Consider the following 56,854-nt stretch of genomic DNA (forward strand, 5'->3'; position numbering starts at 1 on the left):
AAAAGTTGACCTAGTCTACTTATATGCATAATAGACGAAAAAAAGACGTACACTAGTATTTGCTCAATTAACAGCAGACTATTCCCTTATTTGTAAATTACTTTCCTTTTTGAATTAATTGAAAATTCTCTATTATTCATATATACTATTTTATAGATACAACGTTTCTATATTAGAAACAAATAGCCCTAATTAGGAGGAATCATTGGATGTTTCAGCAACGAAGAGAGCAACTCGTTTCCCATATGAAGCAGCAGCATATAGATGTAGCGATACTTGTACCTGGAGCTAATATGTACTATTTTACAGGTTTACAGTTAAAGCAAAGTGAACGTTTAACATTCGCTGTGATCACTGCCAACAAGCAATTATATTTTTTAGTACCACAAGTAGAGGTCAATAAAGTAGATACAAGTAATGGCAGTACACTCTTCTATTATGCAGATGAAGAAGGCCCAGCACAAGCTATCGAGCAATTAAAGCTAGCGCTAGGTTCAATACAGACTATTGGCATCGAATATGACATTATGCGTGTAAAAGAACATAAAGCTATTGAAACACTGAGCAAGCAACCGACATGTGATATTAGTGAAGCGATTCGGCTGTTACGTATGATAAAAGATCATCATGAAGTCCAGTTAATGCGGCAGGCTGTTCAAATTGTAGAGGAAAGCCTTGAGGCAACATTACCAACCATTCAAGCGGGTGTTTCGGAAATGGATATAGCAGCACAATTGGAATATGAAATGCGCCGTCGTGGTTCAGAGGGAACACCCTTTGGCACAATTGTTGCCTCTGGCTATCGAGGTGCATTGCCGCATGGTCGAGCAAGCACAAAGAAAATTGAGAAGGGCGAATTAATCGTCTTAGATTTTGGCTCTATCTATCAAGGCTATGTAGCAGATATTACAAGAACAGTAGCTTTGGGGGATATTTCGCCTACATTAAAAAATATATACCAGCTTGTTAGGCAAGCCAATGAAGCAGCAATAACGGCGATAAAGCCGGGTATGACAGCCCATCAGATTGATGCTATTGCTAGAGGTATTATTGATCATGCAGGCTATGGACAATATTTTACACATCGGCTTGGACATGGGATTGGCTTAAGCGCACATGAAGAGCCTTACTTAATGCAGCAGAATAAGCTTGTTCTAACAGCAGGGATGACATTTACGGTAGAGCCGGGTATTTATATAAAGGATATTGGTGGGGTTCGTATTGAGGATAATCTACTTGTCACAGAAAATGGCTATGAAAATTTAATGACCTATTCAAAAGAATTAATCATACTATAGGGCTGGTGATTGCAATGATGGATATAACAAGCATTCAAAAGGATATGCCACTGCTAGAGCATTACATCTATTTAAACACGGCTGCCGCTTCTGCTATGCCCCAGCCAGTAGTAGATGTCATGACTAGCTACTTGCAAAAACAGGCGAGTATTGGTCCCTACTTACCCTCCTTTCGTCAAGAAACCTATGAACAAGTAGAACGTATTCGAGAAAAGGCAGCTTTATTGATTGGTGCAAAAAAAGAGGAGATTGCCTTTGTGCCAAATGGCTCAATGGGCATTAATTATATAGCAGGTGGCTTACAATGGCAGCAGGGCGATGAGGTGATTGTGCTAGATACTGAAATGTTAAGTAATTATGTGCCATGGCTCGCCCTTGAGCGGCAAGGCGTTCAGTTAAAGGTTTTGCCAACCAATACCGAATATATGGTGGATTTACAAGAGCTTGAACAGCTAATAACACCGCGAACAAGATTGATTGCCTTTGCTCATATGTCGAATGCTGCTGGTGCACTACAGCCTGCACAAGAAATATGTCAGCTTGCACAAAAATATCATATCCAAACATTGATCAATGCCAATCAAACAGTTGGCTTAACACCGATTCATGTACAAGAGCTTGGCTGTGATTTTTTAGTTGCTTGTGGGCGTAAATGGTTGCGTGGGCCAGAAGGGTCAGGCATCTTATATGTGCGACAGGCGCTATTGTCAACCATTACTCCTATTATGATTGGCTGGAGCAGCACCACGTGGGATTACCAGCAGAATGACTATTCATTTTTGGCAACAGCAAAGCGCTTTGAGCCGGGCTGCCCTGTAATTCCAAGTATTTTAGGACTAGGAGCTGCGATTGATTATGCCAATCAGATTGGTATCGACCCTATTTATCAGCGTGTCCAGCAATTAACAAAGTATTTAATAAAGCAGCTTACAGCCATTCCAGGACTGGTCTTATATGGACCACAAAATATTGAGCATCGTTTATCAATTACACCATTTAATATTGAGGGTGTTTCTCCTGCTGAGCTCACGACTTATTTAGCAGCTCGTGGTGTGATCATTGAAGCAGGTACATTTATGGCAAATACGATAATGGAGCGCAATACTATTCAGCAAATGGCGCGTTTTTCACCCCATTATTTTAATACATGTGAAGAGATTGATAAAGCTGTATCCTATATTAAGGAATATATAAAAGGCGCGAGATAGCACGCGCCTTTTTTATTATTCATGATATAATTTAAAGCTATATTGATCAAAGTAGCGTTGAATATTCATAGCACCGTATTGCAGAACATTAATCATTTCAGGTAGCTTGTCCTCTGTTGGCTTACGATAAATAGGTCCTGCAATCGTTAACGAAGCAATTACTTCTTTTTTACTATTAAAGAGAGGGACGCCAAGCCCAAATACCGAATGGGCATACTCGCCTGTTGTAAAGCACCAGCCCTGCTGTTGAATCTTCTCTAAATCAGCCAGCATCGCAGCAGGGTCTGTAATTGTATCAGGCGTTAATTTTTTCATCCCGTGATCCATAATCTCCTGCTGCTTCTCCTCAGGAAGAAATGCCATAATCGTTTTACAGGATGCTCCTATGTATAATGGTGTACGTGTACCAATTGACACCGAAAATTTAATGGTTTGAGAGCTTTCTGCAATTTCTACCGTCACACCATCTGCACCATCCAGCCACGTTAAAAATACAGATTCCTTGACAGTGTCTGCTACATTTCTCATAATCGGCAGCACAAAATCAGAAAGGTTTAATTTATCTTTGACCATTTGCCCGTATTCTAAAAAGCGCAGCCCTAATTCATATTTTTTGGTTTCAGGATTTTGAATAAGAAAGCCATGTTGTTCGAATGTTGCCAAAATTCGATAAACAATAGAATGACTAATATTCATCTCTTTCGCTAATTCTCGTACACCCCACGTAGGATTTTCTTTATTAAAATATTTTAAAACCTCTAATGAGTTATCCAATGTTTTTAATGTCATATTCCACCTCACATGTTTCTATAATAGAACCACAATCTATTATAAAGTGAATCTGGACAATTTTCAATAAATTCAACTATTTTACAAATAAAAAAAGCCGTTCCATGTATGAAACGACTTTTATCGACTAGTTATTTTTTTGCTGTATGCCTTGCACTAATTTTTCTTGAATTTGTAAATACTGCGTAATTTCTTGCTCATCTAATACCTCGAAAAGCTGGACAAAAACCTCTTTTCCAATGGCTTGTGCTTTTGTCAGTGCCTCTTTGCCCTCAGTTGTTATTTGTAAGCGAATAGTACGGCGATCAGAAGGATCATACAATCGTTCTGCTAGTTCAAGCTTCACAAGCTTTTCTGCAATACTTGTCATTGCCCCTTTTGTATAGCCAAGCGTTTCCGCTAATTCGGCTTGCTTTTGCGGGCCCTTTATATGCAGCTCACCTAATACTAAAATGGGCGAAATCCCTAGTGGATAAGGGAATGCCTTTGTAAAACGTATAATATTTGCATTATTTACCTGCTCAATCATATGAATCAATTTAAAAATATTTGTTTGTTTCAAAAAAATCCTCCTTCAATACCAAGCCTTAATCGTTTGTTCTGTACTCTATTAAGCAAAAAAGTCCAATCGCTAGCGACGCTTGTACACCCAATAGACACCAAATCTTTGTAGTTAGCAATACCTCTTTACAGCTGTTATATTTTATGCCCTCTGCATACCTGCTCCAACAGCTTGTTTGGAGGCATAAGCGCTATTTACTAGTACATCTAGTTTACCGTATTTAGCTACAATTGTAGCAAGCATTTTTGGCAATTGCCCACGCACCATTAAATTCGCTATCATTGCTTCGCTGGCTTCTGTCTTGGCATTAACAATCGCCTGCCCTTATTATGCAACCACCAGTAATCACCACTACTCGATGTAGTCATTTGAAAGTAAAAAAGTTAACAAACGACAATTTTACCTAAGCATCTTTTTTATTTGACAAGAATATACTGTAGCAGCTAGCTAAAACACTTGCAAGAAAGGAGTTGTTGACGATGGGTGCGAAATGGATTAAGATTTCAATTGTTTATTTGATGCTTGTTTTTGCTTTTGGACTGTTTATGCATTATACGATTCAACTTCAATGGAAGGCAACACATGCGCATATTGGTGTGGTCGGTTGGCTTACTACTGGATTTATTGGGTTAATTTATTCGATTTATCGACAGGCTGCGGAAACAGGGCTCGCAAAGGCACAATTCTGGCTGTACAATATTGGCTTACCATTTTTACTGCTTGGCATGATGATGGTCTATTTAGATGTACCACGCTGGCTATTTGAGCTGTTTGTATCAGGTGGTGGTATCGCAGTAGCCCTCTCCGTGCTATTATTCTTTGTCAATATCTTTAAATATGTAAGATAAATATAAAAGCCCCACTTTCGCTCTAAAGTGGGGCTTTGCCTTATTGCAAGGAATTGGCTTGCATTTGATACATTTTTTTATAAATACCGCCAAGTGCTAGTAGCTCATCGTGTGTGCCATTTTCTACAATTTCGCCTCGATCAAGCACAAGGATGCGATCGGCATTTTTAATCGTAGAAAGTCGGTGCGCAATAATAAAGGTTGTGCGTCCTTTTTTCAGCACATCCATGGCATGCTGAATAATTTCCTCTGTTTCCGTATCGATATTTGATGTGGCTTCATCTAATATTAAAATTGCTGGATCAAAGGCAAGAGCCCGTGCAAAGGAAATAAGCTGGCGTTGCCCTGAGGATAAAGTGCTGCCCTTCTCAATCACTGGCTCATCATAGCCATTTGGCAGGCTTGCTAACACTTGCTCACCGCCAACAGCCTTTAAGGAAGCTTCTACCTTTTCTCGTGAGATGGCAGGATTGTTTAAGCTAACATTGGAGGCAATTGTTCCTGTAAATAAATAAGGGTCTTGCAGCACAATGCCCATATGCTCACGCATTGTTTGACGAGGCACAGCCGTAATATCAATGCCATCAATTGTAATCTTCCCTTTTGATGGGTCATAGAAGCGGAATAATAAATTCATAATGGAGCTTTTTCCAGAGCCTGTATGCCCAACTAAAGCAATTGTTTCTCCTTGGTGTGCTTCAAATGACAGGTTTTTTAATACATAGTCATTCCCCTTATAGGCAAAGGAAACATCGTTAAACACTACATTCCCTTGATAGCGCGGTAAGCTCTGTTCAGATACAGGCTCACCTTTTATATCCAACACTTCAAAAACACGTTTACCCGCGACAAGTGAGCGTTCAAGCTGTGAAAATTGATTGACAATATTCGTAATCGGGTTAAAGAGCTTTGTTAAATAATCAACAAAGGCATATAATGTCCCTGCTGAAATTACCTCAGTCACTGTCAATGACTGTGTGCCAAAATAGAAAATAAAAATGGTAAACATCATAAGCCTTAATGTATTCACAAGGTTAAAGGAAGTGGCTGAATCAAGCACTAATAGCTTACGCTCATAAGCATAGTGCTCATTATTCATAGCATCAAATTCCTTTGTCATTTGCTGCTCGCGGCGAAATGCCTGAATAATCGTCATCCCTTGAATGGATTCATTAATCATAGCATTAATATCAGCGATTTTTGTACGAATGACATCATTGTATTTGGAGGCAAATTTGCGATATAAAATCATCCATAAATAAACAACAGGTATCATTGTTAATGCAAGCATCGCCATTTTCCAGTTTAAAATAAAAAGTGCAATATACACACCAATAATAGAAATAAAGCTTGTAACAAAATTCGAAAGCACCTGCACATATAAATTACGCACAGCCTCCGTATCATTTGTTACACGTGCCACAATTTTCCCTGCTGGCAAGTTATCAAAATATTGGATTGGCAATGTTTGAATATGCTCAAACACATCCTTGCGTAGTTTTTGAATCACGCGGTTTGCACCTATTTGCAAATAAATATACATAAAATAGCGGAATATCGCAGTGGCAATAGCTAATAGTAAATAAACTAATAGCAACCATGTAATCGGCTTTATATCAATATGACCGATTGTCATATGATGATCAATAATATGTTTCGCAATAAAAGGCCCAACAAGCTCTGTAAAAACAGCGATTGTCAGGAAAATTAAGCCCCATACTATCGGCTTTTTAAAATACATCGCATAGCGTATTAAACGTTGACTCGTACTCATGAAGCACCTCCCTCTAGCTGCTGACGGTCAAATTGCTCTTTATACCATCCCTGTTGTGCAAGAAGCTCCTCATGTGTACCCTGCTCTACAATGTGTCCATTATCCAAAACAATAATTTGATCTGCATGCTGAATACCTGATAAACGATGCGTTGTAATAATGGTTGTTTTACCATGACGCTCTCGCTGAATATTTTCAATAATCTTTGCCTCTGTTTTTGCATCTACAGCAGATAATGAATCATCCAGCATTAAAATTTCAGGGTCTTTAATTAATGCACGCGCAATGGATACACGCTGTTTTTGACCACCTGAAAGTGATACACCCTTTTCACCAACCAGTGTTTCAAGCCCCATTGGTAAATTTTCCAAATCCTTTTCAAAATAGGCTGCACGAATCGCCTGCTGCAATTCAGCCTGAGTAGCATCCTCTTTCCCAAATAAAATATTTTCACGAATCGTACGCGAGAAAAGTATATGGTCTTGCGGCACATAGCCAATCCAATCCAGCACTTGCTCCTTCGTTTGGGTAGCAATATCGATGCCATCCATGAATAGCTGACCTTGACCAATTGGGTACTCTCGCAATAGTTGTCGCAGGAAGGTTGTTTTTCCTGCTCCTGTTTTACCAACAATGCCAAGTGTTTGCCCTTTTTTCAATGACAGCGAAATTTGCTGTAGGTTTTTAACCTGACTCATTGGATATTGGAATGTTAAATCCTCAAATCCAATCGCTTTAGGTGTCGCAATCATTTGTGGATTCGCAATATTTTGAACATCTGCTTGATAGTTCAATGTTTCCTGTACACGATCCAAGGAGGCATTCCCCTGTTGCATTACATTAATAAGCTCGCCAATTGCAAATATTGGCCAAACAGCTAACCCTAAATAAACATTAAATGTGACAAGCTGCCCAACCGTCATCGCCTCCGTCGCTACTAAATGAGCGCCATAGCCAAGTGCTACAACATAGCTAATTCCTGTACCTACTTTCGTAATGGGACCAAATAAGGCATTAATTTTAGCTGTATGCATATTTTTGGCATACACCTCTTCACTCATCTGTGCAAAGCTAGCCTCATCCTTTTTCTCCTGGACATAGGCACGCACAACACGAACACCTGCTATAGATTCAAGCACACTATCATTGAGCTCACCAAAGGCATCCTGTGCCTTCATATAGCGTTCATGTACGATTTTCCCTAAATATTGAATGAGAATAGCCATAATGGGCACAGGTAACATCGCAAAAAATGTAAGCTTCCATGAAATCATATAGCCCATCGCAAAAATAATACAGCCCATATAAATCGTTGAATCAATCAACGTCATAATACCGAAGCCAGCCGTTAAGGATACAGCGTTTAAATCGTTCGTTGCACGTGCCATTAAATCCCCTGTACGATTTTTCTCATAAAATGTTGGGGTCATACGTAAAAAATGCTGCATTAAATTTCGACGTAAAATTTTCTCAAGGTTAATTGCCCCTTCAAATAATCGAAATTGCCAGACAAAATTTAAAATATAGCCACCAATAATAATGCCAATAAAAATCAAGATATACTTCGTTAAAATAGCTGTTGTCATATCACCAGCCGTCAATATATCAATAATCGAGCCAAGCAAATATGGGGGAACAACCTCTAAGCCACTGGCAATAATCAGCAGAATAATCGCGATGGTATACTGCTTCCAATATTGTTTAAAAAACCAACCTAATTTACTTAAGACGTCAAACATAGATGATAACCTTCTTTCTTTCGTGCTGTTGTAGATATACTACCCACCTTCAAGCAATTCCTTTTTGAAAATCATTCGTTGTCCAATGTTTCTTCTCATCGACATACACTCCTTTATTTAGTATCACTACAACCTTTTTAACACACAAAAAGACACATACCCCCCAAAAGAGCATGTGTCTTTTATAAAAGGCAGGACAGCGCCCATACCTTTGCAATTGTATTAAATGAAAAATCAGGCATGGACAATGTATGAAATTTTGTTAGAGTATACCGCTGCTAAAATGAACATTGCCATGCCCTCCTTTCATTTTTTCGTTATAGTGTTCTTGAAGATTATCATACTATAGAAATATTTGTCAACCATCATTTTGCTATTTTAAGTAAATAATTAGCGCTTTAAAGCATGAAATCATTACTCTGTTACTTCAAAGGCTAAGCGAATCGCAGGCATTGCCGAGCCAGGGTGGTCCGTAGAATACGTTAATTGTGGAATTAACGTCATATCTGTATCCTTTTCCTGCTGCTTATAAATACCAGGGTATAAGTCGATTAAATGATAGCCAACATCACCTGTTGCAATAACATCAAACGTTAAGTCCCCTTGGCTATTAAATGCACATAAATAGCCTGTATAAGCATTATCGTATGTTAAATAATAGGCATTATCAAATTCTGTCCAGCCGCCGCCCTTAATCGTAATGGAGATTTTTGTGCCAACTGGACCTGATTTTGGCGTAAAATCAACAATGGATGGTAAAATACGCAAATAGGTTTGACCATAAACTTTACCATCTGTCACTAAATCTAATCGATGTGGAATACCACCTAAATCATCAGGTACATTAAAGTCATGCTGCAAGTGACCTTTATCATCCGTTTTTACTGTGTCGAGCACTAATGTTTCTTCTCCAAAGCCGTTTCCGCTAACACGGCTCCCCTTCATCGTATTCCAAACAAGCTCAATGTCCGTATCCTTTGGTAAGCCTGAAGCGGTTAATGTGACAGGCTCATCCACAATGCCTTCGTCCTTACTTAGCTCCACCTTGACACCTTCTGCTTGCTGAAGCTCTGGCATCTCAAGACCACCTGATGCTGCAACAGGCGCTTCTTCTACATGATTATCAATTGTTGAAGCAACACCCTCTGTTACTGTAAACATAAAGTCAGGGGCAGGCTTATCTGGATATGGCGATTGCAAATAGTTAATATATTGCATCCCTAAGTAACCTGTACGTAGACGAATTGCATGGTCACCAACAGCGCCAGCAGCACGAATTTTTGCCTCTGCTGTACCATTCGTTGAAATAGCTGTCACAAGCCCTGTATATTTATTGTCATACGTTAATTGCCAATTGCGCATATAGGTGCTCCAGCCAAGACCTTCCATTTTAATAGTAATTTCTGTACCAACAGGGCCTGAAGTAGGCTCCATCACAAAGGATGGATCAACGGTATAGCCAACTTGCCCAATCTTTTTACCATCCTGTTTAACCCATACTGTAAAATCTCCGCCAAAGCCTTCAGGTACATTGAACGTGCCTGACCATTTTCCCTCTGCATTTGCTGTGCCTTGCTGTAGCACAACTTCTTCCTCTGTGAATTTTGGCCCAATCACGGCATATAAATCTTCAATCACATATTCTCCGTTAACGGCATTCCATACGAGTTCGACTGGCTCATTTGCCTGTAAGTCCGTTACTTCAAATGCTACTTCATCTCGAACAAACCCGCGTGCTTTTGATAATGTAATATTGTTCAATAGCTTTTCTTCTGTTGCTTCCTGCTGTTCCGCATTGTTGCTAGCAGGTTTTTTATCTGTCGTTGCCTTATCCTCATCTGAGCAAGCCATTAACATGATGCTCATAAGAAACAATACAAGCATAAGCAGGGGCGTTTTACCAATATGCTTCATCTAAACCCCTCCTTTTATTCGACAACAACTAGTTTTGCTGTCATATCACCATGTCCTGTACCGCAAAATACACTACATGACATGTTATACTCACCAGCTTTTTCAGGCGTAAATTTTGTAGACCCATCCTTATCTAATTTAACATCTAAGCCATCTACAGAAACACCATGCACACCTTCTTCAGATTTTAACGAAAGCGTTACTTCCTCACCTGCTTTTACATAAAAAGTTTGCTCACCGTTTGGACCATGGAACTCAAAATTTTTCCCAATGATCTCTACGTTTTGGTTTGTTTCCACAGTAGCTAAATCTACTTCCTCTTCCTCTGTAGTTGGCTCCTCCTGTGGTGCTGCTGATACATCTTCAGACACAATCGTTAATAGCGACGGTGCAACATTAAATGGCTTAAATTCACCCTTCTGGTCTTTATACTCCGCTGTTACTGTGTAATTAATCGTACCTGTTGGTGTATCAGCTGTGACAGGATATGCGACTACCCAGAAGTTATCATCACCATGCTCACCGTATGTCATATCAAGTGTTTCACCTGTAGAAAGATGCACCTGTACCTTGGCATCCTTGACTTGTTCATTTGTGATGCCATCCACAACATTGTTACGGAAAATAATTTTATCTCCTGGTGAGAATCGACTCGCTAATACGCACCCACCTTGTTCGGATACAATATCTCCAGAAATGACAAGTGACCCTGTATCATTCTTTTCCGCTGTTTCTTTTTCCTTATCATCTCCGTTATTACTACAAGCAGCTAGCACTACAAGCAGCATCAACATAGATGCAAATACTATTAATGTTTTTTTCATAAACAAACACCCCCTACGTCATTTTGTGACACTATCATATAAGCATATATACCTACTATTATGTTGTAGAAAAAATTATTGAATGCGCTTACAAAAATGTATAGCAATATCAAAAAAATGCCTCTAAGATAGCCTCATCTTTATTGTAATCCTTCATAATTCTACTAATCAATAAAAATTGTAAAAAAATTTAGAAATTTCATTCTTTAGTCTGATATAGTATTCAATTAAATTATTTTCACTATAATTACGCTGTTATAGTGAATAAGTAATAGAGCAACAATATATTCATTCCTAACTTCCCATGATACAATCTTTATACCTGTTATGCTTTAAAGGAGCGATGAACATTTGAAATTATTTTTCACTGTTGGTCTTGGCGGATTTTTCGGCGCTATTTGCCGATATAGCCTTAGTCTTGCCATTCCAAATTTAGGCGGGTTTCCATTTGTAACACTTTGTATAAATTTACTAGGCTGTTTATGTCTAGCATGGCTTTTTACAGCATTTACAAAACGAACACCTATTGTCATAGGAATCGGCACAGGCTTTTTAGGGGCTTTTACAACGTTTTCAACATTTTCATTAGAAACGCTGTTACTGCTACAGCATCATGAGTGGCTACAAGCAATTCTATATATTACGAGCAGTGTTGTTGGTGGTCTAATTTGTGCATGGTTAGGCATGCACTTAGCAAGGAGGCTTACAGCATGATGCTTATTGGCCTTGGCGGATTTTTCGGCGCTATTACAAGATTTTATCTCGGCAAATACCTTGCACACCCATACCCTTGGGCAACTTTTTTCATTAATAGCACAGGGTCTTTTGCGCTTGGCTTGCTGTTTGCTCTTCAGCCTAGTGATATGATTTGGCAGTTGATTGGCATTGGCTTTTTAGGGGCATATACAACCTTTTCAACATTTAGCTTTGAATGCTTACAGTTGATGGAGCAAAAAAAGGAGAAGCAAGCTATGATGTATATTTGTACAACCGTTATCGTTGGTATCATTTGTGCCACACTTGGATTTCTAGTTGGATAAGAAGGAGGGGATATTTGAACAATGCCAACACCAGAGCAGCTACAAATACTCGAAGCAGAGATTACACACACATTATCTATATTAATTGATCTAGCATTCGACGAAAATTATTCAGAGATGCATCAGCATTTTGCCCCATTACTGGCAAAGATGCAGACAGCACAGCTCATTGATTACAAACTCGATGTACTAGTAGACCCTCAAGTATTCGCCACTGAAACACGTATACTGCTGTTAAGCTTAAGAGAGGCGAAAACAAGAACGCAAAAAAGGCACAAATTGCTGACACATCGTATCCTTTTAAAAATATGGCTACGGAAAAATGAACGCTATCTTCAAGAGGTTTTACCACAAATGTTTTAAGCGCCTTTTCATTTTTTAAAGGCGCTCTTGTAATTGTTGCAATATTCCCTTTATTTTTCCTGCGATGATTAAATCAAACTTAGTGGTATGCTGAGCAACGTCTAAATTAATATAGGCTGTTTTTCCTCTTGTCATCATTGGTAGCTGATTGACAGGATACACTTCAAGACTTGTGCCAATTACCAGTACAAGTTCAGCAGCTTTGATTGCCTCGATCGCTTGATGCCAGCTTGCTTGCGGTAAGCTTTCACCAAATAGCACAACATTTGGACGTAGCTGACCGCCACAATATGTACAGCCTGCCTTATTGCAAAACTGCTCGATTGAAGCGGCTTGCTGACAATGATGACAACGAATTGTACGTATTGAGCCATGCAGCTCCTCCACTCGCTGACTGCCTGCTAATTGATGAAAACCATCTACATTTTGCGTAGCAATGAAGGAAATCATGCCTCTTTTTTCCCAATCTGCTAAAATATAATGCCCTTCATGTGGTATCGCCTTGGCTAAATTCTCAATACGCATTTTATAAAATTCATGAAATAATGAATAGTGCTCTGTCAATGCTTCTGTTGTCGCAACTGTGCGAGGATCAATATTGTTCCACCAGCCCGATGCAGAGCGAAAATCAGGAATACCGCTTTCCGTTGACATGCCAGCACCTGTTAAAATGACCGTATTTGTTGAAGCCTGCAACCATTCACATAATCGTTCGATTGCCATTGTCATTCCTCCATTTCATCATAACTATTTCGACAAGAAAGTTTGTTTTCCTGTCAATTTATTTAGATTGCTTTATAGGAAATGTAAACCTCCATTGACGATTGACAGCTATCATTCGAATCAAGACAATCAACACAACAATAATGGATAATTCAAGCGGACTACTCCACCCTGCCCAAATACAAAAAGCACATAAAAAGGTCAGCACTGCATGGATTTCCTCCCTTAATGCAAGTGGTGTACGACCCGCTAATAAATCACGAATCATCCCACCACCAACTCCTGTAAACATAGAGGCAATTATAATAATGCCTAGGTCATGATTCAAGCTTTTTGCTAGCAAGCCTCCTTGTATAGCAAATGAAGCAAGACCGATCGAATCAAAAAAATAGCCCCAGCGATTCCAATGATGTATCCAATTTCGTCTTATCAATAAAAGAATAGTTAGTGTTATTAATACAACTAATAAAGATTGACGCTCCCATATAGCTGAAATCGGTATGTCAAGTACAACATTACGAATAATAGACCCACCATAGGATGTTGTAAGACCAAGCACAAATAGCCCAATAAAAGAATAATTAGCCTGCAATGCAACAAATGCTCCACTAATTGCGTACGCAATAATCCCAATACTATGTAATACAGTCCACGTCATCTCATTCACCTCCTTTTTATAGCCACAGCAAAAAGCCCACCATAAAATAGTTGCGCATTTTTTACGCAAGCTATTTTATGGTGGGCTAATACATAAGCAATTGTCCCTACTTATTTATCCATCTCACCATTGATTCATTGAAAATTTCATTGAAGTTAAGCAATCCGAATATTACCTAACGACCATAAAATTCCTAGTCAAATTGTAATTGATTTTGTTTTTAAACTCAATATAAATTTTATTATAGCGTTTCATAAATAACCTGTCCCATTTGAGTGATATCATAATCGCCCAATGCAGCCACCTCTGCTTGGAAATCTGCTGCTGTTAAAATTTCCTTGATCATGCGAATCAATAATTCATTTTCAGCCGTTTTAAAAAGCACAATATCATAGCGCTCCTGGATAATAGGAATAAAATCAACATTCATTAGCTTGGCTATTTTTTCAATGCCTATGCCAATATCCGCATGACCATTTGCTACAGTAGAGGCTACATCTATATGGCTCATGCCTTCATTGTCATAGCCTTTAATGGTCGATGGTGCTATCTGCTGGATGCGCAGTTGTTCGTCTAATAATGTCCGTGTACCTGAGCCTTTTTCACGATTTATTAGCCGAAATGACTTCGTTTTAAAATCTTCAAAGGAATGGATATGCAATGGGTTGCCTTTTTGCACATAAAAACCTGCTTTACGTGTGATCACATTTATCACGATAAAGGCATGGCTAACAAAAATTTTTTTTAGATAAGGTATATTGTAATCATTTGAGTCACCATCATACATATGTAAGCTCGCAATATCACAGTCACCATTGTACATCGCCATCACACCATTTAAGCTACCTTCATGTGAACGCAGCACCTTCATCGATTGCCGCTTTTCAATATATTTGGCTAATAAATCTAACACGAAGTCCTGTCCACTAATAATAATTTTTTGCTTATTTTGAGAAGGGCTGGCTACTGCTGGCGGTGTAGTGCCTGTTTTGCGCTTTTGGATATAGCTTTGCAAATCTGCACGATCTACTCGCATTTGGCGACCAACACGAAAAACAGGCAAATCCCCCTTTTTCACCAAATCATAAATCGTTAATTTTGACACCTTTAATAATTGTGCAACCTCTTCAATTGTATAGGATTGTTCTTGTGTCATTCAAAAATTCTCCTTCTATAGACTTCTACTATCTATCGTAACGTATTTATCATGCTATGAACATCTGGAAATTTTATATTTCATTTTTATTTATAACTGATTATAATTAGTTATGTCTTGTTATAGCGAGTTATAAAAGGAGCTTTATTGACATGAAAAATTTTTATCATTTCTTTACAACATTATTACTGCTTACGTGTATTGTAGCCGGTTGTAGTCATCAAGAGCAAGATACGCAAGCAGAGAACTCTATTGAATTAACAGTTTCTGCAGCCGCTAGCTTACAGGATGCTTTAGAAGAGCTACAAACAACATATGAAAAAGAGCATAATGCCATTAAAATTCTCTATAATTTTGGCGGTTCAGGTGCATTGCAGCAGCAGATTTTACAGGGAGCTCCTGCTGATTTATTTTTTTCAGCAGCAGAGGATAAATTTGATGCACTTGTCGACAAGGACATAGCTGCTGGTACAGACCTTTTAGCAAATGAACTAGTTTTAGTTGTTCCCAAAAATAGCGACAAGCAAATTCAGTCGTTTGACGATATAACAAAGGCAGGTAAAATTGCACTCGGCACACCTGAAACCGTTCCTGCCGGGCAATATGGGATGGAAACATTAAAAAATATGAACCTTTGGGAAGAAGTGGAGCCTAAAGTTGTTTATACAAAGGATGTACGCCAAGTGCTAACGTACACAGAAACAGAAAATGTGGATGCTGGCATTGTGTACAAAACAGATGCCCTTGTATCTGATAAAGTAGAAATTGTAGCAACTGCCAGTGCTACGATGCATACACCGATTGTTTATCCTGTAGGGATTATCAAGGGGAGCCCACATGCACAGCAGGCGGAGGAATTTTATCAATTTTTACAAAGTAACGAAGCGATGGCTGTCTTTCAAAAGTATGGCTTTAAAGGAGCGTCTGAATAAATGCAGACTGATTTCTGGGCTCCCGTGAAGCTATCGATTGAGATTGCCTTTGTCGCAGGTATGATTGCGATCATCGCAGGGATTTTGCTTGGCAAATGGATGGCTACTCGCCATTTTAAAGGAAGGCTACTACTTGAAACGATATTGCTACTGCCATTAGTATTGCCCCCTACAGTTGTAGGCTTTTTGCTGATTATGATATTTGGCAAAAATAGTATCTTCGGTCATCTGATTATCTGGCTTTTTCAGCAGCCTGTGATGTTTACATGGTGGGCTGCTGTTATTGCCTCCACCATTGTCGCCTTTCCATTAATGTATCAATCGGCTAAAACCGGCTTTGCCTCTGTCGATCAAGATATTGAAAATGCAGCACGTATAGATGGTGCTAATGAATGGCAGGTTTTTCTCTATATATCCGTGCCGCTTGCATTGAAGGCACTTATTTCAGGAGGCATCTTAAGCTTTACACGAGCTTTAGGCGAGTTTGGAGCAACATTAATGTTTGCTGGCAATATTCCCGGCAAAACACAAACAACGCCCCTTGCGATTTATATGGCGATTGATGCAGGCAATATGTCGCTTGCTTGGGCGTGGGTGCTATGCATGATCGGTATTTCATTTTTAATGCTCCTTAGCATTCATCTTCTAAAAATTTAAAAAGGTAGTTGGCATGTGGGCAGCCAGCTACCTTTTCTCTGCTCCGCGAGTATTGACGCCAAATTCGCGGGTATTCTCTTCATCTTATTATATTATCCTCCGCTAATGGGTGGGATAAAGGCTACTGTATCGCCTGCTTGAATACGTGTTGTATCTGTTGCAAATTCTTCATTAATGGCTGTCATCATCTGCTGTAGTGAAAGCTCAGAATAGTGCTTTTCCATCCATTCTTTTAACTGTGCAACCGTTATATCTGACAGCGCTACTGTTAATTTCGACTCGCCAACCGCTTCCTGTAAATGTGCAAATAATAGTATATGAATCATGCTAATCCTCCTTGTCAATAGATGGCTGCCCCTGAGGATAGGGGATATTTTCTAATTGATCGCCAATCCATTCACTACCATCCTCCCAAAATTCCTTTTTCCAAATCGGTACAATTTGCTTAATACGATCAATGACATATTCATTTGCCTGATAAGCCATTTTACGATGGGGAGATGACACAGCAATAACGACCGCAATATCAGAAATTGCTAAATGTCCAACGCGGTGCGTAATCGCCACCTTTGCTTCTGGCCAGCGCTCATGCACTTCTTTTGCAATCTGTTCAAACATTTTCACTGCCATGGCTGGATAGGCTTGATACTCTAAATGCAATGTTTTTTTGCCATTTGTCAGCTCTCTTACTGTGCCAATAAATAGCGTAATCGCCCCTGCATTGCGGCTAACCACCTTTTGGCGTACTGCCTCCACATCAATTGGTTTTTCTGTTATATCAAACAATCATTTTCCCCTCATTTCTGTCCATAAAAATTCCATATACTGTGCTTGGTCATCTATCGCAAAAGCTGGAATCGCTAGTGACGTATCCAATGTACACCCCTGCCAATAGAGCACACAGAGAATATTTGACACTTGTTGCAATAAGGCTTGATCCTCTGTTGTACGTAAGAGTACAACCTTTGGATACTGTTCATTTTTATAGCCCTCAACCAATATCAAATCCATTGGCAAGTCGGCATAAATCGCTACTATATCCGCAAGCTGCCAGCTATTTTGATGAATGCTTAATCGCAATGTTCCGCCGCCCTCTACTGCTGTGACGCTTGCCCCTGCCTGCTCATGGCGAAGGCTATCTTTCGTTGCTTCAATCGTGGGAATACCACCATGTCCATGATGCTTAATCGTTCCTACACGTAGCCCCTTCACTGTCACATGTGCAATTAATTGCTCCATCAATGTCGTTTTCCCGCTATTTTGATAGCCTACGATTTGGAGGATTTTTTGAGATTGTCCCATGGCCATTCACTTCCCTGTAAATCTTCTAGCAATAAAACAGCCACCTGCATGCCCTTTTCATAGCCACGTGAGCCGCCCGGTAACATAATAAAGGCATTGGCTGCTGCTAGAGAAGACACAGCGCTTGATTTATCAAAGCCAGATGGCACGGCAATAAGCTGCCCCTTCTCGTAGAAGGCACTTGCTCGCACAAAGCGTGTAAATGGATTAGGCTTAGTAAAATCTGCCCCTAGTATTGCTTGTTCTCTACGTAAATGTGGCTGTGGATTACCAAAGGCACTACGAATAATCGGACGTACAAAAAGCTCAAAGCCAACATAACACGCTGATGGATTGCCAGAAAGCCCAAATAATAATTGTCCATTGCGAGCAGCTACCGTTGTGACACTGCCTGGACGCATGGCTACTTTATTAAACAAGACATCCGCTTGAATGGCTTGATAGATGGCAGGCAAATAATCATAATCACCTACCGATACCCCACCTGTTGTTAGTAAAATATCCACTTCCTGCAATGCTTTGCTAACGATTTCAATGCATAAATCAAGGTCATCACTAAGCTTGCCAAAGTATTGCACATCCGCTCCTGCCCGCTCAATTTGGGCCATCACCATATAGGCATTACTATTACGAATTTTACCTGGTTGCAACGCTTCCTCTGGCTCTAGTAACTCACTGCCTGTGGCAATAACACCGACTATTACTTTACGGAACACAGGCACTTGCTGGTAGCCAAATGTGGCAAGTAACGCCATGACACCTGGATTGATGTATTGCCCTGCTGTTATAAGCGTTGTGCCTTGCCTTACATCTTCGCCCTTATAGGAAATATTCGTTCCTGCTGCAAAGGAACGTTTAATGGACATATAGGTTTGATGATTTTCCTCAAATGTTTGGGTTAATTCCAGCATGACAACGGCATCACAGCCCTTTGGAATAGGCGCACCTGTCATAATCCGTACCGCTTGTCGGTAGCCAACAACCTCCTCATGCACAAAGCCAGCCCCAATTTCCCCTACAACCTGAAAACGAATAGGATGCTCGGATGAAGCCTCTTGACTATCCATGGAGCGGATTGCATAGCCATCATAGGGTGAACGGTCAAAGGCTGGTACATCATGATCTGCTACCATATCCTCTGCAATAAAACGTCCATATGCCTGTGTTAGTGGCACAAGCTCTTTTTTGGCTGGAAAGGCATAATCCATCACACGTTGCACAGCCTCATCTACAGCAATCGGTTTTCTTTTTTCTACCATTTCATCCACTCCCTTAGCCTAATAAACGATAGTAAATGCTTTTCGCTTGTTGAATATCTTGAATACCATGAATCACAACTCGTCCATCCTGGAAAATCACGATGCGATAATCCGCTGTCTGACAAGCGAGTAAATATGGATTAAGCTGAATCTCCCCATATGGACGAAGCTGGGTCGCAAGCTGCTCTAGCTGATAATACATCGGTGTCGCTGGTCGAATTTGCACTGCATCACGACCGCATAATACCTCTAGCTTTGTTTGATGTTCATACGATAAATAGGGGTATGTAGGATGCTGACCACAGGATGGGCAATCATCCTGCTGTATGGTATCTACATTGATTTCATAATGCTGATTTTGCCATACATCAAATGTTAAATAGCTTTTGCGTAAGGCTTTTTGATTCCCTACTAAGAGCTTGAACACTTCTGCCACTTGATAGGCAGCTACAATTTGCACGGCTGGGCTAATAATGCCTACCGTATCACAGGTCATGCCAGTACGAGGCATCACCTTTAGCAGGCAATGTAAGCATGGTGTTTGCCCAGGCACAATTGTGTACGTTGCGCCATAGCTGCTAACACAGGAGCCATACACCCATGGAATGGTATGCTTTTGGGCAAGGTCATTCATGAGAAAGCGCACATCAAAATTATCAGTGGCGTCGACCATGACATCGACATCTGTCAACAGTGACTCTAATGACACTACACTGGCATCTATAATAGCGACATGAATATCAACCTCTGTGTTAATTTCTTGGAGTCTTTTTTTAGCTGCGATCACCTTTGGCAGCTTGTCTTGTGCATCTTGCTCTGTATATAATTGCTGCCGTTGTAAATTGCTCCATTCTACATAGTCACGATCAATAATGGTGAGCTTGCCAATGCCTGCTCGTACTAGCGCCTCTGCACTGGCACTGCCTAATGCACCAACACCAATTATTAGCACATGTTTTTGCCGAAGTATTTGTTGCCCATTCTCACCAATTGGGCGAAATAATTGTTGTCTTGAATATCTATCATCCATAAGCATTTGCCTTTCTTTACTAAATTTTCGTTTGACCTTTTGATTTATAGCATTATAATTAAAAGCAATGTTTTTGCAGCATGACACGATTTAAAGGAGGTCTTTACGATGCACCCTACACATCAGCTACCCATTCAAGCTGCCATTTTAACTGTAAGTGATACCCGTACAATGGCAGAGGATCGTAGTGGACAGCGTATTCACGCGTTACTGCAAGAGGCTTCATTTGACATTATAGACTATCAACTAACAAAGGATGAACCTGAGAGCATCCTGCACTATATCCATCAGTGGTGTGACCAGCCTAGCATTAATACCATTATCGTGACAGGCGGCACAGGGTTTACACCAAGAGATCAAACCTATGACACCATTGCCCCACTATTTCATAAAGAGATGACAGGGTTTGGCGAATTATTTCGCTTACTAAGCTATGAGGAGATTGGGCCGAAAGCGATGTTTAGCCGTGCCACAGCAGGAAGCTGTCAGCAAACTGCTATTTATCTTTTACCGGGCTCCACCAATGCCGTCACACTTGCGATGACTAAGCTAATTATTCCTACTGTGCAACATTTTGTTAGTGAGTTGCATCGCCGATGAATATTGCAGGTGTTTTATTAGCAGGCGGTCAATCCTCTCGCTATGGGCAGCCTAAAATGTTTGCAGCATTTGCTGGGCGGCCGTTATATAAATATAGTCTTACAGCATTACAGCAACAGCCATTAGACCCCATTATTATTGCGACGAATGCCCATCTTCAGCCATATTTTGCAGAGGAAAACGTCCACTGGCTCATGGATAAGCAGCCACACCAAGGGCCTCTTTTTGCCTTGCATACCATTCTAACAGCCTATCCTGAAGTGGAGTGGTTTTTTGTTGTTGCCTGTGATATGCCTTGCATGAATGCACGATTTGTTCAACAAATGCTTGGTTATATTGATGAGCAGTATGATGCGATTGTGCCTCAGCAAGGGGAACGCTACCAGCCACTAGCAGCACTATATCGTCGCACTGCACTAGCCAAAATAATGCCATTAATCCAGCAAAAGAAACGCAATATGAGGGCATTATTAGAGCAGCTTCGCGTATGCTATGTGCCGTTTGCAGAGCATGAGTCAACATTTATTAATATCAATGCGCAGCAAGATTGGGCGCAAATTATCAATAAGGAGAGCAACCATGACTAAGTTTTCACACTGGAACGAAGAAGGTCGCCCTAAAATGGTCGATATTTCAGCAAAAGAAATTACAACACGTACAGCTATTGCACGCAGTACCATTACACTATCAGATGAGGTCTATCAAGCCATCCAACAAGGTGGCATCAAAAAAGGTGACCCTACACATGTAGCACAGATTGCTGGGATTATGGGCGCTAAAAAAACAGCCGATATTATTCCAATGTGCCATCCTATTATGCTACAAGGCACAGACCTGCAATTTACCTATACAAAGGTGGAAAATGGCTATGAGCTGCATATTGAAGCAACCGTGAAATGTAGCGGAAAAACAGGTGTTGAAATGGAGGCACTAACGGCTGTATCCATTGCCGCACTAACCTTTTACGATATGTGCAAGGCCGTTGATAAAACAATGGTGATTAAAGATACCTATCTAGTGGAAAAAACAGGTGGCAAAAGCGGCACATTTCTGCATAAATAATGTGAACCTTCAAGCAGTGAGGATTTTGTATATCTCCACTGCTTGTTCATATGTGCTGATTTTTTCTCTGCTTGCACGCCTTACCCTCCAATATGCGACATTTCAATTTTTGCCTTTTGCCTGTTGGCTCTTGTTTGCTCATTGCGTTCATCTGAATAGCGGTCTGTGCGATTGCTCCATGTATCTGTAATGCATTGGCGAATCATTGCATCATCGTGTCCCGCTCTTAACAGTGCTCGTAAATCCGTGCCTGCTGTTGCAAATAGGCATGTATACAATGCTCCCTCTGCTGACAACCGTGCACGGGAGCATGTGGAGCAAAAAGAATCTGTAACAGAGGAAATCACACCAATTTCACCTTGTCCGTCTTGATATTGATAACGTGTTGCCACTTCTCCTTTGTAATTTGGAGCAATGGCTTGTAATGGTAAAAATTGCTGCACTTGCTCAAGAATTTCCTTTTTAGAAACAACATCATCAAGTCGCCAGCCATTTGAATTCCCAACATCCATATATTCAATAAAGCGTAAAATATGCTGCTTTTCTTTAAAAAATTGTGCCATTGCTACAATATCCTGATCATTTTGCTCTTTTTGAACAACCATATTAATCTTTACTTGTAAGCCCGCTTGTGCTGCCTTTTCAATGCCCTCTAATACGGTGTTAACTTTACCACGTTGACCATTCATCTCGAAAAAGCGCTCGTTATCAAGCGAATCTAAGCTAACAGAAACGCGGGATAAGCCTGCCTTTGCCAATGGCTCTGCATATTTTTTTAATAAAGTGCCATTTGTTGTAAGCGCAATATCCTCCACGCCCTCAATCTGATGAATACGTTCAATTAATGTAGGCAAATCACGGCGTAATAACGGCTCACCACCTGTAATACGTACCTTTTTCACACCTAATGATACAAAAATAGTGACTAAGCGTTCAATCTCATCAAAGCTTAATATTTTATCAGACGGTAAAAATGCGTAATCTGGACCAAATACTTCTGCAGGCATGCAATAACGACAGCGAAAATTGCAACGATCTGTCACAGATATTCTTAAATCTCTTAACGGTCGTTGGTATCGGTCTTGTAAGTCCGTCATGTAATCTCCTTCTTTCAATGGCTCATTTATTGGGTAATAAAATGCGTTGTTCATGTGTATAAATATTCAATGTGTTGTGACGAATAAAGCCTACCGTTGTAATCCCTAGCTGTTCTGCCAATTGTAAGGCTAATGCTGTTGGTGCTGATTTTGATAGCACAATTTCACAGCCAATTTTGGATACTTTCAGTAAAATCTCCGACGATATTCGCCCACTAAAAACAATAATTTTATCTTGGATGCTAATATTATGACGCAGACAATAACCATATATTTTATCTAAAGCATTATGACGGCCAATATCCATACGGCTTAACACAATGCCATTAACATCACATAATGCTGCATTATGCACACCACCCGTTTGTTTGAAAATATTGGCACCATCCTGCATCGCCTTCATTAAGCGAAAGCAATCATCAGGCGTAATTTGCACATGAATATCGTCCATTTTTTTCGCGACTAATGCATCATTTGTAAATACAAAGCCCTGTCGACTCATGCCACAGCAAGATGTAATATAGCGTTTATTTTGTGTTTGCTGATAGTAAGGATTGACATGCTTTGTGCGAATATGCACAAAGCCCTCTTGTTCTTGATGCCAAATTTCCTCAATATCCTCATAGCTACGAATCACACGCTCAGAGGCTAGATAGCCGATGACCATATCCTCCACATATTCAGGCGTGCAAACCATTGTGACAAATTCCTGCTGGTTAATTTTCACCGTTACAGCGTATTCTGACACAATAAGATCATCGATTATGTTTACTTGCTGATTGTCCACACGTAAAATTTTTCTTGTGATGGCTCGCTCCATATGGCATCCTCCTTACTCACTAATGTTCTTGTCAAAAACAAAGACAGAGATAGCAAAATCCTCTTCAATTTTAATATCTGAAAAGAGGTGGAGTAATTTACTACCCATTAATTCCTCCATCCCTTCAGGCGGTGATTGTGTATATAAATCCTGAATCATACTTGTACGAGCAGTACGCACCATTTGTAGCCCTTCAGGTGTACTTGCAATAAATTTTTCTGTTGGTGTGAGATTCCCATATAAAGTGGACACAGCCATATTGTCCACAAAAACGGTATGAATGCGCTCTGGCCCCTTACCAAATATTTCTTTACGTAACTTTCGAATGATATCGTTAAATTCATGTACCTTTTTAGACATGGCAATGCTTCCTCCATCGTTCTAAGACTTTTGGATGCCGTTTCTATCAGGGTCACCCTTACAGTTTGTTAATGATATAGTAACTTGCCAAAAAATAAAAGGGAAAATATTTTTAGGTCATCCATATTGTTCATTTAACGAAAAAGGACTATAATGGTGAGGAACAGTCATGGAATTGAGCTATTTGAATGGTTGAATTCTATTGTTACACAACGTAAAAAAGTAGATTGAATTTTTAGCAAGACCTGTTAAGAATTTTATCCACCATGAAGCATAAACATGTCCAAGACGTGTTTTTTCATGGTGGATTTTTTTATGCAGACATTGAACAACTTGCTACAATCTAGCAATTTAGGTGTAGCTTCAAGATTATTGGGGAATTACAATAATAACAAGACAACCATTTTATACAATTATTCACTCGATATGTTATTCCCTTTTTCTTTGAAGCTATAACATATTGTTCTAGTCGTCTTACTATGCAAAGGAGGAAGTACCTTGACTCAAATTACTATTAATGGCGTACCGTATGATGCAAAAGAAGGCGCTACAATCCTTGATACCATTAATCAGCATGACATTGCCCATCCTCAAATTTGTCATGTTCCAGCGGTTGATCCTATCGAAACGTGTGATACATGTATTGTGGAGGTAGAGGGCAAGCTAGTGCGCTCCTGCTCAACGAAAATCGTTGACGGCATGGACGTATTACTCAATTCAGAAAAGGCAAAGGCTGCACAAACAGAAGCGATGGATCGCTTACTTGAAAATCACCTGCTCTACTGCACGGTTTGTGATAATAATAATGGCAATTGTACATTACACAACACAGCCGAATTAATGGAAATCGAGCATCAAAAATATCCATACAAGCCAAAAGTTGAGCCGAATGAGGTGGATATGTCACATCCATTTTATCGCTATGACCCTAATCAATGTATTGCCTGTGGGCAATGTGTAGAGGTTTGCCAAAATTTACAGGTAAATGAAACACTGTCTTTAGATTGGGAGGCAGAAAGACCTCGCGTTATTTGGGACACTGGCGTTGCCATTAATGATTCGTCCTGTGTAAGCTGTGGGCAATGCGTAACGGTTTGTCCATGCAATGCCTTAATGGAAAAATCCATGCTTGGAGAGGCTGGCTTTATGACTGGGCTTAAGCAGGATATGCTAGACCCAATGATTCATTTGATTAAAGAAGTTGAGCCAGGCTATAGCGGTATTTTTGCAGTATCTGAAATCGAAGCGGCAATGCGCAGCAAACGTACACGCAAAACGAAAACAGTCTGTACGTTTTGTGGTGTCGGCTGTTCATTTGAAGTATGGACAAAGGATCGCAAAATTTTAAAAGTACAGCCTTCTGAGGGGCCGGTAAACGCGATTTCTACTTGTGTCAAAGGAAAATTTGGCTGGGACTTTGTCAACTCAGAGGAGCGTATTACAAAACCATTAATTCGTAAAAATAATGAGTTTGTAGAGGCTTCATGGGAGGAGGCACTCGATTTAATTGCGACAAAGCTTGGTGGTATTCAGCAGCAATACGGTCCTGGCTCTGTCGGCTTTATCTCTTCCTCCAAAATTACGAATGAGGAAAATTACTTAATTCAAAAAATGGCACGTCAATTATTTGGCACAAATGATGTCGATAATTGCTCTCGTTATTGCCAGTCACCAGCTACAGACGGGCTACTGCGTACAGTTGGTATGGGTGGTGACGCTGGAACCATTAAAGATATTGCTAAGGCTGGGCTTGTGATTATTGTTGGGGCAAATCCTGCGGAAGGTCATCCTGTTTTAGCAACGCGTGTCAAACGTGCCCATAAGCTTCATGGTCAAAAATTAATTGTTGCGGATATTCGTAAGCATGAAATGGCGGAGCGTTCAGATATTTTCATGCGTCCAAAGCAAGGAACTGACCAAGTTTGGCTAATGGCTGTTACTAAATATATAATTGACCAAGGCTGGCATGACGAAGCCTTTATTCAGGAAAATGTAAATTTCTATGATGAATTTAAACAGGTGCTTGAAAAATATACATTAGCATATGCTGAGCAGCAAACAGGCATTGCCCAAGAAACATTGATTCAAGTAGCGGAAATGATTCGTGATGCAGATGGTACATGTGTGCTATGGGGCATGGGTGTCACTCAAAATACAGGTGGCTCATATACATCTGCTGCCATTTCAAACCTGCTGCTCACAACAGGCAACTATCGTCGTCCTGGTGCAGGGGCCTATCCGCTACGCGGTCATAATAATGTCCAAGGTGCATGTGATATGGGTACATTACCAAATCTATTGCCAGGCTATCAACAAGTGACAGATGATGCAGCACGTGCTAAATTTGAAAAAGCCTATGGTGCTAAAATCCCAGCACAGCCAGGTCGTAAAAACGGGCAAATGCTTGATGCAATTATGGAAGGTAAAATGAAGGCAATGTATTTAGTGGGTGAAGATATGGCGCTTGTTGACTGTAATGCCAATCATATAGATGAAGTGCTATCACAGCTAGACTTTTTTGTTGTACAAGATTGCTTCCTATCACGTACAGCACAATATGCAGATGTTATTTTACCTGCTGCGCCATCGCTTGAAAAAGAAGGAACATTTACCAATACAGAACGCCGTGTGCAACGCCTTTATCAAGTTTTACCGACACTTGGTGAATCAAAGGCTGACTGGGAAATCCTTCAGGCAGTGGCACGCCGCTTAGGGGCAGATTGGAATTATAGCCATCCAAGTGAGATTTTTGATGAAATGGCTAGCCTTTCCCCGCTGTTCTCACAAGCAAGCTATGATGTTTTAGAGGGCTGGGGCAGCTTCTGTTGGGGCAGTCATGATGGCACAGATACACCTTTATTATATAAAGACGGCTTTAACTTCCCTGATAAAAAAGCACGCTTTGCTTTAAATGATTGGGTGCAACCTGTTGATTATGAAGCACAGTATGATTGCCACATTAATAATGGTCGTATGCTTGAGCATTTCCATGAAGGCAATCTAACGAATAAATCAACAGGAATTCAAGCAAAAGTACCTGAAATTTTCGTTGAAGTATCACCTGAATTGGCAAAAGAGCGCGGCATCGAGGACGGAGCCCTATTACGCCTAGTATCTCCATATGGCGCATTAAAACTGAATGCTCTTGTGACTGACCGTGTACAAGGAAATGAGCTATTCTTACCTATGAACTCTGTAAACAAGGAGTCAGCGATTAACTTTTTAACAGGTCCAGCAGCAGATATTAATACAGATACACCTGCCTATAAGCAAACAAAAGTACGTGTAGAGGTGTTAAAGCCAAAAGGAAAAACACCACTGCCTCGCACAAATCCGCGCTATAAAAAGCGTCATCCACAAAATGGTGTGGAGGTACAACGAAAATGGAATCGTCCTGGCTACGTTCACTTAACAACCATTCATGAAAGAGAGTGAGAGCATGGCTACACCCATTACAAAAATAAAAAAACAGCAATTAACAGAAGAGCAACTAAAAGAACAAAAATTAGCCAATCTACAGCAACTACTGGCAGAAAATGAAGATGCCGTTAATCAGGTTTTTAGTATTATGACAGAGTTAAATGATATTGGTGCATTAGAGGCAGCGATGAAGCTACTAGAAGCAAAAGAGGAAGTTGCCCATATTGCCCTTGAGCAACTAACGCGCAAGCCCGTGACCAATATGATTAATAATTTAATGGGCGTCGCTGGTGCATTAACTGAGCTAAATCCCGAAACAACCGCAAAGCTTGTTGAAGGGTTAAATGCTGGTGTAGATGAAGCCAATAAAGCTCTTAACAGCGATGACAAAGTGAGCGCCTTTAAGCTGATGAAAATGCTCAATGATCCAGACGTCAATCGTGCCCTTAATTTTGGTGTACACTTCTTAAAGGGACTTGGCAGAGGCTTAAAAGAATAAATGATAACATCCGCGAGTATGCTGATACATACTACGCGGATTTTTCTTACTGATAGCCTGCTTTCTTCAATACTTGCATAAAATAAAAACGGTAGGTATTTTGAACAAATATTTCTAATGGTAGCCCAACATGCAGTTGGTATTTTGTAAAAATAAAATAAAATCGCTTATCCCATTTTAAACGTAATAATGCACCAGCCTCATCACCATATTTGTCTGTAAATTCCTCGATTAAAGGCTCAATCATCTGATAGCAATACGCTTTTAAATTTGCCAGTGCTTCGATATCTTTATCTCTTTGAAAGCGTGTAATCCAGTCTACTAATTGTTCATCGATAATGAGTCACCCCTTTCTGTCACGAAATAGGTCGATTCCAGCGTAAATGATAGGTTGCACGAATGTTTCTTGTATCTTTATCGACGATCAGCAGGTGATCTCCTGTTTGTACAATATAAGCATCATCTACTATACGAACACTAGGCTGCTTCTGATATGAATCCACCATACCTATATTGATGTCCCAAGCAATTTGATGCTTGTTCAAATCATATAGCACTAGCATATGATCTGCGCTTTCACGCTTTGTTTGTTGATAGGAAACAAGCGCTGTTTGTGCTTCTATATCAACATCAATTACTTTTGGGTTTAAATTTTGATAGGCTTGTATAGCAGGCTCCTCTAATAGCATACTACTAAACTTGCGAATTTCTTCATCGTCCGTTAAAGGCTGCTGATGGTTAGCAAAATAGTCAGGTATAGTTGCTTCAATAGAGAAACGTGTTGTCAAATATTGCTCTGCCTGTGGGTCTTCGTTTAAATTTTTACCATCATAGCGATAAAACTTACCATCAACACCCTCCACATATAAGTTATTTTGCACAGCAAGCAACTCATGTGCACCATTGCTTAAAATATCAATAAGTGGTTTATGCTGTTGTCGAAATTCCTTTTCAGATAGTAGCTCTTTTCCTGTTTCAATATCTAAGAGCGATAATTGTCCAAATTCACCATCACGATGATGAACAAGCAAGCCATCCATAAAGTTGCCAACAAGCTTTTCCTTATATGAAGCTGACTTTGTCCACTGCTTTTCGCCTGTTTGCACATCAACTCCAACAATTAAGTAATGCGAAATCATTTGTGTCATGCCACGCACAGTTCCATTATTTTCAAGCCCTCGCACCATTTGAATAGCGATGTCCTGCTCTTCATTCGTATAAATAGCTGATTCTGCTTGAATCGAAAAGCCCCGCCCTGCCAAGCCAAAAATAAGCATTGCAAAATTACTAGCCCCTAACCAGATAAGCATAACAATCAGTATTACCTTCAAACGAGTACGATTGATGATTAGCAGCACTAGCGCTAAAAATCCGATACCAAGTACAATTCCTAGCGTAATATCATGGAAAAACCAACCATTAAAACGCCATGAATACATATAGCGTTGTAGAAATTGCTCCATTGCCCCACCTCCTACTCTCTTAGTATAAAGGATAGTATACGAGCATTCCAAATGCTGACCGTTAGCTAACGTTGCGGTCTCCTGTTATTGGCTATTTTACAAAAGCATAATCTTTAATAATTTGGCAAATTTCCACATTGTATGCCCTATACCATTTATCTTTACCCAATTGTTGCGCTGTTAAATGCTTTGCATGCTCCTTCCATGCTTGAATAGCCTCTAGTGATGACCAATAAGACACCGTAATGCCTTGCCCCTCCTCATTTCTTACACTTTCAACGCGCAAAAATCCGGGCTGCTGCTGTGCTAAGACATCTATTTTTTCAGCCATTTTGTCATAGCCCTCTTCGTCCTGCTCCGTTCTTTGCGATGTAAAAATAACAGCATAATATGTTTTCATTTCATTCTTCTCCTCCATTATCGTATTCCCTATTAAGCAATAAACTTGGCAAACCATGCAACATAATGTGCACCTGGCAGCAATAATAGCTGTGCCACAATCGTTCCTAGCAATCTGGAAAACATCATCATAACAGAAACTCTTTTTAAATCAAGGTAGCTTCCCTTATGATTGATAACATCATCAGCAAGAATGGAAATTTTAGGATCAATAAATACTATTAGAAGAATCGTTGCTATACCATTAATTAACCCAGATGCCATAACAGCTGTGGTTTTCAGTTCTGGTACTAATAAAGCCGCATAGAGCGCAGATAAAACGCCAATGGTATAAATAGCTGTAATGACAATATTGATGATAAATAATTTAATCGGTATATCCCGTAGACGAATGCCTTTTACATAGCTAAAGCTTGGTCTATGAATATGCTTTATACCTCGTCTTATATAGTCAAAAGTAAAGCCCTTTTTCAATAATGCTGGAATGGAGCCTCGCTCCTCAGCTAGATGAATAATTGCTCTTGAAAAAATAGCGACAAAGGTTGGAATCAATAATGTGCCTAGCAGTGTGCCAATGGATGCCGCTCCAATAATTAGTCGAAACTGGTGTTCTACATATGTCAGAGCATGATCAGTAGGCGCTGTATCGACTAAGCTCCCTGTAAATGGCTGCTGCATCATATTCGCCAGCCTTGAAACCATGACCATTACATTAAAAAGAGCTAACGCAGAGGCTAGTAATCTAACACGCGCTCCTGATAAACGTACTGCATAAGCAAGCGTTTCAATTGCATGAATCATTAAAATAAATAAGGCAATCATTATTAATTTGTCTGTTATTAAATCCATATGTTATCCCTGCTCTTTGCTTTCTAACGATTTTTACATTGTGACGCTTGCCCTGCAAAATAGTTCCAATTAAAAAACTTACCCAATAACAAGGGTAAGTTTTTTTACGATTATGAAGCTGCCTTTCTTGACCAAATCACAACAGGAATCAATAATAATGATAAAAGTCCTCCTGCCAAGGACAATGCTGCATAGCTTGAATTCGCTACCACCATACCTGATAGTGCACCACCAGATGCACCTGCCAGCGCAACAAAGACATCCATTTTGCCCTGTGTTTTTGCACGTGTGGAGGGCTCTGTGGCATCAACGATTTGTGCTGTACCACTAATTAAACCAAAATTCCAGCCTAATCCAAGCAAGGACAGTGCGACAATCAGTAAAATCATCGAATCGCTTGGTGCAAATGCAGCCAATAGACCAGCTAATAATAATGTAATACCTGAAGCAATACTCATCGCTGTTCGCCCTATTTTATCTACTAGAATACCTGTTACAAGCGATGGCAAATACATAGCACCGACATGAAAGCCTATAACCACACCTACTTCTGCTAAACCATGCCCATGATGCTTCATATGTACAGGTGTCATGGTCATAATCGCAACCATTACCATTTGCGTTAAAACCATCACTGTTGCTCCCACAGCTAGGCCTCTTTTATTGCTGGATATAGGTAGGGTTTGTGCTTGATGTTCTTGATTTTTTTGCTTATGGGCTTCAATCGCCTTAGCAATTTCTAAAGGATCAGGGCGCAGCATGATAAAAAGCACTAAGCCCGCAACAATAAAAGCTACAGCCGATAATAGAAAAGGCCCTGCCAGCGCTGGAATGCCAATAGATAGTGCCACTTTTCCCATAAGGTCTACAAGATTGGGACCTAAAACAGCACCAAATGTTGTCATCAACATGGTTGTACTAATAGCTGTTGCTCTCTGCTTGCTATTGGCTAAATCTGTACCCGCATAGCGCGCCTGTAAATTGGTTGCCGTACCAGCACCATAGATTAATAGAGCAGCAAATAATAACGGTACATGATTCAATAAAGCTGCCATCACAACGCCAGCTGCCCCTAGCCCGCCGACAACAAAGCCTGTTGATAAGCCTAAGCGACGACCATAACGCTGGGACAGCTTTCCTACAGCAAAGGCTGCTACTGCTGACCCTAATGTAAATAAAGCAGATGGTACACCTGCATAGGCATCTGTGCCCAGCATTTGCTGAGCCAAAAGCGCGCCCACTGTAACCCCTGCTGCAAGCCCTGCTCCACCAAAAATTTGGGATAAACTAACAACAAATAATACACGTTTATATAAGCTTTTTAGTTTTTCTGGTGAATCCATATACAATTCTACCGAAACTTGTGCTTTGTCAAGCATTTGTTCTCCTTCTTTCCGCCATCGTCATATTTTTTATTAGCTATTATTTGTTTTTAGCTATTGCTCCCAATCTCTTACACCTTTCTCTTATCAAAAAACATTCATGCCTCATGCTTATGAGCTACTCACCATTTAGCTATGTCTGAAGTGGAAGCTTCTCGGAGATGATGATGTAATTAGATTCGTCCAGAACCTTTCCATTTCGATTATATTCTACTAACACCCAAAAGAAAAACACAAAATCTGTTGCCTATCGAGATAACACAACATTTTTTGTCTGACAATTTTAAAGCGTTTTTTAGTTAGATATTAAAGCTCCCTAGTAAATAGAAAAGCTATCTCTACAAAATCCTTGTGCGTAGAGATAGCTAATTTTATTATTTCCCCTTACTTATCATCCCTTGCGGTGAAAGAAATGTTTTGAATATTGTTAAGCCTCCAACAACAATACTTAGTAGGAACAATGCTGTTAGGATACTTCCAACAATCCAAACTCCTGGAAATTTCATTATCGTAAGGACTATGAAGCCTGTTATAGCTCCTGCAATAATGGTTATCCCTGTCCATAAAAATACCTCCTTACATAAATGCATCACAATTTTAGCTCTTGTCCAGCCAATAGTATGATACATTTCAAGCTCTGTGCGCCTCGTTTGAAATAAAGCATGTAAACATTCACTTAGCCCTAAAATCGATAAAATAAAAGTCGAGAGTAAAATAGCTAGTTGAAACCATAATGTTGCATCTACAGTAAATTGTCCTAACGAGGATTGTTGGGCATTGATGATCGTAGTTCCAATGCTTGCAGTTTGAATAATTAAAAGTATCGAAGACATATATAAAACGATCATTGTAGGCATAAGAATTTTCCAATAATAAAGAAATGAATATGCTCTTTTATAAGCAATAAGCCTTTTCTTTTCCTGTTTATTGATGGCAAAAACAAAGCTAAGCATTCCTATAAAGATGACAAAAATAATTGTTGCCAGCCAATAGGCACTTGTCTTTAAGGACAGAAATGGCATTAATAGAAGGCTGAGAATATAAGCAACAAATAGTAAAGTATACTGTTCAATATAGTTTCTTTGAATAATCTGTTTACGCTGCCAGCCCATTATACGCAATAACTCATCCTCATTTTTTAGTAGGTTCTTCTCAAATAAGAGCCGTGCTACAAACCAGACAAAGGCAAAAGCAATAAATAATACTGTTGTCATAAAGGTTAAGTGATTCCAATTTTCCTCCAGCTCTTGTGCTACACCTAATGTAGTCCAAGGAGCTACTACCTGTCCAATTCCTTCAACATCTAATGTTTGATTCACAAAAGAAGAGCCAGCTACAATATCCACTTCATAGCCTAATTGAAGTAAGTCGATGGCTACTTTTTCAATTTTTGCTTGTGCCTCATCGTTGTATGCTTGAATGCCTGCCACTCTTATTCTAATCGCATCGATAGGCTTTGGTCCCTTTATCATTTCAGCCGACTCTAGCGATATTAACGCACCTGCAGGCTGTGGAATAAAGCTGCCCGGAATAGTCGTAGGCTTCAATATATGTCCTTGTATCGTTTGAATGCTAGCTGTAGAGTAGATGCCTAAAGGACTTGAGGAAAGTTGATTAGATTCCGTTTTTGTAGGCAAAAATGTGCCTACCTGCTCCAGTAGATAAGGTATCTCCTGGGACTCATATAAGCTTCTTCCCTTGTGCTCTATTTTTTTGTAGGATGGAGGACTTCCCTCTTCAACAATATTGATTTTGAAAACTTCGTCTGAAAGGTCATAGTCTAGCTTTTGGGCGGTAAAGAACACAGGTGTTTCTCCTCTACTTGCCACGAAATTATCCGCTTTTTCAGCTTTCAATTGATCGTTTATTTTCACAGGAGTACCGTCAAATGGTCTTTGAAAAGAAGATAAATCAATTTCACGTTCAATGGCTGTAACGGCTTCTTTTTGATTGAGCTCCGCTATAACTTGTTGCTTAGCGGATTCTTCAGAGGCCATAAGCCAATCCTGCTGTGATAAGCCTAATTTTTGACGATACTCCTCAATGTCAAGCTCCAATACCTCAGCTTTAAGCTTCAACGTTAATGGAACTTGTATATCCTCCCTTTGTATTACTTTTATAATAGGAACATTCCCAAAAGTGCCCTGAATGGCTTGTAGCTCCAACGGATCTATGTCATTTTTTAATTGGGAAAAATTAATATTTGTTAGCTTTTCTTCACTTTCAATATCGATGGCAGCTAGTAAATGGTACGCTGTTGGCAGCATAATTTCCATTGTAGCTCCTGAGGCTGATTCTCCTAAAGTTAAATTTTTTAAGTATTGGACATTGCCAGGCTGAGATTCTTTAAAATAAATAAAGCTTCGAGGAGGGCTTAACATATAATCCTTATAGCCATCTGTTGTATAAAACTCCCATGTAAACCTTGTAGATTGCTCTAGCTGTGGCAGCTCAACGGATAATTGCTTACCCGTGAAATAGCCAATCGAGGCAACAGGTGCTGCTACTTCGATTGCAGGGTTCGCTTTTAAATTTTGCCATTCTTCAATTGAAATTCCACCTTGGCCATCTCCTATATAATTCTCTTCAACGATCCCAGCCTTCTTTTCTACAGCCGTTCTAGAATTCTTAGGACGTACTAACAAATCATAGGACCCTCTTCCATGGTCAGCAATCGAACTTTGAACAGCTAATTTTGTTTCCTTAGTGTTGTCAAGTCCTATAGGTATTAAAAGAAATACAGCCAAAAATGCTAAAATAATTGTGATCGAGGCAAATTTTCTATTTTTTATACGATTCCATGCAAAATGTATCATCGTTTATTTCCCCCGACTTCCTCCAATTGTCCATCGTTTAGTCTATACGTGACATCGCCTCGCCCTGCTACTTCCTCATCATGCGTTACTAATAAAATGGTCAAGCCCTTTTGCTTTAATTGTAAAAATATTTCCAACACCTTATTCCGATTTGCTACATCTAAACTACCTGTTGGCTCATCACAAATTAATACTTTTGGGTTAGCCATTAAGGCACGTGCGATGGCGACCCTTTGCTTTTCTCCACCCGATAAGCCCTCTGGTAATCTATTAAATAAATTTTCTGAAATACCGACTTGCGTTAAGAGAGTTCTTGCCCTACTGTATAGCTCTCTTTTTGGCTTATCATAATACAGAGGAAGTATCACATTATCTAACACAGAATAATGCGGTAGCAGCTTGAAATCCTGAAAAACAAAGCCTATGTGAAATCTTCGGTAATCATTTCTCTCTTTTTCTTTCATATTATATATGCTGATCTTTTCATAAAGAACCTCACCTTCATCAGGGTGCATTAAACCAGCCACGCAATTTAAAAAAGTTGTTTTCCCACTACCAGATGGACCAATAATCGAACACCACTGCCCATCAGGAATCATCAAGGATATATCATTGAATACTCTGAACTTTTCAGAGGAAATAGTGGAATAGGTTTTCTTTAAATGGTTAATCTCTATCATATATTTTCCCCTAACTTGTTTTATTCATAATTCTATAGTTGCTAAAAAAGCAAGTGGATACTATCATGATTATTTCTTCTTTTAAAATATGATTAATATTCTATATTTTCTAGTATAAACCATTTTAATAAATAATAAAAACCAATATTTATTAGAGGTTAATTAAGGAGGGCTCATATTAAGTACACTAATAGCAACATTTATTTGCCAAATTATTTATCACTCTCAGTAGCAATTCTCTGTTGACAGAGCAGGAAACTATGCACATTTAGCTGTACAAATGATAGAAAGTATTAAAATAAAAAACATCGTCTGAATTTATCAAACGATGTCTTTTACTCATTCTATTTCGAATTTATGGACAAGAAACTTTCTTCTACGCTCAATTATTTTTTGACCGATAAAGACAATCATAAACAACAGCCCTACCGTTGTTGCCATCATCCCTGCAATCGATATATCCCAGAGCTTCGCTAAATAATAGCCAATAATAGCTGCCAACGCACCAAACAACATGCTATAGACAAACATCTGCTTAATCGTTTTACTCATTAAATAGGACGTTGCAGCTGGACCGATTAACATGGCAACCACCAAAATAGCGCCTACACTATCAAATGCCGCAACGGTTGTAAAGGAAATCGATGTCATAAAGGCATAATGAAGAAAGACAATCGGCAGACCAATGGACGCGGCATACACAGGATCAAAGGTTGTCAGCTTCATTTCCTTAAAGAACAATACAAGGAATGTCACATTAATCATTAGCACGAATAATAGCATCCAGACCGCTTTCGGCATTGAGATACCAAGCAATGACCATTGATTCCATGGCACAAAGGCAATCTCTCCCATTAAAACATGCTCAACATCTAAATGCACATTCCCCGCAAATAGTGTAATAAGCAGGACACCCGCAGCAAATAACGATGTAAAGACTACCCCAATTGCAGCATCCTCCTGAATACCAGAGGAATGTAATAATTGTACAAGGTAAGCCGTTAAAATACCTGCGAATGCGGCTCCAACAAGCATCCAAAAGCCATTAAGCGTTTGCGTAAGGATATAGGCCATCACAATACCAAATAATACTGTATGGCTAATGGCATCCGCAATCATAGACATTTTCCGCAATATTAAAAAGACACCTGCAATCCCACATGTCATGCCTACTAATAGTCCTGTAACAATTACCCAAAATTCAATCATCCTACATCACCCTGCTTTCGAAACTGTCTTTTTCGATAATATTTACGAATTTGGCCTGTAGGACTAATAAAATAAGAAATAAAAAATATCCCCGCTGCCACCAATACAATAATCGGTCCTGTCGATAAGCCTGTTCTGATCGCGCTAATAAAGGTTCCTGCCATCCCAGCAATCCCGCCAATAGCGGCACTAAGGATTAGCATTGAGCTTAATTTATTGGTCCATAGCCTCGCACTAGCCGTAGGGATAATTAATAGCGCAGACATTAAAATGACACCTACAGCTTGAATACCCGTAACAATCGTCATGACAATTAGCACGGTTAACGTTGCCTTTAAAGCCTCAATCGGTAAACCGATGCCTTTTGCATAAACAGGGTCAAAAATAAGCAGTTTCCATTCTTTATAGAATAGAAGACTTACCACAATAATAATGATTGCACTAATAAACAGCCATAATAAATCTGCCTTTGTTATGGTTGCCGCTTTACCAAAAATAAAGCTATTAAGCCCGCTTTGATTGCCAAGCGGACTACGATTGACAACCGTTAAAAAAACAATACCAATACCAAAGAATACCGTAAGCACCAACCCAATGGCTGCATCTGCTTTTAATTTTGAAAACGATACAATCCATTGTATGCAATAAACGGATAAGGCAGAGGTAATGCCCGCTCCAAGCATTAGAATCGGTAATTCCTTTTGACCTGTTAGCAGGAATGCTAGTGCAATGCCTGGCAATGCTGCATGTGCCGCAGCATCACCAACTAGACTTTGCTTTTGTAAGAAGGAAAAAGTACCTGTGATGCCAGCCGCAATGCCAAGTAACATCGTTCCGCTTAGTACCCATAATAAGTTACCACTTAACATCGTGACCCTCCCTACACATGCTGCATCATAAAAAGCTTGCCACCATAGGTTTTCTGTAGTTGCTCTGGTGTAAAAACATCTTCTGTTGCGCCTGATGCTAAAATTTTTTTATTTAATAAAATTGTATAATCAAAGTATTCTTTGACGGTTTGCAGATCATGATGCACCACAAAAATACTTTTTCCCTGTGTCTTTAAGTCTTTTAAAATATCAATAATCGTTTTTTCTGTTGCCGCATCCACTCCAGCAAATGGCTCATCTAAAAAGTAAATATCGGCATTTTGAGCAAGGGCTCTTGCCAGGAAGACACGCTGCTGCTGCCCTCCTGAAAGCTGTCCAATAGAACGCTCTGCAAAATCCTGCATCCCTACACTTGCTAAAGCCTGCTGAGCAATTAATTTATCCTGCTTGGATGGTCTTTTCAATAAACCCATATGACCATAACGCCCCATGAGGACAATATCGAGTGCATTTGTAGGAAAGCCCCAATCAACGGCATTGCGCTGAGGAACATAGCCAACGACTAAGCTTTTTGGCTCAAATGCCTTCCCTAAAATTTCAACTTTCCCTACTTTATTAGGAAGCTGATTTAAAATCGCCTTTAAAAAGGTTGACTTGCCTGCACCATTTGGCCCAATAATCGCAGCTAAATGCCCTTGTGGTACTTTTACACAAGCATTTTCTAACACAGTTTTTTTATCATATGCCACTGATAAATTTTCCACTGCTAATGCATACATCTTATTCACCTACTTTAGTGCATCAACAATTGTGTCGATATTATGTTGATACATCCCAATATATGTGCCTTCTTCCGTGTCCTCTGCGCCCATTGCATCTGAGAACAGCTCTCCACCGATAACAATATCGTGTCCTTTTTGCTTTGCACCTTCAATGACAGCCTGCATCGCTTTATCGGACACACTTGACTCAACAAAAATCGCCTTAATCTGATTAGCAACTAAGAAATCTACCATTTCCTGCACATCTTTCACACCATACTCTGATTCTGTGCTAAGTCCCTGTAAACCACGTACCTCAAACCCTTGACTTCTACCAAAATAGTTAAAGGCATCATGAGCCGTTACTAAAATACGTTGCTGCTGTGGAATTTCATTGACACGCTCTTTTGCATATGTTTGTAATTCGTCCAATTCCTTTACATACGCTTCTTCATTCTTTTGGAAATCCTCTTTGAATTCTGGATATTCCTCTTGCAACTGCTCACTAATGGTCTTTGTTACTTCTTTCCAAATATCAATATCAAACCAAATATGTGGATCATGTAGCATGGCATCATCGCTAGCAAGTAGCTGTTTTTCATCTACTGTTTCACCGACAGCTAGCACCGTTTTATCCTTTGCCATTTGCTCAAAAATATCGAGCATTTGCCCTTCTAAATGTAAGCCATTATAAAAAATAACTTCCGCTTTATCCAATTTTGATAAGTCACTTTGTGTTGCCTTGTATAAATGTGGGTCTACACCTGAACCCATTAATGCAGATACTTGCAAATGATTGCCACTAATTTCTTGAATAACATCTGCAATTTGTCCCGTCGTTGCGACAACAATGCCTTGCTTCTCCCCCTCTGTGGTCGCTGAGCAGCCAAACAACAGCGAGAGTGATACTACTAATACACCTAATAATTGTTTCATTCCTTTACCTCTTCTTTCTTGTTTTTAGCGATTGCTTAAACATGGAGAGCGGACAACTTTCATGATGCCCGCTAGCATTTTCAACAATGACTTATATTTTATTTTTCCGAATAAACTGTCGCCAACTTATCCAGAAAAGAATAAATATTATTCCTGCCCCTATAGAATCTGTAAGCATCCAAAGTATCGCAAGCATTAGAAAAATCACCATCGGAAGAATCGTCAGCTTGAAATCATCTATTTCTTTCATACACTCACTCTTCTTTCTTTATAGATATTTTGTTTCCCTTAGGAAAAATATATGCTGAAAGTTAAAATAATTCAACCCTTTTATAAAAATTTCTTTTTAAAAATTTTTTTCTAGATAGAAATCCTGCGTTCTATCCGTCACTTTTTACGGGCTATCCATCAATTTGGGGCTTCTATCTGTCATTTTAATCACACTATCCACCAACTACACACCCTGCACAAAAGACAATTGCAGTTTCTATCCATTTCCTGCAAACTATTAATAGAATCAGTAAGAAAGGATGTGGCTTCCAAATGAAAAAACTTCTAAGTATCTTATTTTTTATGCTGCTTGTAGGCAGTGTGAGCAATGTACAGGCTGCGGGCTTTAAAGATGTATCAGTGGATCATTATGCATATGAGGCGATTTTATGGGCAGAGGAGTACGATATTGTGAATGGTTTTACAGATGGCACATTTAAGCCAAATGCAACCATTACAGAGCAGCAATTGGCCAAGCTACTCGCTAATTTTTATGAGCTGGAATCACCAATGGAGGAGCTAAACAAGCAGACACCTGCTGCCATTTGGTCTGATGATGATTATGATCGGCTTGCTAGTTACGGAGTACCATTAAATGGTTATTTTGATAATCGTATTCGAGCGGCTACTGTTAAGCGTGGCGTTGTGGCACAGGCAATTGCCCATCTAGCTAGTGGAAAAAAAGACTTAAATCAATCCATTCAATTTTTACTCGACTATTATATTTCTTCAGGGCAAAATCCGAAGTATGAGGATCGAAATTTACAGAAGTTTTATGGTGTCGCAAATAATATAACGCGTGCACAAGTAGTGACAATGCTCTATCGTATGGATGAACGCAATTTTTATGCCATCTCAGACGATGCACAGGCCATTCATGATAATGCTAACCAACTCGCATTAAATACCCGTGCCAAAAATGCACAAAATCAGCTTGATCCATCTATGCAGCTCACAACACCTAGCCAAAGCGCTTGGGAGGGAATTTATACCTATTACTATAAATGGGGTAAGGGCGCAAATGATTTTAACCGCCGTGATGCTATGATTACTAACGCTACGAATAAGAGCTTTACGATTTCATTAACAGCAAATGATGGGAACGCTTCAGGCAATGTTCAGGGAACGGCTACCGTTACAAGCAGCCATAAAGCGTTAATGAATACATCCACAAATGGCAATCGCTGTGTCATCGAGTTTGAACGTTTATCCAATAATGCGCTAAAAGTAACGGAGATTGATTGCCGTGCAGAGCGCAATGAAGGCACAAATTATTCAGGCACACTAAAAAAACAATAATGATAAAACCGCATGAAATCAGATGGAAAAGCTTTGATTTCATGCGGTCTATTTTATTTTAAGCTTGATAGTGCTTTTTTGCTAGTGCAATAAAATCTTGAAGGGCTGGCTTCATCTGCTTATCTCTATGCCAAGCAATATCTGTATAAATTGGCGCTAACATAAAGGAAAATGGACATTCTATTAATTCGCCATTTTGTAATTCTTTTGCTACAACCATTTTAGGTAAATAGGTGATGCCTAGCCCTGCTATGACGCATTGCTTAATGGCTTCAATACTAGCAAATTCAATTATTTGCTGTGACATAGCTTGCTCCTGCTGTAAATAGGTTTCTAAATGATTTCGATACGAGCAGCCTGCTTCCGTTAACAGCAGCGTTTCCTCGGATAATGCTTGTCTTTTATAGCTAGATGCACATACAAAAACAAGCTGTTCTTCCGTTAAACGCTCCCGCTGTAGCATAGCGGTTTCTTGGTAAGCATCTGTAATAAAAGCAATATCTAATGCACCTGCTTGTAATAATTCCTTGGCAATTTCAGTTGTATGGACAGGCTTAAAAATAATTTTCACCTGTGGATAGGCTTGCTGAAATTGCTGTAAAATACTAGGGAAACGATAGACGCATTGGCTTTCCTGTGCGCCCACCTTTAATACCATTTGCTCCTGCTCATTACGCAGTGCCTTTTTCATCGTATGCTCTAGTGCTATCATTTTTTGAGCATACTGCTGTAGATGCCTGCCTTCCTCTGTTAGTACGATACGTTTGCCTAGTCGTTCGAAAAGCATAGCACCTAGCTCCTGTTCCAATGCTTTGATTTGAGCGGTTATGCTTGATTGAGCATAGTCTAGACGCTGGGCTGTTTGTGTAAAGCTTAGAGTTTTAGCAGCGATTAAAAATGTTTGGAGCTGTTTCATATCCATTGCTTCCACTCCTTTATTCAATTTTTTCGATACATTTCATCAAAACATTCATCTTTATTGATAATAAAATTCAGTTTACACTAGGAGTAACTTAAAAGAAAGAGGCGAATCTATATGAATATTACTGCATTTATTGGCAGCTCCAGAGCACATAGCAATAGCGAGCAATTAACAAATATTGTACTAGAGGGCATTGCCCATAAAAAAATATACGTAAAGGACTTACATATTGAGCCTATCCACGATTTACGCCATGATGCTAATGGCTTTCAATTGATCGAAGATGATTATGACCAAGTAATAGAGGCACTATTAACAAGCGATGTTGTAGTATTTGCTACACCTATCTATTGGTATAGTATGTCTGGTATTATGAAAAATATGGTAGACCGCTTTAGTCAGGCAATTCGTGATGAACGTTTTCCAGAGCTAAAGGAAAAGCTCACAACAACGGAAGCCATCGTTCTTGCTGTTGGTGGCGATCATCCTACCGTCAAAGGTTTACCAATGATTCAGCAATTCCAATATATCTTTGATTTTATTAAAATGCCATTTACATTTTATATTATTGGAGAAGGTAATAAACCAGGTGATATTACTAGCGATAAACAAGCACTGGCACAGGCTGCTATTTTAAATCGCCAACTAAAAGCACGCATTTAATCACCTCCAGCTAAAAACGACCTTCCAGCTTTCGAGCTAGTAGGTCGTTTGTATTACGCTTTATTCGAAAAATTTAGCTCTTGTGGCGGCTCCCCTTTTTTATTCATGAGGCGCATACGAATCGGTTCAATTTTTAACGTTACCATTTCATCCCGATTGCCCACTAATAGGCTTGTGAAAAATTCAGCTACTTTATTTTTTAAACCTTCTTCCTCTACTTCTGTTAGCTTGCCCTCTATTTCCACATACGTATCGCCAAAGCCTCCATTGTCATAGCCATATAAAATATGGACATATGGATTTTTACGCAGCTCTGCCATTTTCTCAGAGTGCTGATTGGTCACAGTGTATAAGACAAAATCCTTATGTTGAAATGTCATATAACGGGAATGTGGTTTGCCATTTTCCACTGTTGCCATTGTGCCTATTTTTTCACGATTTAAAATCGCTAAAATTTCCTCACGTACAGAAGTCATATTCTCTCATCCTTTCCTTGATATTTTTAGTGTGTCCTCCTCTAACAATACTCAATCGTTTTTTTTGAAAAATGTGAAATGACAATTTTCGGGCATATAAGCAATGTCCTGCTATAATACGTTGTTGGACAACAAGAATTTTCGTATAAATGAGGGGTACATAATGAAACAGGCTTTTTTATCACGCTGTATATTTTTTATAACAGGAATTTTCGTTTTATCATTTGGCATTACATTAACGATTAAAGGACAGCTTTTCGGTGTTGGCTCTTGGGATGTATTACATATTGGCTTAACAAAAACAATCGGATTAACCATTGGTACTTGGTCTATTGTATTAGGGCTGGCTATTTTAGCCTTTGATATGCTGGTTACAAAAAAGTTACCACTGCCAGGCACGTTTATTGATATGTTTTTAGCAGGTATTTTTATTGATGTATTTAACTACTGGCTACCTGATATCGAGGGCTTTTGGATGCAGCTTGTTGCCTATGTCATTGGACTATTTTTATTAGGCTGGGGCTGTGGGATGTATATGGTGGCGAACTTAGGCATTGGTCCTCGCGATACGTTAATGTTAATGCTGGTGCATAAGCTAGGCTGGAGTGTCACGCGCGCCCGTACAACAATGGAGGTCACGGTTGCGATTGTTGGTGTTTTACTCGGTGGGCCGCTTGGTATTGGTACAGTATTAATGGCTTTTGGGCTTGGGCCAATTGTTCAATTTGCAATTGCTTTTAATGAAAAATTATTATGGCGATGGACGGGTGTCAAAACTGCCATCGTATCCTAAAGACAATGCGCTTTTTGCATTGTCTTTTTTTATACAGTTGCATTATATAGTTCAACTGTATATAATAAAACTATATAGTTGGACTGTATAAGAGGTGATACGGTGAAAAAACATAAATTACTGCCTTTGTCGGAAACGATGCATTATATTTTACTTGCCTTACGTGAACCATTGCACGGCTATGCATTGATGCAAAAGATTGAGGAACTAAGTGATGGTAATGTTAGAATTGCGGCGGGGACGATGTATGGTGCCATTGAAAATTTATTAAAATATCAATGGATTACACCTGTTGCAACAGAGGATACAAGGCGCAAAGTTTATCAAATTACTGCGGAAGGCTTAGCTATTTTAGCCGCTGAGCAGCAACGATTACAGCATATTTTAGCTGTCTATGAAAGGGTGGATGGACATGAGGAAATTTAACATCTTTTTTGATCTCGATAAGGAGGAACACTGGCTCAACGAGATGGCAGCAAAAGGATGGCTTTGTACAAAGGTAGGTTCAGGCGGCTTTTATACATTCCAGCAAGCAAGCGATGCCGACCACATTATTCGCATTGATTGTCAGCAGGGTTTAAAAAAGGAAGCGCGAGCCGATTATAAGCAGCTTTATGAGGATTTTGGCTGGCATTTATTAAAGGAAAAATCGTATGATGGCTCCTATTATTGGATAAAACCAAAAGATGGCAATGATGAGCTATTTTCCGATAGCGAATCGCAAATAGCAAAATATAAACGTTTAATGCGGTATGCAAGCAATTGGATCGTGATTTTTTTTGTATGGTTCATGTTTTTATACCCCAATGAAGGTATCTTTTTTCATATTAAACATGCTTATTTAACACCAGGGCTATGGGAGAAGGAAGGTGCTGCATTCCTTTCTGCCTTTTTATTTGAAACACCCTTTGCCTTGATGCGTATGTTGCCACCATGGATTTTATTGATTGCAGCTTGTTTTTATATGATGGCATATTACCGCTACCGTAAGGCACTCAAAAACATGGATACTTACTAGCAAAAAGCGCGAGCTATCATTAGCATGCTCGCGCTTTTTTATAGCTAGGCTTCTGGCTCACCTGTATTTTGACCTGTTGCCTCGATCACTTCTGGTGTATCGTCCATTGTATCATCTTCCTGTACGTTTTCAGCAGGCGGTGGTGTAATTGTCACCAATGTGTAATCATCCTCCTGTAAAATTTCAAATGGCAGCTGATGACGAATATCGCCTACATAAAGCGAAGTCCCAATAGCAATATTTGTTACATCAATATCAATCGTTTCAGGAATCTCTGTTGGCTTCACTTTAATGCGTACCTCACGATTTGGCTGGAGCAATAATCCACCAGCAGCAACGCCAGCAGCATCTCCAATCGGAACCACTGGCACATCTACCTCTAGCTCCTCAGCCATATTAATGGATTTAAAATCAACATGTTTGACATTGCCCTTTAATGCACAGCGCTGCACCTCTGTTAATACAGCGTTGACAGGCTTGCCCTCCAGCTCTAACTGAAACACGCCATTACTGCCATATGCAGCGAGCATTTTGGCAAATGTACGTGCATCTAAAGAAATAGCTGTTGAGGTCATTTGAAAGCCGTAGATCACACCGGGAATAGCTCCATTTTGTCTGAGCTGTGTTAAAGATGATTGTCGTCCCCTTTGACGTTTATGCACTGTTAAAACCATTGTCATTAAATATTTCCCCTTTCATAGAAACAAGTCTTATAAAAGGTTTTGCCTGTTCTTGTTCTTTTTATACCTATGAGAAAAAAGCACTTCCTTTGCCCATTATCTAGAACAAAAGAAATGCCTACTGTTTAATATTGTGTAACCTTCACATGTAACAATTCATATAATTCCTGTAATGTTTGAATTTCATAATGTGGTGTAATCGCACTGGTATTTTCTAGATGATGGATATTAAACCAACACGTATCAATGCCTGCTTGTAAGCCTCCTTTAATATCGGATGTTAGCGAATCTCCAATAATAAGCGTTTGCTCTTTTTGGAAATCCTCAATGCGCTCAAATACATAGTCGAAAAAGGCTGGCATTGGCTTTTGATAGCCTGTTTGCTCTGATACAAAAATACCTTTAAAATATGGTGCTAAATTGGCATCTGTTAGTCGCTTATTTTGTGTAGTTGTGATGCCATTTGAAACTACATATAAATCGTAATGCTCTGCTAACTGCGTAATCACCTCATAAGCTCCCTCTACATATGGATGTGCCTGCTGCAAGTATTGTTGAAAAACTGCCTCAAGGTGTGCACCATCGACCTCAAAGCCAAATTCTTGTAACGCAATCGCAAAACGTGTATTATGTAGCGCACTTTTTGTAATCTCCCCACGCTCAAACGCTCGCCACATAGCTTCATTAATTTCCTTATACCGTGCAATCATCTCTGGTGTAGCGGGTATATTTTCCTGCTGAAACACTTGAGCAAGTGCCGCATTCTCCGCTACATCAAAATCCAATAATGTATCATCTACATCAAATAATAATGTTTTGTACATTGTCATCGTTATTCCTACTTTCTTCAAGGCATTGTGACTATTTACTCTATTTATCATAACGTTTTTTTAGAAAAATAACAGTAAAATGACCTATCATATTCTTTGATATTGTAGAATGAAATGAATCCAAAAGAATACTTTATAAAAAACAGTATGAAAATCTAGTTATCCTTATAAGCACTGAGCCTATCACACTTTATCAAGAATAAAACAAACCCATTTACTACTTATGTGTTAGCTTGGATACAATGCATTATCCTTGAACAGTGAAAAACAAAAATACTTACTGTCAAATTAGCATAGCTTATGTTAAGAAATGCTAGTATGAAATTTTACTATAGAGTACAATTATAAGATAAGTTTACTGGAAAACAAGGATAAATAATACTATAGCTAAATGGAGGTACGCCTTGAAGAAAAATGAAATACTACTTTTACTAACTGACCGTTGGTGTGATTGGGAAGCAAGCTATGCTATAGCTGTTGCTCACTCCTTTTCAGACTATAATGTTATAACAATTGGGATTGATACTATAGACAAAGTATCAATGGGTGGCATTAAAGCCAAAGTTGATTTCAGCATAAACGACTATAGCAATTTTGATAACCTTGCTTTGGTTATCATGACTGGTGGTCTTTCATGGGAAGAAAATGATTATGATGAAATAGCAGACTTTGTCAAAAAAGTTAGGAGCTATAAAATACCTGTTTCAGCAATTTGCGGTGCAACTTACTTTTTGTGCAAACATGGATTCCTCAATGATATAAAACATACGGGCGATTCTTTAGAGCTGTTTCAAGGTGTAAAAGGATATGTGGGAGAAAGGCATTATATACCAGCTCAAGTAGTTTATGATAAAGGATTTATGACAGCCAATGAAACTGCAGCGGTTGAATTTGCCTATGAAATTTTCAAAATCCTAAAAGTTGACAGCGAAGAGGAAATGGAACAATGGTTCGACAATTTCCAGAATGGAGCAATTCGCTAAATTGAAACTATGTATCGTTAGCCATTACACATCGGTTCTTTAAAAGATGATAAGTAATATGTGAAAAATGATATTCCATTAGAGGACGCAATCGTTTTTATACCCGCTTAGCGAATAAAAATATAAACCCTAAGGGCTCATAGTATATTATATGAATATCAATGCTCATGCTTCCATTGATCGTGTTAAGGGTGAAATAGTTAGCATGACAGCTTAAGATCTTACTACTTTTGAAACGTGCAGGTGAAGATGCTTGATTTAAAAAGATACGCAGAAATTTATTGTAAAAAAATAAGCAAACGCCATTTTGTAAGCTTAGTCAAAATGGCGTTTGCTATTGTTTAAATGCGAGCAGAGCCGCTTGTAAATTGAGCATCCTGATAATACATATTTTTTACCAGCACATTGGGACCAAGGCATTTCACGGCTGGACAATGGCAATTAAGGGATTTAGCTAAATCCGTTGCCATCCATTTATCAAAAATAGCTGGTAATGTATCATGGACAATATTGCCTAATGCTGGTGTATCACCAAAATCTGTTACGATAACATCGCCTGTAAAAATATTGACGTTTAAGCGTGAACGACCATCTGGATCATTACGCATTGTGACATTTTTCGCTGTGCGTAGCCGCTGTAATAATTGTTGATCTTCTTTATTCGGACTACATGGATAGAAGGGCAGCGTACCAAAAAGCATCCATGTCTGTTCCTCTCGAATATCTAACAGATGATGAATGGCTTTACGTGTTTCCTCTAATGTTAAAGAAGTAAGAGCACTGGCAAAATCAGATGGGTACATGGGATGCACCTCATGCCTCGCACATTTCATTTCATGAATAATTTGATGATGAATATGTGCCAAATAAGGCAATGTTTTTTTATTGAGCATTGTTTCAGCAGATACCATCACGCCATGCTCAGCTAGCATTTTAGCGTTATCAATCATGCGTTGGAATAAAGCTGCACGTTGGTCATATGTTGGCTTGCGCTCCATCATTGCAAAGCCTGTTTCTACAAATTCATCAATTGTTCCCCAGTTATGAGAAATATGTAATACATCTAAATACGGGGCAATTTGTAAATAGCGTGCTGGCTCCAATGTTAAGTTGGAATTAATTTGTGTTCGTACACCTCGTTCATGTGCATATTTTAACAGTGGCAATACATAGTTTTGCACAGATTTTTTACTTAGCATTGGTTCGCCACCTGTAATACTAATTGTTTTTAAATGGGGAATTTCCTCTAAGCGCTGTAAAATTAAGTCGATTGGCAATGCTTCAGGGTCTTTATGTTGTAATGTATAGCCAACTGCACAGTGTGCACAGCGCATATTGCACAGTGTTGTTGTGGTAAACTCAATATTTGAGAGCGTCATATGTCCATGCTGTTCAACATCTAAATAAGCCTCCCATGGATCAAAGACAGGTGTAATTTTTTGTAAGGTTGTCATCTTTCGTACATCTTCCTTTCTAGCATTCTATTCTCTCATATTCGCCGATAATTTTAAATATGAATTGTAAGAATGGGCTATTTTAGGGATAGATGAATATTTTTTGACTTATAAAGATAAAAGGCTGAGAGGGATAGTTATTCATAAACTATTTAAACAAGCCCTCTCTGTTGGCTATTTTTTTGATAAAAGATAAAAGGTATCACTAAAAATAACGCATAGGCAAAAGACATCCATACAGTAAAGGCAATCACCTGTGCCTCGCTAAATGTTGGAAAAACGATCTGATGATATGATAAAGAAAATGTATCTAACACTAAACCAATCACAGTACCACTTATTCCAAACTTTATGGCTGCATGGCTTGTTGTATCAAAGAGTACATACAAATATGTCACACCGTATAATAAAACAGCCGTTCCCACTAATAATAAAAAAATACTTAGGATAAACTTATTTGTCATTGGACTAAAGAGTATATACACGCCAAAAAATCTAAAGAATAATGTAGCAAATAACCATATTAAAACACTCCACATCGCTGTGAATAAATAGCCCTTCATTCATTGTCCCCCTTTACTAAGCACATGAACTAATTGCTCCAATTCCTTATATGTTTTTTCAACAGGAAAATCCTTCTGTAATAATGCTTGTAATGCCAATCCATCAACCATCGCATTCAATAAAATACCCCACGTTTCAAGTGACACGTCCTCTATTGGCGAAGCTGTCCATAGACTGGATAAATTCTCTGTTAAAGCCTCATTTTCTGCCCTTATAATTTCACCAAGCTTGCCCCTTATTTTGTCATTGTTAAAGCTGGATGTAACGAGTAGAAAAAATAATTGGTGAAAATATGAATCGTAGGAGCAACGACTTTTAGCGGATGCAATGGCTTGCTCTATCGCCTGTTCTCTACTTTGTGATAGTTCTTGCCAACTTGTATCACAAATATCCTGTACAATATCCAATAACAGTTGTTCCTTCGTTTTAAAATGATAATAGATTGTGCCCTGTGTTACACCTGCTGCTTCGGCTACTGCCTTTAACGTAAATTTGTCGATACCTTTCTCCACCAAACAGTCCCTTGCATATTTAATCAGCTGCTCTTTACTAATGCCATTTGGTTTTGCCATTTTATCACCACCTTTTAGTTAGTCAAATAACTAACTTTATTTTAACAATTAACAATTATGATTTCAATTAGTTCTTTGCACTCAAAAAGCCGTATTCATCCAACAGAATACGGCTTTACATAATTATAGCAATTCCTTTGCTAAAAACTTATAGCAATCTAAACGACTTTCTAATGTATATTGGTTACAGTTGAGCATCACTTCATCAAAGCCATAGTGCTCTTGTTCAGCGCTTAAAAATGCTGCAATATCTTTTGGTGTACCAACAAGATTGGCTTTACGGTTATGTTCAATTGTTAATTTATCCATTTCTGATAATGGATAATCTTTCGCTTCTTCTGGTGATATCGTTTGAATAATTTGCCCCTTCATGAGCTGTAAACGAGAAATATCAATAGGTTTTGCCAAATATTCCGCTTCCTCTAGCGTGGGTGCAACCGTTGCCGCATAGGTCACAATAATTTGAGGCTTTTCCATATAATAAGAAGGCGTAAAGTGAGCTTTATACGTATCAAAAATATCCTTGGACATATTGCCTGTGAAAAATTGTGCATAGGAATACCCTACGCCAAGCTGTCCTGCCTGCATCGCACTTTGACCGCTTGAACCGAGCAGCCAAGCCTCTGGTAATGGCACGTTGACAGGTGCTACCACGACCTGATCATAGACATGTTCGCCTGTTTTTTGATTATTCATTAGCTTTAAAATAATTTCCAGCTTATCATATTGCTCCGTAAAACGTTGCCTTCTACCCTCTGCTAATGCATAAATAGAGGCAGGGTCACCGCCTGGTGCTCGCCCCACGCCAAAGTCAATACGATTTGGAGCTAGTCCAACTAATGTTTTAAAAACCTCCGCAATTTTATACGGTGAATAATGCATCATCATTACGCCACCTGTGCCGATACGAAGACGTTTCGTTTTCGCAGCTAAAAAAGCAGCGGTCACTTCGGGAGCTGAGCTTGCCAGCGACTGACTATTATGGTGCTCTGCGAGCCACATACGATGGTAGCCAAGCTCTTCACCTAATAGCGCCAATTGCTCTGTGCGTTGGAAAGCTTCCTCTGCTGAATGACCTTTTGGTATTGGCATTTGATCTAAAATACTTAACTTCATTCAAAACATCCTCTCTATCTGTATGCTTCCCCCTTTACTGTAATATAAGTTGCATTATTTACAAAGCAAAAAACCTTACTCATAAGCTAACTGCTTCATTTCCCATGTTTGATAAACTAGACCTACTAGCCTTTGCTTTTGTGCTACACTTAACACCGTATCATTAAATTTCAGCCCTTGTAGTGAAAATTGCTTTGTTTGATCATTCACTACAAATTGTAAAATGGCATGTCCTTTTTCACCTTGAAACGTAATATCGCCTGATAATTCTACAACATGCTCCCCCGTTTTCGCTTCATAATAACGCCAATAAGGCTCAAAAAAGGCATAGTTAAAAGCATTGCGTACCGTAACATCTGAAAAATTTTCTAAATAGCCCTCTTTGACCATATCAATATATGCATGATTGGTTATATCTTTTTGGGCATTAAAAACATACCCCACAAGCACGCCCATAAATACTACACAAAGAAATACACGGATATGATTGCCTAAACTCATATGACTCACGTCCCCTTTATAGCAAAACACTGTTAGCTCCATCATACATTAAAATGCATGCTTAAAGTAGAAAATATTTGATTATTATAGATATTTTACGTATTCACTAAAAATACGATGTGCTTTTTTACTTAAAACTTATTTATGACCATTCTATTATGATGGAAAAATACATATGCCTATTTTTTAGCATTGCACTGTGGCAGACTAAAGCGTACGCTATCTTTTTTTCAATACGATTAACTTTTTTCGCCCCTTTGTACGTCTAGTACATGTATACAATTTGACAATGTAAAAAAGGAGCTTCTTTGGACATGAAAACAAGAAATGCATTTCAACATGAAGAGGTGTTTGTCCAATTTATTCGCGAACAAAAAGAGCGATTTTATTTGCTCGCCTATAGCTATACCAAAAATGAACAGGACGCACTCGATGTTGTACAGGATAGTATTCAAAAAGCCATGCTGTCATTAGATCGCCTTGAGCATGTTGCTTATATGAAAAGCTGGTTTTATAAAATCGTTGTCCGTACAGCGATTGATTTTTTACGCAAGCATAAACGCCTACAAGTAACCGATGACGATACATTGCATTATTTAACACCTGCCCAAGAAGATGTTTATGAAAATATCGACTTAGAGCATGCATTGGACGAGCTTCCGCAAATGTATCGGGAGGTTGTGATTCTTCATTATTTTGAGGATTTAAAGCTCGCAGACGTTGCGAACATTCTTGATATTAAGTTGAGCACTGCGAAGTCACGCCTTTATAAAGCATTAAAACTATTGAAAATACAATTGGAAGACGTGAAGGGAGAAAATACACATGGATAAAAAATTACAGGATGTCGAAAAACAATATACAAACATCCCGATTCCAAAGGAGCTGGATATGGTTGTTGAAGATGCGTTAAAACAAGGGCGCAAAAAACGAAAAAAGCGTGCACCACAATGGCTGCTCGGTACAGCAGCTGCCGCAATCTTGTTTACTGCTAGCTTAAATGTGAGCCCTGCAATGGCACGAACATTGTCAGAAATCCCTGTTGTTGGCAATGTTGTGAAAGTATTAACATGGACAGAATATAAGGTGACAGAAGACCGTTATGATGCCGATATTCAAGTGCCTTCTATTGAGAACTTAGAAAATCAAGAGCTTGCCTCTACATTAAATGAAAAATATCGCGCGCAAGGAAAAGCTTTGTATGATGCGTTTATTGCTGAAGTGGGTGATTTAAAGGCGAATGGTGGTGGTCACTTAGGTGTGGAGAGCGGCTTTGAAATCAAGACAGATAATGAGCAAATTTTATCCATTGGTCGCTATGTGGTCAACACAGTTGCCTCCTCTTCCACTGTTATGCAGTACGATACAATTGATAAAGAACATGAAATTTTAATTACCTTACCAATGCTTTTTAAAGATGAGCAGTATATTGATATTATTAGTGACAATATTAAAGAACAAATGCGTGCACAGATGGCAGCATCCAACCAAGAAAAAATCTATTGGGTAAAAGGTGCTGGTCTTCCAGATGAAGAACTTATAGAGGAATTTACAGCGATTCAACCAGATCAGCAGTTTTATATTTCTGATAAGGGCAAGCTAATGATCTCCTTCGATAAATACGAAGTCGCACCAGGCTATATGGGCGTTGTCGAGTTTGAAATTCCAACAGCTATCCTTAAAGACAGCCTTGTTAGTACAAAATATATTCATTAATACTGTATAAAGAAGACGCCTGCTATAACGGAGGCGTCTTTTTTTTGCTTATAAAGCTAGTGTTTTTTGTCTAAGCTAATATGTATCAATCAATGTTAGAGGGTTTTCATTATGAAAAGTGTAGGATCAATCGGTATTTTACATGTGATCTTCTTATCAATGACTGTTATTGGCTTAAAAAACCATGTAACTATTCTTCCACCGCTATTAGATACGGCAAAAAGAGATGGCTGGATATCTGTGCTCTTTGCTGCGACTGTTCTTTTCTTTTGGTTATTTCTTTTAGTATATATTCAGACAAAAACAAAGCAGGAACCAATTCGAGATTGGTTAAATCAAAAAATTGGTAAAGTTAGTGCGACGATTGTTATTTATATAATTGTTATTTACTTAATGGTTATTACAGCCTTTACAATGGTCGAAACATTGCAATGGGTAAACACAACCTTTTTACCGCAAACACCTGTTATTATTTTGCTGTTTATTTATACAATCCTTTGTGTTTTGCTTGTTACAACAAGTCTACAAACGATGGTCATTTTAAATGTATTTGTACTTTTTGGTGTTGTTGTTTTTGGCTTTTTTGTTGCCTTTACTAATCTACAAGTAAAAGATTATGATTTATTGCGCCCATTTTTTGAACATGGGCTACACCCTGTGATAAAAGGCATGATATTCCCAGCATCAGGATTTATTGAGCTATTTATACTATTATTTTTACAACATCAGTTTAAAGAGCGTATTCGTTGGTATCATTTTGCCATTATGCTCTTTATTCTTACAGGGCTTACATTAGGTCCACTTATTGGAGCTATTACAGAATTTGGTCCAACAGAAGCATCCAAGCAGCGCTACCCTGCCTATGAAGAATGGGGATTGGTTACACTTGGACGTTATATTGAACATCTGGACTTTTTCTCGATTTATCAATGGCTAACAGGAACTTTTATTCGTGTTAGTTTCTTGCTCTATATTGTGGCAGATTTATTGAAAATAACAGGGGACCCTAAGCGTATATGGAAAATGCTTGCGCCGCCCTTCTTTATTATTTGTTTGCCATTAATTATGTTAAATGAAAATTTATTTTTAAAGGTAAAAGGGAACTATATTTTAACGACCACCTTTATTTTTTTCTTTGCTCTTTCTATTTTTTTCGTAATTCTTGCTTCCTTGTCGGATAAATCTTCTCAAAAGGGGAAAACTGAAAATCAAGACATGGAAAGCGGTGAGTCATAATGCCTCAGCAAGAGCAGGCGCTAAAGCTGAAAACGTTAAAACAATTATTTCAAAAATCAGCAGATATTCACTTTCAGGAATATACCTTTCATCAACAGAAGGTACATTTTATTACTTGTGATGCAATGATCGATCAGCAAATGCTGAATGAAGTGATTATTCAACGTATTCAATATTTCTATGATCATTTCGAAGAGATACCCTTTGAGGAAAACATTACACGTCATTTGCATATACCAAATATCCAAAAAATACAGGATAAGGAACAGCTTATTACATTAGTCTATAACGGCTCGTTATTGCTCTATTTTGATAGGGAGCAGCTATTATATGCCTGCGATATTGCGAAAAAGCCAAATCGTCAGCCTGAAGAAACACGTATGGAAGTGATTGTGAAAGGGCCTAGAGATAATTTTATTGAAGATATTCGTGTCAATATCGCATTACTACGCAAGCGATTGCCGACCAATTCTTTTTGCGTGGAAAAAATGGATATTGGCAAGCGCTCTAAAACAACAGTCGCCATTCTTTATTTTGATGATATTGTGGATATGACGATTTTACATGGGATTAAGAAGCAATTAGCAGCGATTGATACAGATATTGTTTTTAGTGGCGATTTACTAATGGAGCGTGTCAATAAAAATTCCAAGCTCTTTCCAAAGTTTGATTATACAGGACGACCCGATTATGCAGTACAAGCATTAGCAAGAGGACGGTTTGTTATTTTTGTGGATGGTGTCGCCTATGCGGTGATTACACCTGTTAATTTATTTTTATTACTTAAATCCGCTGAGGATAATGAATATCCTATTATTTTTAGCTCCCTTGAACGATTATTAAGGATTGTTGGTATTCTGATTGGCTTATTGCTCCCTGCTTTTTGGCTTGCCTTGACGACCTATCATCAAAACCAATTACCATTACAGCTACTGGCAACGGTTGTACAAGCAAAGGCTGGGCTACCACTTCCTTCTTCATTGGAGATGCTATTGATGCTGCTTATGTTTGAATTATTTCGTGAGGCAGGTTTACGTCTTCCTTCTGTTATTGGTGGAACCATTAGTGTTGTGGGTGGATTAATTATAGGGGATGCAGCAATTCGTGCAGGTGTAACAAGCCCTGAAATGATTGTTGTTATCGCTATTTCTACAATTGCCTCCTTTACATTAGTTAATCAATCCCTTGTGACCTCCATTAGCATATTGCGCGTTGGCTTTATTTTTGCAAGTGCCTTTTTAGGACTATTTGGCTTTTTTGTTTCCATATACCTAACATTTTTATACTTGTGTAATATTCGAATTTACGGTTACTCTTACATGAACCTAGGAACGGATTTAAACTGGGCTACTCTTAAGAAATCCATTTTCCGACTATCACCTAAAGGTTACTCAGAGCGTAATAAAGCACTTGCCCCTCAAGATTTTACAAGAACCTCTAAAATTCCTAATCGTAAAGAGCAATAAAACCAATAGTATCCCTCAAAAATTGGAAGGGATGCTATTGGTTTATTCTAATGGATTATACTTTAAACCTTTGTACTTCCTCCTGTAGCTCCTGTGCATTTTCACTTAAGGTTGTTGCGACATGTGTGACCTCATTCATCGTGGCAGACTGCTCCTCCATCGCTGCTGCCACTGTATCAATATTGCTGGAAATTGTTCGCGCTCCTGTGGCAATTTCTGCTACTGAGGCAGATACTTGCTCAGCGCTTGCTGATAGCTCCTCTGCTGTTGCCGATACCTCTTGAATTTGATGGGTCATATCACCCACTGCCCCCACAATTGTTTCAAACGACTCGCCAGCCTTTGTAATAACAACGACCCCGTCCTGCACTGATACTAACGAGCTTGCCATCGCACGCTCCACATTTTCAGTATCCTGCTGAATTTCCGTTGTCAGCGCTGTAATGCTATTGGCGGATGTTTTCGATTCCTCTGCCAGCTTGCGCACCTCATCTGCCACGACCGCAAAGCCTTTCCCATGCTCTCCTGCACGTGCTGCCTCAATCGCTGCATTTAACGCTAATAAATTGGTTTGCTCTGTAATCTCTGTAATCACCTTTGTGATATTGCCAATTTCCTCTGTTTGCTTTGCCAGCTTTTGCACCAGCTCATTGACCGTAGAGGCAGACTCATTAATCACACCCATTTGCTTTTGGGCATCCGCAATAATGGCTGTCCCATTTGTCGCAGTATCACTGGCATGTAGGGAGGAGCTATGCAGCACTTGGGACGCCTCCGCAATACGCTGAATGCCCTGTGCGGTTTCCTCCATCGCAATAGCACTTTCATGCGCTGCACCTGTAGCAGCCTGTGAATTTTCGGCTGTTTCCGCTGCCTGCTTGGTCACATCCTCTGTTGTGGCAGTCATTTCCTCTGCGCTCGCGGACAGCTCCTCCGCAGACGTACTTAATCGCTCCGCATTGGATTGGATATGGGTAATTAAATCGCGTAAATTCCCCTTCATATTGTTAAAGATTGTGCCTAATTTGCCAAGCTC

General features: G+C 39.2%; 63 protein-coding genes (1 of these 63 only partly in view). 23 read left to right on the forward strand and 40 right to left on the reverse strand.

Annotation, left to right across the window (positions count from 1 at the left end):
• Window positions 1-209 precede the first annotated feature (209 nt).
• Both ACIQVU_RS00825 and ACIQVU_RS00830 read left to right on the forward strand, forming a co-directional pair.
• A complete protein-coding gene (locus ACIQVU_RS00825; RefSeq protein ID WP_402893249.1) occupies window positions 210-1,298 on the forward strand; it encodes a M24 family metallopeptidase in 1,089 nt (362 codons plus the stop codon).
• Between the two features lie 14 nt (window positions 1,299-1,312).
• Window positions 1,313-2,506 (forward strand): aminotransferase class V-fold PLP-dependent enzyme, encoded by a 1,194-nt coding sequence (locus tag ACIQVU_RS00830; protein ID WP_402893252.1) that lies wholly within the window; start codon window positions 1,313-1,315, stop codon window positions 2,504-2,506.
• Between the two features lie 15 nt (window positions 2,507-2,521).
• Here ACIQVU_RS00830 and ACIQVU_RS00835 read toward each other — a convergent pair whose 3' ends face one another.
• From ACIQVU_RS00835 to ACIQVU_RS00845, 3 genes are all read right to left on the reverse strand, one after another.
• Window positions 2,522-3,295, reverse strand: a complete 774-nt coding sequence (locus ACIQVU_RS00835) for an IclR family transcriptional regulator (RefSeq protein WP_340806083.1) — start codon at window positions 3,293-3,295, stop codon at window positions 2,522-2,524.
• Between the two features lie 127 nt (window positions 3,296-3,422).
• Window positions 3,423-3,857, reverse strand: coding sequence for a MarR family winged helix-turn-helix transcriptional regulator (locus ACIQVU_RS00840; protein ID WP_340806084.1), 435 nt, complete (start codon window positions 3,855-3,857; stop codon window positions 3,423-3,425).
• 141 nt (window positions 3,858-3,998) lie between these two features.
• Window positions 3,999-4,139 carry a hypothetical protein gene (locus tag ACIQVU_RS00845; RefSeq protein ID WP_340806085.1) on the reverse strand — a complete coding sequence of 47 codons (141 nt, stop codon included), beginning with the start codon at window positions 4,137-4,139 and terminating at the stop codon, window positions 3,999-4,001.
• 197 nt (window positions 4,140-4,336) lie between these two features.
• On the opposite strand from ACIQVU_RS00845, the gene ACIQVU_RS00850 reads away from it, so the two are divergent.
• The gene (locus tag ACIQVU_RS00850; RefSeq protein WP_340806087.1) at window positions 4,337-4,705 is read left to right on the forward strand and encodes a hypothetical protein; all 369 of its coding nucleotides are present in this window, start codon (window positions 4,337-4,339) and stop codon (window positions 4,703-4,705) included.
• Window positions 4,706-4,745: 40 nt separating this feature from the next.
• Here ACIQVU_RS00850 and ACIQVU_RS00855 read toward each other — a convergent pair whose 3' ends face one another.
• The 4 genes from ACIQVU_RS00855 to ACIQVU_RS00870 form a co-directional block, all read right to left on the reverse strand.
• Window positions 4,746-6,479 carry an ABC transporter ATP-binding protein gene (locus ACIQVU_RS00855; protein WP_340806088.1) on the reverse strand — a complete coding sequence of 578 codons (1,734 nt, stop codon included), beginning with the start codon at window positions 6,477-6,479 and terminating at the stop codon, window positions 4,746-4,748.
• Window positions 6,476-8,218: an ABC transporter ATP-binding protein gene (locus ACIQVU_RS00860; protein WP_340806090.1), complete on the reverse strand. Its 1,743-nt coding sequence runs from the start codon at window positions 8,216-8,218 to the stop codon at window positions 6,476-6,478. Before ACIQVU_RS00860 ends, ACIQVU_RS00855 begins: the two co-directional genes overlap by 4 nt.
• A gap of 414 nt (window positions 8,219-8,632) precedes the next feature.
• A complete protein-coding gene (locus ACIQVU_RS00865; RefSeq protein ID WP_340806091.1) occupies window positions 8,633-10,132 on the reverse strand; it encodes a hypothetical protein in 1,500 nt (499 codons plus the stop codon).
• A gap of 14 nt (window positions 10,133-10,146) precedes the next feature.
• Window positions 10,147-10,956 carry a cupredoxin domain-containing protein gene (locus tag ACIQVU_RS00870; protein WP_402893260.1) on the reverse strand — a complete coding sequence of 270 codons (810 nt, stop codon included), beginning with the start codon at window positions 10,954-10,956 and terminating at the stop codon, window positions 10,147-10,149.
• Between the two features lie 351 nt (window positions 10,957-11,307).
• Here ACIQVU_RS00870 and crcB (ACIQVU_RS00875) point away from each other — a divergent pair, with 351 nt between their 5' ends.
• From crcB (ACIQVU_RS00875) to ACIQVU_RS00885, 3 genes are read left to right on the forward strand one after another with little or no spacing between them, the layout of a single operon-like run.
• Entirely contained in the window at window positions 11,308-11,670 is a 363-nt protein-coding gene (gene crcB, locus ACIQVU_RS00875; RefSeq protein WP_402893263.1) for a fluoride efflux transporter CrcB, read from the forward strand.
• On the forward strand, window positions 11,667-11,996 hold the full coding sequence (crcB, locus tag ACIQVU_RS00880) for a fluoride efflux transporter CrcB (protein WP_340806094.1): 330 nt from the start codon (window positions 11,667-11,669) through the stop codon (window positions 11,994-11,996). The genes crcB (ACIQVU_RS00875) and crcB (ACIQVU_RS00880) overlap by 4 nt, the downstream gene beginning before the upstream one ends.
• 21 nt (window positions 11,997-12,017) lie before the next feature.
• Entirely contained in the window at window positions 12,018-12,359 is a 342-nt protein-coding gene (locus ACIQVU_RS00885; RefSeq protein WP_340806095.1) for a hypothetical protein, read from the forward strand.
• Window positions 12,360-12,374: 15 nt separating this feature from the next.
• Here ACIQVU_RS00885 and ACIQVU_RS00890 read toward each other — a convergent pair whose 3' ends face one another.
• The 3 genes from ACIQVU_RS00890 to ACIQVU_RS00900 form a co-directional block, all read right to left on the reverse strand.
• Complete coding sequence (locus tag ACIQVU_RS00890) at window positions 12,375-13,082, reverse strand: SIR2 family NAD-dependent protein deacylase (RefSeq protein ID WP_340806096.1); 708 nt, start codon at window positions 13,080-13,082, stop codon at window positions 12,375-12,377.
• Window positions 13,083-13,140: 58 nt separating this feature from the next.
• On the reverse strand, window positions 13,141-13,740 hold the full coding sequence (locus ACIQVU_RS00895; protein ID WP_340806097.1) for a trimeric intracellular cation channel family protein: 600 nt from the start codon (window positions 13,738-13,740) through the stop codon (window positions 13,141-13,143).
• Between the two features lie 241 nt (window positions 13,741-13,981).
• Entirely contained in the window at window positions 13,982-14,896 is a 915-nt protein-coding gene (locus tag ACIQVU_RS00900) for a substrate-binding domain-containing protein (protein WP_340806099.1), read from the reverse strand.
• 152 nt (window positions 14,897-15,048) lie between these two features.
• Here ACIQVU_RS00900 and modA point away from each other — a divergent pair, with 152 nt between their 5' ends.
• Window positions 15,049-15,828 (forward strand): molybdate ABC transporter substrate-binding protein, encoded by a 780-nt coding sequence (modA, locus tag ACIQVU_RS00905; protein ID WP_340806100.1) that lies wholly within the window; start codon window positions 15,049-15,051, stop codon window positions 15,826-15,828.
• A complete protein-coding gene (gene modB / locus ACIQVU_RS00910; protein ID WP_340806101.1) occupies window positions 15,829-16,485 on the forward strand; it encodes a molybdate ABC transporter permease subunit in 657 nt (218 codons plus the stop codon). It abuts the gene before it with no gap.
• Between the two features lie 92 nt (window positions 16,486-16,577).
• On the opposite strand, the gene moaD is transcribed toward modB, so the two are convergent.
• From moaD to ACIQVU_RS00935, 5 genes are read right to left on the reverse strand one after another with little or no spacing between them, the layout of a single operon-like run.
• On the reverse strand, window positions 16,578-16,811 hold the full coding sequence (gene moaD, locus ACIQVU_RS00915) for a molybdopterin converting factor subunit 1 (RefSeq protein ID WP_340806103.1): 234 nt from the start codon (window positions 16,809-16,811) through the stop codon (window positions 16,578-16,580).
• Between the two features lies 1 nt (window position 16,812).
• Window positions 16,813-17,271: a molybdenum cofactor biosynthesis protein MoaE gene (locus tag ACIQVU_RS00920; RefSeq protein ID WP_340806105.1), complete on the reverse strand. Its 459-nt coding sequence runs from the start codon at window positions 17,269-17,271 to the stop codon at window positions 16,813-16,815.
• The gene (mobB, locus tag ACIQVU_RS00925; RefSeq protein ID WP_402893271.1) at window positions 17,272-17,793 is read right to left on the reverse strand and encodes a molybdopterin-guanine dinucleotide biosynthesis protein B; all 522 of its coding nucleotides are present in this window, start codon (window positions 17,791-17,793) and stop codon (window positions 17,272-17,274) included.
• Window positions 17,754-19,046, reverse strand: a complete 1,293-nt coding sequence (locus ACIQVU_RS00930) for a molybdopterin molybdotransferase MoeA (RefSeq protein WP_340806108.1) — start codon at window positions 19,044-19,046, stop codon at window positions 17,754-17,756. Before ACIQVU_RS00930 ends, mobB begins: the two co-directional genes overlap by 40 nt.
• Before the next feature lie 13 nt (window positions 19,047-19,059).
• Window positions 19,060-20,076 (reverse strand): thiazole biosynthesis adenylyltransferase ThiF, encoded by a 1,017-nt coding sequence (locus tag ACIQVU_RS00935; protein ID WP_340806109.1) that lies wholly within the window; start codon window positions 20,074-20,076, stop codon window positions 19,060-19,062.
• A 108-nt stretch (window positions 20,077-20,184) separates the two neighbouring features.
• Between ACIQVU_RS00935 and ACIQVU_RS00940 the strand changes: the two genes are divergently transcribed.
• Genes ACIQVU_RS00940 through moaC form a run of 3 tightly spaced genes read left to right on the forward strand, consistent with a single transcriptional unit; the run spans window position 20,185 to window position 21,738 of the window.
• A complete protein-coding gene (locus ACIQVU_RS00940; protein WP_340806110.1) occupies window positions 20,185-20,676 on the forward strand; it encodes a MogA/MoaB family molybdenum cofactor biosynthesis protein in 492 nt (163 codons plus the stop codon).
• Entirely contained in the window at window positions 20,673-21,263 is a 591-nt protein-coding gene (mobA, locus tag ACIQVU_RS00945) for a molybdenum cofactor guanylyltransferase (RefSeq protein WP_340806112.1), read from the forward strand. The genes ACIQVU_RS00940 and mobA overlap by 4 nt, the downstream gene beginning before the upstream one ends.
• On the forward strand, window positions 21,256-21,738 hold the full coding sequence (gene moaC / locus ACIQVU_RS00950) for a cyclic pyranopterin monophosphate synthase MoaC (RefSeq protein ID WP_340806113.1): 483 nt from the start codon (window positions 21,256-21,258) through the stop codon (window positions 21,736-21,738). Before mobA ends, moaC begins: the two co-directional genes overlap by 8 nt.
• An 80-nt stretch (window positions 21,739-21,818) precedes the next feature.
• Here the strand turns inward: moaC and moaA are convergent, their stop codons facing one another.
• Genes moaA through ACIQVU_RS00965 form a run of 3 tightly spaced genes read right to left on the reverse strand, consistent with a single transcriptional unit; the run spans window position 21,819 to window position 24,015 of the window.
• A complete protein-coding gene (gene moaA / locus ACIQVU_RS00955) occupies window positions 21,819-22,835 on the reverse strand; it encodes a GTP 3',8-cyclase MoaA (protein ID WP_402893277.1) in 1,017 nt (338 codons plus the stop codon).
• Between the two features lie 22 nt (window positions 22,836-22,857).
• Window positions 22,858-23,655 (reverse strand): formate dehydrogenase accessory sulfurtransferase FdhD, encoded by a 798-nt coding sequence (gene fdhD / locus ACIQVU_RS00960; protein WP_340806116.1) that lies wholly within the window; start codon window positions 23,653-23,655, stop codon window positions 22,858-22,860.
• A 12-nt stretch (window positions 23,656-23,667) separates the two neighbouring features.
• Window positions 23,668-24,015: a Na-translocating system protein MpsC family protein gene (locus ACIQVU_RS00965; RefSeq protein WP_340806117.1), complete on the reverse strand. Its 348-nt coding sequence runs from the start codon at window positions 24,013-24,015 to the stop codon at window positions 23,668-23,670.
• A gap of 498 nt (window positions 24,016-24,513) precedes the next feature.
• Between ACIQVU_RS00965 and fdhF the strand changes: the two genes are divergently transcribed.
• Window positions 24,514-27,450 carry a formate dehydrogenase subunit alpha gene (gene fdhF / locus ACIQVU_RS00970; RefSeq protein WP_340806119.1) on the forward strand — a complete coding sequence of 979 codons (2,937 nt, stop codon included), beginning with the start codon at window positions 24,514-24,516 and terminating at the stop codon, window positions 27,448-27,450.
• 4 nt (window positions 27,451-27,454) lie between these two features.
• Window positions 27,455-27,934 carry a helical membrane plugin domain-containing protein gene (locus ACIQVU_RS00975; protein WP_340806121.1) on the forward strand — a complete coding sequence of 160 codons (480 nt, stop codon included), beginning with the start codon at window positions 27,455-27,457 and terminating at the stop codon, window positions 27,932-27,934.
• A 46-nt stretch (window positions 27,935-27,980) separates the two neighbouring features.
• Here ACIQVU_RS00975 and ACIQVU_RS00980 read toward each other — a convergent pair whose 3' ends face one another.
• The 12 genes from ACIQVU_RS00980 to ACIQVU_RS01035 form a co-directional block, all read right to left on the reverse strand.
• Complete coding sequence (locus ACIQVU_RS00980; protein WP_340806122.1) at window positions 27,981-28,181, reverse strand: hypothetical protein; 201 nt, start codon at window positions 28,179-28,181, stop codon at window positions 27,981-27,983.
• 109 nt (window positions 28,182-28,290) lie between these two features.
• Complete coding sequence (locus ACIQVU_RS00985) at window positions 28,291-29,397, reverse strand: PA2928 family protein (RefSeq protein WP_340806124.1); 1,107 nt, start codon at window positions 29,395-29,397, stop codon at window positions 28,291-28,293.
• A gap of 91 nt (window positions 29,398-29,488) precedes the next feature.
• Complete coding sequence (locus tag ACIQVU_RS00990) at window positions 29,489-29,797, reverse strand: antibiotic biosynthesis monooxygenase family protein (protein ID WP_340806125.1); 309 nt, start codon at window positions 29,795-29,797, stop codon at window positions 29,489-29,491.
• Window positions 29,798-29,829: 32 nt separating this feature from the next.
• Window positions 29,830-30,645 carry a lipid II flippase Amj family protein gene (locus ACIQVU_RS00995; RefSeq protein WP_340806127.1) on the reverse strand — a complete coding sequence of 272 codons (816 nt, stop codon included), beginning with the start codon at window positions 30,643-30,645 and terminating at the stop codon, window positions 29,830-29,832.
• 110 nt (window positions 30,646-30,755) lie between these two features.
• Entirely contained in the window at window positions 30,756-32,024 is a 1,269-nt protein-coding gene (locus ACIQVU_RS01000; RefSeq protein WP_340806129.1) for an MFS transporter, read from the reverse strand.
• Window positions 32,025-32,401: 377 nt separating this feature from the next.
• Window positions 32,402-34,843, reverse strand: coding sequence for a hypothetical protein (locus ACIQVU_RS01005; RefSeq protein ID WP_402893286.1), 2,442 nt, complete (start codon window positions 34,841-34,843; stop codon window positions 32,402-32,404).
• Window positions 34,840-35,523 carry an ABC transporter ATP-binding protein gene (locus ACIQVU_RS01010; protein WP_340806132.1) on the reverse strand — a complete coding sequence of 228 codons (684 nt, stop codon included), beginning with the start codon at window positions 35,521-35,523 and terminating at the stop codon, window positions 34,840-34,842. The genes ACIQVU_RS01005 and ACIQVU_RS01010 overlap by 4 nt, the downstream gene beginning before the upstream one ends.
• A gap of 339 nt (window positions 35,524-35,862) precedes the next feature.
• A complete protein-coding gene (locus ACIQVU_RS01015) occupies window positions 35,863-36,732 on the reverse strand; it encodes a metal ABC transporter permease (RefSeq protein ID WP_402893291.1) in 870 nt (289 codons plus the stop codon).
• Window positions 36,729-37,601, reverse strand: coding sequence for a metal ABC transporter permease (locus ACIQVU_RS01020; RefSeq protein WP_340806135.1), 873 nt, complete (start codon window positions 37,599-37,601; stop codon window positions 36,729-36,731). Before ACIQVU_RS01020 ends, ACIQVU_RS01015 begins: the two co-directional genes overlap by 4 nt.
• Before the next feature lie 11 nt (window positions 37,602-37,612).
• Window positions 37,613-38,341, reverse strand: a complete 729-nt coding sequence (locus ACIQVU_RS01025) for a metal ABC transporter ATP-binding protein (RefSeq protein ID WP_340808578.1) — start codon at window positions 38,339-38,341, stop codon at window positions 37,613-37,615.
• Between the two features lie 9 nt (window positions 38,342-38,350).
• Window positions 38,351-39,259 (reverse strand): metal ABC transporter solute-binding protein, Zn/Mn family, encoded by a 909-nt coding sequence (locus tag ACIQVU_RS01030; RefSeq protein WP_402893295.1) that lies wholly within the window; start codon window positions 39,257-39,259, stop codon window positions 38,351-38,353.
• A 91-nt stretch (window positions 39,260-39,350) separates the two neighbouring features.
• On the reverse strand, window positions 39,351-39,509 hold the full coding sequence (locus ACIQVU_RS01035) for a hypothetical protein (protein ID WP_402893298.1): 159 nt from the start codon (window positions 39,507-39,509) through the stop codon (window positions 39,351-39,353).
• 293 nt (window positions 39,510-39,802) lie between these two features.
• On the opposite strand from ACIQVU_RS01035, the gene ACIQVU_RS01040 reads away from it, so the two are divergent.
• Window positions 39,803-40,828, forward strand: a complete 1,026-nt coding sequence (locus ACIQVU_RS01040; RefSeq protein WP_340806137.1) for an S-layer homology domain-containing protein — start codon at window positions 39,803-39,805, stop codon at window positions 40,826-40,828.
• Between the two features lie 58 nt (window positions 40,829-40,886).
• Here ACIQVU_RS01040 and ACIQVU_RS01045 read toward each other — a convergent pair whose 3' ends face one another.
• Complete coding sequence (locus tag ACIQVU_RS01045) at window positions 40,887-41,750, reverse strand: LysR family transcriptional regulator (RefSeq protein WP_340806138.1); 864 nt, start codon at window positions 41,748-41,750, stop codon at window positions 40,887-40,889.
• Between the two features lie 114 nt (window positions 41,751-41,864).
• Between ACIQVU_RS01045 and ACIQVU_RS01050 the strand changes: the two genes are divergently transcribed.
• Entirely contained in the window at window positions 41,865-42,413 is a 549-nt protein-coding gene (locus ACIQVU_RS01050; protein WP_402893301.1) for a flavodoxin family protein, read from the forward strand.
• Window positions 42,414-42,466: 53 nt separating this feature from the next.
• Here the strand turns inward: ACIQVU_RS01050 and ACIQVU_RS01055 are convergent, their stop codons facing one another.
• Window positions 42,467-42,889, reverse strand: coding sequence for a pyridoxamine 5'-phosphate oxidase family protein (locus tag ACIQVU_RS01055; protein ID WP_340806141.1), 423 nt, complete (start codon window positions 42,887-42,889; stop codon window positions 42,467-42,469).
• Window positions 42,890-43,052: 163 nt separating this feature from the next.
• Here ACIQVU_RS01055 and ACIQVU_RS01060 point away from each other — a divergent pair, with 163 nt between their 5' ends.
• The 3 genes from ACIQVU_RS01060 to ACIQVU_RS01070 all read left to right on the forward strand — a co-directional run bounded on the left by ACIQVU_RS01060 (window position 43,053) and on the right by ACIQVU_RS01070 (window position 44,700).
• On the forward strand, window positions 43,053-43,682 hold the full coding sequence (locus ACIQVU_RS01060; RefSeq protein WP_340806143.1) for a YczE/YyaS/YitT family protein: 630 nt from the start codon (window positions 43,053-43,055) through the stop codon (window positions 43,680-43,682).
• 138 nt (window positions 43,683-43,820) lie between these two features.
• Window positions 43,821-44,108, forward strand: a complete 288-nt coding sequence (locus tag ACIQVU_RS01065; RefSeq protein WP_340808579.1) for a PadR family transcriptional regulator — start codon at window positions 43,821-43,823, stop codon at window positions 44,106-44,108.
• Window positions 44,095-44,700 carry a DUF2812 domain-containing protein gene (locus tag ACIQVU_RS01070; protein ID WP_340806144.1) on the forward strand — a complete coding sequence of 202 codons (606 nt, stop codon included), beginning with the start codon at window positions 44,095-44,097 and terminating at the stop codon, window positions 44,698-44,700. The genes ACIQVU_RS01065 and ACIQVU_RS01070 overlap by 14 nt, the downstream gene beginning before the upstream one ends.
• Window positions 44,701-44,744: 44 nt before the next feature.
• Here ACIQVU_RS01070 and ACIQVU_RS01075 read toward each other — a convergent pair whose 3' ends face one another.
• Both ACIQVU_RS01075 and ACIQVU_RS01080 read right to left on the reverse strand, forming a co-directional pair.
• The gene (locus ACIQVU_RS01075; RefSeq protein WP_340806146.1) at window positions 44,745-45,380 is read right to left on the reverse strand and encodes a 50S ribosomal protein L25/general stress protein Ctc; all 636 of its coding nucleotides are present in this window, start codon (window positions 45,378-45,380) and stop codon (window positions 44,745-44,747) included.
• 125 nt (window positions 45,381-45,505) lie between these two features.
• Complete coding sequence (locus ACIQVU_RS01080) at window positions 45,506-46,210, reverse strand: YjjG family noncanonical pyrimidine nucleotidase (RefSeq protein WP_402893305.1); 705 nt, start codon at window positions 46,208-46,210, stop codon at window positions 45,506-45,508.
• 404 nt (window positions 46,211-46,614) lie between these two features.
• Between ACIQVU_RS01080 and ACIQVU_RS01085 the strand changes: the two genes are divergently transcribed.
• A complete protein-coding gene (locus tag ACIQVU_RS01085; RefSeq protein ID WP_340806150.1) occupies window positions 46,615-47,193 on the forward strand; it encodes a type 1 glutamine amidotransferase family protein in 579 nt (192 codons plus the stop codon).
• A 341-nt stretch (window positions 47,194-47,534) separates the two neighbouring features.
• Here the strand turns inward: ACIQVU_RS01085 and yfkAB are convergent, their stop codons facing one another.
• The 5 genes from yfkAB to ACIQVU_RS01110 form a co-directional block, all read right to left on the reverse strand.
• Window positions 47,535-48,647 (reverse strand): radical SAM/CxCxxxxC motif protein YfkAB, encoded by a 1,113-nt coding sequence (gene yfkAB / locus ACIQVU_RS01090; RefSeq protein ID WP_340806151.1) that lies wholly within the window; start codon window positions 48,645-48,647, stop codon window positions 47,535-47,537.
• 152 nt (window positions 48,648-48,799) lie between these two features.
• Window positions 48,800-49,210 (reverse strand): DUF5367 family protein, encoded by a 411-nt coding sequence (locus ACIQVU_RS01095; RefSeq protein ID WP_340806152.1) that lies wholly within the window; start codon window positions 49,208-49,210, stop codon window positions 48,800-48,802.
• The gene (locus tag ACIQVU_RS01100; protein ID WP_340806153.1) at window positions 49,211-49,783 is read right to left on the reverse strand and encodes a TetR/AcrR family transcriptional regulator; all 573 of its coding nucleotides are present in this window, start codon (window positions 49,781-49,783) and stop codon (window positions 49,211-49,213) included.
• Between the two features lie 123 nt (window positions 49,784-49,906).
• Window positions 49,907-50,899, reverse strand: coding sequence for an LLM class flavin-dependent oxidoreductase (locus ACIQVU_RS01105; RefSeq protein ID WP_402893310.1), 993 nt, complete (start codon window positions 50,897-50,899; stop codon window positions 49,907-49,909).
• Window positions 50,900-50,974: 75 nt separating this feature from the next.
• Entirely contained in the window at window positions 50,975-51,400 is a 426-nt protein-coding gene (locus tag ACIQVU_RS01110; protein WP_340806155.1) for a hypothetical protein, read from the reverse strand.
• Window positions 51,401-51,714: 314 nt separating this feature from the next.
• On the opposite strand from ACIQVU_RS01110, the gene ACIQVU_RS01115 reads away from it, so the two are divergent.
• The 4 genes from ACIQVU_RS01115 (at window position 51,715) to ACIQVU_RS01130 (ending at window position 55,818) form a co-directional block, all read left to right on the forward strand.
• On the forward strand, window positions 51,715-52,233 hold the full coding sequence (locus tag ACIQVU_RS01115) for an RNA polymerase sigma factor SigV (protein WP_340806156.1): 519 nt from the start codon (window positions 51,715-51,717) through the stop codon (window positions 52,231-52,233).
• Entirely contained in the window at window positions 52,226-53,116 is an 891-nt protein-coding gene (rsiV, locus tag ACIQVU_RS01120; protein ID WP_402893314.1) for an anti-sigma-V factor RsiV, read from the forward strand. The genes ACIQVU_RS01115 and rsiV overlap by 8 nt, the downstream gene beginning before the upstream one ends.
• 111 nt (window positions 53,117-53,227) lie before the next feature.
• Window positions 53,228-54,352 (forward strand): endospore germination permease, encoded by a 1,125-nt coding sequence (locus ACIQVU_RS01125; RefSeq protein WP_340806159.1) that lies wholly within the window; start codon window positions 53,228-53,230, stop codon window positions 54,350-54,352.
• Complete coding sequence (locus ACIQVU_RS01130; RefSeq protein ID WP_340806161.1) at window positions 54,352-55,818, forward strand: spore germination protein; 1,467 nt, start codon at window positions 54,352-54,354, stop codon at window positions 55,816-55,818. The genes ACIQVU_RS01125 and ACIQVU_RS01130 overlap by 1 nt, the downstream gene beginning before the upstream one ends.
• Window positions 55,819-55,873: 55 nt before the next feature.
• Here ACIQVU_RS01130 and ACIQVU_RS01135 read toward each other — a convergent pair whose 3' ends face one another.
• Window positions 55,874-56,854, reverse strand: the 3' portion of a protein-coding gene (locus tag ACIQVU_RS01135) for a methyl-accepting chemotaxis protein (RefSeq protein WP_340806162.1). 705 nt of this gene lie beyond the right edge of the window; the window shows 981 of its 1,686 coding nt (coding positions 706-1,686); the start codon falls outside the window, past its right edge; it ends in the stop codon at window positions 55,874-55,876.

The organism is Lysinibacillus sp. NPDC098008 (assembly GCF_044760715.1).
GTDB lineage: Bacteria > Bacillota > Bacilli > Bacillales_A > Planococcaceae > Lysinibacillus.

Bases quoted from the DNA above. Each gene is read 5' to 3' on its own strand.
- ACIQVU_RS00825 (WP_402893249.1), top strand. From the start codon at position 210: ATGTTTCAGCAACGAAGAGAGCAACTCGTTTCCCATATGAAGCAGCAG.
- ACIQVU_RS00830 (WP_402893252.1), top strand. From the start codon at position 1,313: ATGATGGATATAACAAGCATTCAAAAGGATATGCCACTGCTAGAGCAT.
- ACIQVU_RS00835 (WP_340806083.1), bottom strand. From the start codon at position 3,295: ATGACATTAAAAACATTGGATAACTCATTAGAGGTTTTAAAATATTTT.
- ACIQVU_RS00845 (WP_340806085.1), bottom strand. From the start codon at position 4,139: ATGATAGCGAATTTAATGGTGCGTGGGCAATTGCCAAAAATGCTTGCT.
- ACIQVU_RS00850 (WP_340806087.1), top strand. From the start codon at position 4,337: ATGGGTGCGAAATGGATTAAGATTTCAATTGTTTATTTGATGCTTGTT.
- ACIQVU_RS00855 (WP_340806088.1), bottom strand. From the start codon at position 6,479: ATGAGTACGAGTCAACGTTTAATACGCTATGCGATGTATTTTAAAAAG.
- ACIQVU_RS00860 (WP_340806090.1), bottom strand. From the start codon at position 8,218: ATGTTTGACGTCTTAAGTAAATTAGGTTGGTTTTTTAAACAATATTGG.
- ACIQVU_RS00865 (WP_340806091.1), bottom strand. From the start codon at position 10,132: ATGAAGCATATTGGTAAAACGCCCCTGCTTATGCTTGTATTGTTTCTT.
- ACIQVU_RS00870 (WP_402893260.1), bottom strand. From the start codon at position 10,956: ATGAAAAAAACATTAATAGTATTTGCATCTATGTTGATGCTGCTTGTA.
- crcB (WP_340806094.1), top strand. From the start codon at position 11,667: ATGATGCTTATTGGCCTTGGCGGATTTTTCGGCGCTATTACAAGATTT.
- ACIQVU_RS00885 (WP_340806095.1), top strand. From the start codon at position 12,018: ATGCCAACACCAGAGCAGCTACAAATACTCGAAGCAGAGATTACACAC.
- ACIQVU_RS00890 (WP_340806096.1), bottom strand. From the start codon at position 13,082: ATGGCAATCGAACGATTATGTGAATGGTTGCAGGCTTCAACAAATACG.
- ACIQVU_RS00895 (WP_340806097.1), bottom strand. From the start codon at position 13,740: ATGACGTGGACTGTATTACATAGTATTGGGATTATTGCGTACGCAATT.
- ACIQVU_RS00900 (WP_340806099.1), bottom strand. From the start codon at position 14,896: ATGACACAAGAACAATCCTATACAATTGAAGAGGTTGCACAATTATTA.
- modA (WP_340806100.1), top strand. From the start codon at position 15,049: ATGAAAAATTTTTATCATTTCTTTACAACATTATTACTGCTTACGTGT.
- modB (WP_340806101.1), top strand. From the start codon at position 15,829: ATGCAGACTGATTTCTGGGCTCCCGTGAAGCTATCGATTGAGATTGCC.
- moaD (WP_340806103.1), bottom strand. From the start codon at position 16,811: ATGATTCATATACTATTATTTGCACATTTACAGGAAGCGGTTGGCGAG.
- mobB (WP_402893271.1), bottom strand. From the start codon at position 17,793: ATGGCCATGGGACAATCTCAAAAAATCCTCCAAATCGTAGGCTATCAA.
- ACIQVU_RS00930 (WP_340806108.1), bottom strand. From the start codon at position 19,046: ATGGTAGAAAAAAGAAAACCGATTGCTGTAGATGAGGCTGTGCAACGT.
- ACIQVU_RS00935 (WP_340806109.1), bottom strand. From the start codon at position 20,076: ATGGATGATAGATATTCAAGACAACAATTATTTCGCCCAATTGGTGAG.
- ACIQVU_RS00940 (WP_340806110.1), top strand. From the start codon at position 20,185: ATGCACCCTACACATCAGCTACCCATTCAAGCTGCCATTTTAACTGTA.
- mobA (WP_340806112.1), top strand. From the start codon at position 20,673: ATGAATATTGCAGGTGTTTTATTAGCAGGCGGTCAATCCTCTCGCTAT.
- moaC (WP_340806113.1), top strand. From the start codon at position 21,256: ATGACTAAGTTTTCACACTGGAACGAAGAAGGTCGCCCTAAAATGGTC.
- moaA (WP_402893277.1), bottom strand. From the start codon at position 22,835: ATGACGGACTTACAAGACCGATACCAACGACCGTTAAGAGATTTAAGA.
- fdhD (WP_340806116.1), bottom strand. From the start codon at position 23,655: ATGGAGCGAGCCATCACAAGAAAAATTTTACGTGTGGACAATCAGCAA.
- ACIQVU_RS00965 (WP_340806117.1), bottom strand. From the start codon at position 24,015: ATGTCTAAAAAGGTACATGAATTTAACGATATCATTCGAAAGTTACGT.
- ACIQVU_RS00975 (WP_340806121.1), top strand. From the start codon at position 27,455: ATGGCTACACCCATTACAAAAATAAAAAAACAGCAATTAACAGAAGAG.
- ACIQVU_RS00980 (WP_340806122.1), bottom strand. From the start codon at position 28,181: ATGATTGAGCCTTTAATCGAGGAATTTACAGACAAATATGGTGATGAG.
- ACIQVU_RS00985 (WP_340806124.1), bottom strand. From the start codon at position 29,397: ATGGAGCAATTTCTACAACGCTATATGTATTCATGGCGTTTTAATGGT.
- ACIQVU_RS00990 (WP_340806125.1), bottom strand. From the start codon at position 29,797: ATGAAAACATATTATGCTGTTATTTTTACATCGCAAAGAACGGAGCAG.
- ACIQVU_RS00995 (WP_340806127.1), bottom strand. From the start codon at position 30,645: ATGGATTTAATAACAGACAAATTAATAATGATTGCCTTATTTATTTTA.
- ACIQVU_RS01000 (WP_340806129.1), bottom strand. From the start codon at position 32,024: ATGCTTGACAAAGCACAAGTTTCGGTAGAATTGTATATGGATTCACCA.
- ACIQVU_RS01005 (WP_402893286.1), bottom strand. From the start codon at position 34,843: ATGATACATTTTGCATGGAATCGTATAAAAAATAGAAAATTTGCCTCG.
- ACIQVU_RS01010 (WP_340806132.1), bottom strand. From the start codon at position 35,523: ATGATAGAGATTAACCATTTAAAGAAAACCTATTCCACTATTTCCTCT.
- ACIQVU_RS01015 (WP_402893291.1), bottom strand. From the start codon at position 36,732: ATGATTGAATTTTGGGTAATTGTTACAGGACTATTAGTAGGCATGACA.
- ACIQVU_RS01020 (WP_340806135.1), bottom strand. From the start codon at position 37,601: ATGTTAAGTGGTAACTTATTATGGGTACTAAGCGGAACGATGTTACTT.
- ACIQVU_RS01025 (WP_340808578.1), bottom strand. From the start codon at position 38,341: ATGTATGCATTAGCAGTGGAAAATTTATCAGTGGCATATGATAAAAAA.
- ACIQVU_RS01030 (WP_402893295.1), bottom strand. From the start codon at position 39,259: ATGAAACAATTATTAGGTGTATTAGTAGTATCACTCTCGCTGTTGTTT.
- ACIQVU_RS01035 (WP_402893298.1), bottom strand. From the start codon at position 39,509: ATGAAAGAAATAGATGATTTCAAGCTGACGATTCTTCCGATGGTGATT.
- ACIQVU_RS01040 (WP_340806137.1), top strand. From the start codon at position 39,803: ATGAAAAAACTTCTAAGTATCTTATTTTTTATGCTGCTTGTAGGCAGT.
- ACIQVU_RS01045 (WP_340806138.1), bottom strand. From the start codon at position 41,750: ATGGATATGAAACAGCTCCAAACATTTTTAATCGCTGCTAAAACTCTA.
- ACIQVU_RS01050 (WP_402893301.1), top strand. From the start codon at position 41,865: ATGAATATTACTGCATTTATTGGCAGCTCCAGAGCACATAGCAATAGC.
- ACIQVU_RS01055 (WP_340806141.1), bottom strand. From the start codon at position 42,889: ATGACTTCTGTACGTGAGGAAATTTTAGCGATTTTAAATCGTGAAAAA.
- ACIQVU_RS01060 (WP_340806143.1), top strand. From the start codon at position 43,053: ATGAAACAGGCTTTTTTATCACGCTGTATATTTTTTATAACAGGAATT.
- ACIQVU_RS01065 (WP_340808579.1), top strand. From the start codon at position 43,821: ATGCATTATATTTTACTTGCCTTACGTGAACCATTGCACGGCTATGCA.
- ACIQVU_RS01070 (WP_340806144.1), top strand. From the start codon at position 44,095: ATGAGGAAATTTAACATCTTTTTTGATCTCGATAAGGAGGAACACTGG.
- ACIQVU_RS01075 (WP_340806146.1), bottom strand. From the start codon at position 45,380: ATGACAATGGTTTTAACAGTGCATAAACGTCAAAGGGGACGACAATCA.
- ACIQVU_RS01080 (WP_402893305.1), bottom strand. From the start codon at position 46,210: ATGACAATGTACAAAACATTATTATTTGATGTAGATGATACATTATTG.
- yfkAB (WP_340806151.1), bottom strand. From the start codon at position 48,647: ATGACAACCTTACAAAAAATTACACCTGTCTTTGATCCATGGGAGGCT.
- ACIQVU_RS01095 (WP_340806152.1), bottom strand. From the start codon at position 49,210: ATGAAGGGCTATTTATTCACAGCGATGTGGAGTGTTTTAATATGGTTA.
- ACIQVU_RS01100 (WP_340806153.1), bottom strand. From the start codon at position 49,783: ATGGCAAAACCAAATGGCATTAGTAAAGAGCAGCTGATTAAATATGCA.
- ACIQVU_RS01105 (WP_402893310.1), bottom strand. From the start codon at position 50,899: ATGAAGTTAAGTATTTTAGATCAAATGCCAATACCAAAAGGTCATTCA.
- ACIQVU_RS01110 (WP_340806155.1), bottom strand. From the start codon at position 51,400: ATGAGTTTAGGCAATCATATCCGTGTATTTCTTTGTGTAGTATTTATG.
- ACIQVU_RS01115 (WP_340806156.1), top strand. From the start codon at position 51,715: ATGAAAACAAGAAATGCATTTCAACATGAAGAGGTGTTTGTCCAATTT.
- rsiV (WP_402893314.1), top strand. From the start codon at position 52,226: ATGGATAAAAAATTACAGGATGTCGAAAAACAATATACAAACATCCCG.
- ACIQVU_RS01125 (WP_340806159.1), top strand. From the start codon at position 53,228: ATGAAAAGTGTAGGATCAATCGGTATTTTACATGTGATCTTCTTATCA.
- ACIQVU_RS01130 (WP_340806161.1), top strand. From the start codon at position 54,352: ATGCCTCAGCAAGAGCAGGCGCTAAAGCTGAAAACGTTAAAACAATTA.